The sequence below is a fragment of the Lysinibacillus sphaericus genome, from assembly GCF_015844675.1.
GTDB lineage: Bacteria > Bacillota > Bacilli > Bacillales_A > Planococcaceae > Lysinibacillus > Lysinibacillus sphaericus_E.
Genome location: NZ_LDGC01000016.1, coordinates 57672 through 101466 on the forward strand (window position 1 = coordinate 57672; position 43795 = coordinate 101466).

At 34.6% G+C, this 43795-nt stretch carries 46 protein-coding genes, 2 pseudogenes and 1 riboswitch (1 of these 49 running past the window's edge); of the genes and pseudogenes, 21 read left to right on the top strand and 27 right to left on the bottom strand.

The annotated features are described in order from the left end of the window. The 3 genes in view from ABE34_RS06330 to ABE34_RS06340 are tightly spaced (at most 15 nt apart) and all read right to left on the bottom strand, a layout consistent with a single transcriptional unit that may run on beyond the window. Positions 1-299, bottom strand: partial view of an amino acid ABC transporter permease gene (locus ABE34_RS06330; protein WP_197141193.1) — the beginning only. Its footprint begins 358 nt before the window's first position; 299 of the gene's 657 nt are visible here — the first part of the coding sequence; it begins with the start codon at positions 297-299; the stop codon falls past the left edge of the window. 15 nt (positions 300-314) lie between these two features. Further along, complete coding sequence (locus ABE34_RS06335) at positions 315-1100, bottom strand: transporter substrate-binding domain-containing protein (RefSeq protein WP_197141194.1); 786 nt, start codon at positions 1098-1100, stop codon at positions 315-317. A 15-nt stretch (positions 1101-1115) separates the two neighbouring features. Continuing rightward, complete coding sequence (locus ABE34_RS06340) at positions 1116-2450, bottom strand: aspartate aminotransferase family protein (RefSeq protein WP_197141196.1); 1335 nt, start codon at positions 2448-2450, stop codon at positions 1116-1118. Positions 2451-3058: 608 nt separating this feature from the next. On the opposite strand from ABE34_RS06340, the gene ABE34_RS06345 reads away from it, so the two are divergent. Further along, positions 3059-3679: a LysE family translocator gene (locus ABE34_RS06345; RefSeq protein WP_079562237.1), complete on the top strand. Its 621-nt coding sequence runs from the start codon at positions 3059-3061 to the stop codon at positions 3677-3679. A 243-nt stretch (positions 3680-3922) separates the two neighbouring features. Here ABE34_RS06345 and ABE34_RS06350 read toward each other — a convergent pair whose 3' ends face one another. From ABE34_RS06350 to ABE34_RS06360, 3 genes are all read right to left on the bottom strand, one after another. Beyond that, entirely contained in the window at positions 3923-4465 is a 543-nt protein-coding gene (locus ABE34_RS06350; protein WP_197141198.1) for a GNAT family N-acetyltransferase, read from the bottom strand. 76 nt (positions 4466-4541) lie between these two features. Continuing rightward, entirely contained in the window at positions 4542-5420 is an 879-nt protein-coding gene (locus ABE34_RS06355; protein ID WP_197141200.1) for a GNAT family N-acetyltransferase, read from the bottom strand. A 533-nt stretch (positions 5421-5953) separates the two neighbouring features. Then, positions 5954-6127: a hypothetical protein gene (locus ABE34_RS06360; protein ID WP_197141213.1), complete on the bottom strand. Its 174-nt coding sequence runs from the start codon at positions 6125-6127 to the stop codon at positions 5954-5956. 174 nt (positions 6128-6301) lie between these two features. On the opposite strand from ABE34_RS06360, the gene ABE34_RS06365 reads away from it, so the two are divergent. From ABE34_RS06365 to ABE34_RS06375, 3 genes are all read left to right on the top strand, one after another. Then, positions 6302-6763: a GNAT family N-acetyltransferase gene (locus ABE34_RS06365; RefSeq protein WP_197141215.1), complete on the top strand. Its 462-nt coding sequence runs from the start codon at positions 6302-6304 to the stop codon at positions 6761-6763. A 191-nt stretch (positions 6764-6954) separates the two neighbouring features. Then, the gene (locus ABE34_RS06370) at positions 6955-7221 is read left to right on the top strand and encodes a gamma-type small acid-soluble spore protein (protein ID WP_197141217.1); all 267 of its coding nucleotides are present in this window, start codon (positions 6955-6957) and stop codon (positions 7219-7221) included. An 849-nt stretch (positions 7222-8070) separates the two neighbouring features. Next, on the top strand, positions 8071-8250 hold the full coding sequence (locus ABE34_RS06375) for a hypothetical protein (RefSeq protein ID WP_197141218.1): 180 nt from the start codon (positions 8071-8073) through the stop codon (positions 8248-8250). Between the two features lie 406 nt (positions 8251-8656). On the opposite strand, the gene ABE34_RS06380 is transcribed toward ABE34_RS06375, so the two are convergent. Continuing rightward, entirely contained in the window at positions 8657-11686 is a 3030-nt protein-coding gene (locus tag ABE34_RS06380) for a hybrid sensor histidine kinase/response regulator (protein WP_346655532.1), read from the bottom strand. Between the two features lie 327 nt (positions 11687-12013). Here ABE34_RS06380 and ABE34_RS25010 point away from each other — a divergent pair. Next, a pseudogene (locus ABE34_RS25010) lies at positions 12014-12154 on the top strand (AraC family transcriptional regulator); the annotation flags it as partial. Between the two features lie 181 nt (positions 12155-12335). Here the strand turns inward: ABE34_RS25010 and ABE34_RS06385 are convergent. Further along, positions 12336-12746 carry an NUDIX domain-containing protein gene (locus tag ABE34_RS06385; RefSeq protein ID WP_197141221.1) on the bottom strand — a complete coding sequence of 137 codons (411 nt, stop codon included), beginning with the start codon at positions 12744-12746 and terminating at the stop codon, positions 12336-12338. 269 nt (positions 12747-13015) lie between these two features. On the opposite strand from ABE34_RS06385, the gene ABE34_RS06390 reads away from it, so the two are divergent. After that, the gene (locus tag ABE34_RS06390) at positions 13016-13120 is read left to right on the top strand and encodes a YjcZ family sporulation protein (protein WP_197141223.1); all 105 of its coding nucleotides are present in this window, start codon (positions 13016-13018) and stop codon (positions 13118-13120) included. 125 nt (positions 13121-13245) lie between these two features. On the opposite strand, the gene ABE34_RS06395 is transcribed toward ABE34_RS06390, so the two are convergent. Continuing rightward, the gene (locus tag ABE34_RS06395; protein WP_197141225.1) at positions 13246-13770 is read right to left on the bottom strand and encodes a GNAT family N-acetyltransferase; all 525 of its coding nucleotides are present in this window, start codon (positions 13768-13770) and stop codon (positions 13246-13248) included. Positions 13771-14301: 531 nt separating this feature from the next. On the opposite strand from ABE34_RS06395, the gene ABE34_RS06400 reads away from it, so the two are divergent. After that, a complete protein-coding gene (locus ABE34_RS06400) occupies positions 14302-14427 on the top strand; it encodes a YjcZ family sporulation protein (protein WP_197141227.1) in 126 nt (41 codons plus the stop codon). A 489-nt stretch (positions 14428-14916) separates the two neighbouring features. Here ABE34_RS06400 and ABE34_RS06405 read toward each other — a convergent pair whose 3' ends face one another. The 4 genes from ABE34_RS06405 to ABE34_RS06420 form a co-directional block, all read right to left on the bottom strand. Beyond that, complete coding sequence (locus tag ABE34_RS06405) at positions 14917-15486, bottom strand: hypothetical protein (protein WP_197141229.1); 570 nt, start codon at positions 15484-15486, stop codon at positions 14917-14919. 142 nt (positions 15487-15628) lie between these two features. Beyond that, positions 15629-16240 carry a class I SAM-dependent methyltransferase gene (locus tag ABE34_RS06410; protein WP_197141231.1) on the bottom strand — a complete coding sequence of 204 codons (612 nt, stop codon included), beginning with the start codon at positions 16238-16240 and terminating at the stop codon, positions 15629-15631. A gap of 649 nt (positions 16241-16889) precedes the next feature. After that, entirely contained in the window at positions 16890-17675 is a 786-nt protein-coding gene (gene gdh / locus ABE34_RS06415) for a glucose 1-dehydrogenase (protein WP_197141233.1), read from the bottom strand. Positions 17676-17690: 15 nt separating this feature from the next. After that, positions 17691-18548, bottom strand: coding sequence for a RhaT/GlcU family sugar-proton symporter (locus ABE34_RS06420; RefSeq protein ID WP_197141235.1), 858 nt, complete (start codon positions 18546-18548; stop codon positions 17691-17693). Between the two features lie 490 nt (positions 18549-19038). Here ABE34_RS06420 and ABE34_RS06425 point away from each other — a divergent pair, with 490 nt between their 5' ends. After that, the gene (locus tag ABE34_RS06425; RefSeq protein ID WP_197141237.1) at positions 19039-19182 is read left to right on the top strand and encodes a YjcZ family sporulation protein; all 144 of its coding nucleotides are present in this window, start codon (positions 19039-19041) and stop codon (positions 19180-19182) included. Between the two features lie 291 nt (positions 19183-19473). On the opposite strand, the gene ABE34_RS06430 is transcribed toward ABE34_RS06425, so the two are convergent. Then, positions 19474-19704 carry a hypothetical protein gene (locus ABE34_RS06430; protein ID WP_197141239.1) on the bottom strand — a complete coding sequence of 77 codons (231 nt, stop codon included), beginning with the start codon at positions 19702-19704 and terminating at the stop codon, positions 19474-19476. A gap of 350 nt (positions 19705-20054) precedes the next feature. Here ABE34_RS06430 and ABE34_RS06435 point away from each other — a divergent pair, with 350 nt between their 5' ends. Beyond that, positions 20055-20234 carry a hypothetical protein gene (locus ABE34_RS06435; protein ID WP_197141241.1) on the top strand — a complete coding sequence of 60 codons (180 nt, stop codon included), beginning with the start codon at positions 20055-20057 and terminating at the stop codon, positions 20232-20234. 121 nt (positions 20235-20355) lie between these two features. Here the strand turns inward: ABE34_RS06435 and ABE34_RS06440 are convergent, their stop codons facing one another. The 3 genes from ABE34_RS06440 to ABE34_RS06450 form a co-directional block, all read right to left on the bottom strand. Then, positions 20356-20808 (bottom strand): NUDIX hydrolase, encoded by a 453-nt coding sequence (locus ABE34_RS06440; protein WP_197141242.1) that lies wholly within the window; start codon positions 20806-20808, stop codon positions 20356-20358. A 154-nt stretch (positions 20809-20962) separates the two neighbouring features. Continuing rightward, the gene (locus ABE34_RS06445; protein ID WP_079561131.1) at positions 20963-21268 is read right to left on the bottom strand and encodes a hypothetical protein; all 306 of its coding nucleotides are present in this window, start codon (positions 21266-21268) and stop codon (positions 20963-20965) included. Between the two features lie 172 nt (positions 21269-21440). After that, positions 21441-22328 (bottom strand): EamA family transporter, encoded by an 888-nt coding sequence (locus tag ABE34_RS06450; RefSeq protein WP_197141244.1) that lies wholly within the window; start codon positions 22326-22328, stop codon positions 21441-21443. Between the two features lie 361 nt (positions 22329-22689). Here ABE34_RS06450 and ABE34_RS06455 point away from each other — a divergent pair, with 361 nt between their 5' ends. Beyond that, the gene (locus ABE34_RS06455; RefSeq protein WP_197141246.1) at positions 22690-23034 is read left to right on the top strand and encodes a DUF6176 family protein; all 345 of its coding nucleotides are present in this window, start codon (positions 22690-22692) and stop codon (positions 23032-23034) included. A 121-nt stretch (positions 23035-23155) separates the two neighbouring features. After that, positions 23156-23377 carry a hypothetical protein gene (locus ABE34_RS06460; RefSeq protein ID WP_197141248.1) on the top strand — a complete coding sequence of 74 codons (222 nt, stop codon included), beginning with the start codon at positions 23156-23158 and terminating at the stop codon, positions 23375-23377. A 371-nt stretch (positions 23378-23748) separates the two neighbouring features. Here the strand turns inward: ABE34_RS06460 and ABE34_RS06465 are convergent, their stop codons facing one another. Next, positions 23749-24522 carry a CsxC family protein gene (locus ABE34_RS06465; RefSeq protein ID WP_197141250.1) on the bottom strand — a complete coding sequence of 258 codons (774 nt, stop codon included), beginning with the start codon at positions 24520-24522 and terminating at the stop codon, positions 23749-23751. Between the two features lie 1341 nt (positions 24523-25863). Here ABE34_RS06465 and ABE34_RS06475 point away from each other — a divergent pair. Both ABE34_RS06475 and ABE34_RS25015 read left to right on the top strand, forming a co-directional pair. Further along, entirely contained in the window at positions 25864-26271 is a 408-nt protein-coding gene (locus tag ABE34_RS06475; RefSeq protein WP_197141252.1) for a hypothetical protein, read from the top strand. Positions 26272-26407: 136 nt separating this feature from the next. Beyond that, a pseudogene (locus ABE34_RS25015) lies at positions 26408-26578 on the top strand (NUDIX domain-containing protein); the annotation flags it as partial. A gap of 120 nt (positions 26579-26698) precedes the next feature. Here ABE34_RS25015 and deoD read toward each other — a convergent pair. Both deoD and ABE34_RS06490 read right to left on the bottom strand, forming a co-directional pair. Continuing rightward, complete coding sequence (gene deoD / locus ABE34_RS06485) at positions 26699-27406, bottom strand: purine-nucleoside phosphorylase (RefSeq protein ID WP_197141254.1); 708 nt, start codon at positions 27404-27406, stop codon at positions 26699-26701. A 114-nt stretch (positions 27407-27520) separates the two neighbouring features. Then, positions 27521-27739 (bottom strand): YozE family protein, encoded by a 219-nt coding sequence (locus ABE34_RS06490; RefSeq protein ID WP_079561117.1) that lies wholly within the window; start codon positions 27737-27739, stop codon positions 27521-27523. Between the two features lie 239 nt (positions 27740-27978). Here ABE34_RS06490 and ABE34_RS06495 point away from each other — a divergent pair, with 239 nt between their 5' ends. Together ABE34_RS06495 and ABE34_RS06500 are read left to right on the top strand one after the other, a co-directional pair. Continuing rightward, on the top strand, positions 27979-29823 hold the full coding sequence (locus ABE34_RS06495) for a methyl-accepting chemotaxis protein (protein WP_197141274.1): 1845 nt from the start codon (positions 27979-27981) through the stop codon (positions 29821-29823). A gap of 138 nt (positions 29824-29961) precedes the next feature. Beyond that, positions 29962-30708, top strand: coding sequence for a formylglycine-generating enzyme family protein (locus ABE34_RS06500; RefSeq protein ID WP_197141255.1), 747 nt, complete (start codon positions 29962-29964; stop codon positions 30706-30708). A gap of 177 nt (positions 30709-30885) precedes the next feature. Here the strand turns inward: ABE34_RS06500 and msrB are convergent, their stop codons facing one another. The 5 genes from msrB to ABE34_RS06525 form a co-directional block, all read right to left on the bottom strand. After that, positions 30886-31314: a peptide-methionine (R)-S-oxide reductase MsrB gene (msrB, locus tag ABE34_RS06505; RefSeq protein WP_197141256.1), complete on the bottom strand. Its 429-nt coding sequence runs from the start codon at positions 31312-31314 to the stop codon at positions 30886-30888. Continuing rightward, positions 31311-31841 (bottom strand): peptide-methionine (S)-S-oxide reductase MsrA, encoded by a 531-nt coding sequence (gene msrA, locus ABE34_RS06510; RefSeq protein WP_197141257.1) that lies wholly within the window; start codon positions 31839-31841, stop codon positions 31311-31313. The genes msrB and msrA overlap by 4 nt, the downstream gene beginning before the upstream one ends. 12 nt (positions 31842-31853) lie before the next feature. Continuing rightward, positions 31854-32429 (bottom strand): YpmS family protein, encoded by a 576-nt coding sequence (locus ABE34_RS06515; RefSeq protein WP_197141258.1) that lies wholly within the window; start codon positions 32427-32429, stop codon positions 31854-31856. A 4-nt stretch (positions 32430-32433) separates the two neighbouring features. Continuing rightward, complete coding sequence (locus ABE34_RS06520; RefSeq protein WP_241747000.1) at positions 32434-33366, bottom strand: GDSL-type esterase/lipase family protein; 933 nt, start codon at positions 33364-33366, stop codon at positions 32434-32436. A 183-nt stretch (positions 33367-33549) separates the two neighbouring features. Then, on the bottom strand, positions 33550-34392 hold the full coding sequence (locus ABE34_RS06525) for a DegV family protein (RefSeq protein ID WP_197141259.1): 843 nt from the start codon (positions 34390-34392) through the stop codon (positions 33550-33552). A 273-nt stretch (positions 34393-34665) separates the two neighbouring features. Between ABE34_RS06525 and trhA the strand changes: the two genes are divergently transcribed. Beyond that, positions 34666-35301 (top strand): PAQR family membrane homeostasis protein TrhA, encoded by a 636-nt coding sequence (trhA, locus tag ABE34_RS06530; RefSeq protein WP_197141260.1) that lies wholly within the window; start codon positions 34666-34668, stop codon positions 35299-35301. 540 nt (positions 35302-35841) lie between these two features. Here trhA and ABE34_RS06535 read toward each other — a convergent pair. Further along, on the bottom strand, positions 35842-36318 hold the full coding sequence (locus ABE34_RS06535; RefSeq protein WP_197141261.1) for a dihydrofolate reductase: 477 nt from the start codon (positions 36316-36318) through the stop codon (positions 35842-35844). Between the two features lie 172 nt (positions 36319-36490). Between ABE34_RS06535 and ABE34_RS06540 the strand changes: the two genes are divergently transcribed. The 3 genes from ABE34_RS06540 to ABE34_RS06550 all read left to right on the top strand — a co-directional run bounded on the left by ABE34_RS06540 (position 36491) and on the right by ABE34_RS06550 (position 39204). Next, entirely contained in the window at positions 36491-37408 is a 918-nt protein-coding gene (locus ABE34_RS06540; protein WP_197141262.1) for an alpha/beta hydrolase, read from the top strand. 62 nt (positions 37409-37470) lie between these two features. After that, the gene (locus tag ABE34_RS06545; RefSeq protein ID WP_197141263.1) at positions 37471-38667 is read left to right on the top strand and encodes a class I SAM-dependent rRNA methyltransferase; all 1197 of its coding nucleotides are present in this window, start codon (positions 37471-37473) and stop codon (positions 38665-38667) included. Positions 38668-38988: 321 nt separating this feature from the next. Then, positions 38989-39204: a GNAT family N-acetyltransferase gene (locus tag ABE34_RS06550; protein ID WP_197141264.1), complete on the top strand. Its 216-nt coding sequence runs from the start codon at positions 38989-38991 to the stop codon at positions 39202-39204. A gap of 302 nt (positions 39205-39506) precedes the next feature. Here the strand turns inward: ABE34_RS06550 and ABE34_RS06555 are convergent, their stop codons facing one another. Beyond that, the gene (locus ABE34_RS06555) at positions 39507-40100 is read right to left on the bottom strand and encodes an HD-GYP domain-containing protein (protein ID WP_197141265.1); all 594 of its coding nucleotides are present in this window, start codon (positions 40098-40100) and stop codon (positions 39507-39509) included. A 141-nt stretch (positions 40101-40241) separates the two neighbouring features. Between ABE34_RS06555 and ABE34_RS06560 the strand changes: the two genes are divergently transcribed. Beyond that, a complete protein-coding gene (locus tag ABE34_RS06560; RefSeq protein ID WP_197141266.1) occupies positions 40242-41738 on the top strand; it encodes a helix-turn-helix domain-containing protein in 1497 nt (498 codons plus the stop codon). Between the two features lie 276 nt (positions 41739-42014). Further along, positions 42015-42180: riboswitch (M-box (ykoK) riboswitch) on the top strand. A gap of 255 nt (positions 42181-42435) precedes the next feature. Then, complete coding sequence (mgtE, locus tag ABE34_RS06565) at positions 42436-43794, top strand: magnesium transporter (RefSeq protein WP_197141267.1); 1359 nt, start codon at positions 42436-42438, stop codon at positions 43792-43794. The last annotated feature ends 1 nt before the right edge of the window (position 43795 follow it).

Genomic DNA, 43795 nt, shown 5'->3' on the forward strand with positions numbered 1-43795 from the left:
GCAGCAGAGTTAATGCCGAGTGCAATTACAGCTGCAACCATAGGAGATAACTCAATACCAACTTGAGGTAAACCATAATAAATAAGAAATAGTTGTACAAGCATTGGCGTACCTCGAATAATCCATAAATAAAAGTCCGCGATTAAACGAATCACCTTGACTTTAGAAATTTTCATTAAAGCAACAAAAAGCCCTAAAATTAATCCGAAAATTGTAGAATAAAGTGTTAACTTTAACGTTACCCACGAAGCTTTCACCATGAAGGGTAAAAAGTCTGTTACTAAGCTGAAATCCAACATATAGTATCGTCCCTTCTATTTAAAAATACTTCTACCAAACCATTTTTCACTAATTTCATCATAGGTACCGTCTTTCACCATGTCTTTAATATGTTTATCAATTTCATTGACTAAGTCCTTTTGATTTTTGTTGACCGTAATGCCTGCTGTTTCATCGTATAGGACGTCACCTACAGAAATAACATCGTAACCGTTTTCAACAATAATATTGCCACCTACTGCTTTATCAGTAATTGAACCATCAATACGACCGTTCACTAGATCTTGAAAGGACAGTAAATCAGACTTGTACAATACAGGCTCTCCACCGAGTCTAATGACTTCATCTGTAAAAGTAGTTCCTGTCACAACACCAATTTTTTTCCCTTTCACATCGGTTTTTACATTTTTAATAGCCGAATCAGACTTCGTGAAAAGTTGTGCACCTGTATAATAATAGGGTTCTGTGAAATCGACTTTCTTTTTTCGATCCTCTGTAATCGCCATACTTGAAATAATAATTTCATATTTATTAGAAAGTAATCCCCCAATGATTGAATCCCATGGTGTAGCAACGAATTCGACATTTACCCCCATACGCTTAGCAATTTCATTCGTAATATCTACATCGAATCCTTCTAATTCATTTTTTGAATTGTAGAAGTTGAATGGTGGGTATGCCCCTTCAATACCGACTTTTATGACACCGTCTTTTTTAATTTTTTCTAAAGAGTCATTAGCTTTAGAATTATCACTGGAGCCACATGCGGATAAAATAGCGACAAAAATTAACATAGACACCCAAAAATATTTTTTCATCATAAAACCTCCCCCAATTTAAATAGTTCTTTCCATTTCAAATAATGTATCCTCAAATATGTTCATAAGCTTTTCGACATCATCTGTTGTAATATTTAGAGGGGGCGCGATTAAAATATGCTCTCCTTTAGTACCATCTACTCCCCCGCTACCCGGATAAAATACAGCACCTTTCTTCATTGCAAGTGAATTAAATTTTGCTGCAAACAGCACTTTTTTATTAAAATATTCCGTATTTTCAAAAAATTCAACACCTATTAATAAACCCTTACCTCTTATACTTCCAATAGTCTTACTATTTTTTTGAATTTCAATTAATCGCTTAAAAATAAACGAACTTTGATTTTTGACATTCTCTTTAATGTTTTGATTTTCATACTCTGCAATAGCACTATATCCAGCAGCTAAGCAAACAGGGTGGCCACTGTATGTAAAGCCATGTAAAAACTTACCGTTGCTATATTTTTTTAATTGTTTCATTACATTTTCATGCACAATCATTCCTGCTAATGGCGCATACCCCGCAGTAATTCCTTTACCGAACGTAATAATATCTGGTACTACATCTTTTTCGTGTAGAATGGCAAAGCTTTCACCTGTACGATAGAAGCCAGTCATCACTTCATCTACAATCATATAAATATCAAATTCATTACATATAGTACGTATTCCTTTTAAGTAGATACTTGTAGGGACCATTGCGCCTTGTTGACTTCCTACAATAGGTTCTACCATAATGGCTGATATGTTTTCCGCTCCTACTTCGTTTATCACTCGTCGTAACTGATTTAAACATCTTTCATCTTCTTTTATCTTATCTCCTTCAGAAAAGTGAGGTGGATAATAAGGTGCATCGATATGTTCGGTCTTATTAAGAAGAGGCGTGTATGGGTAACGTCGTTGAACATCTCCACCGATTGAGAGTGCTCCTATAGTATTGCCATGATAGGATTGCCATCTACCGATACTAATAAATTTGGTTGCTTTCCCTCTATCACGATTAACTTGTCTACAAAGTTTCAAGGCAGATTCATTTGCCTCAGATCCACCTGAGCAGAAAAATACGGATTCCATATTTTCGGGTGCTATCTCGATAATTTTTTGTGAAGTGAGGTGAAGAAGGTTTGTCTCAAATCTCATCGTATGTACAAAACCAACTTTCATAGCTTGTTCATACATAGCTTTGGCAATACTTTCGTTACTGTGTCCCAAATTTGCTGCTACCGCACCTGAGCTTCCATCAATATACGACTCACCATCCTCGGTAAATAAATGAGAGCCTTCACCATGTGTAATTATGGGATAATTCGTATTAAAATCTCGATGAAAAACATAATCACCTTTTTTTAACATAGCTCACATCATCCTTTTCTCTGAAGTTGAAATTTTTTTAAGAAAAAAAAATCAAGCAGAAGAGAAAAAAGTAATTTAGACATTACTTTTCATAACTTTGCTTGATTTTATTGAGACCATGATTAGGGGATACCTGATCACTTCAATATAATCGCAATTATTAAATTTTTATATAAATCTATTCAAGTTCATTTAAACCAAAAGTTAGAAAACATTTGAAAATCATTTTTAGCGGCTGTCAATATATTATATGTTTGCAACCATATATATATGTATATATTAGATTCATTCATATAATATGCAAAGGTTTTGCTAATCAAAATAATGTTAGTTAACTTTTTGGTAATAAAAGCGGATCTCATTTTGATATTTGAGTATGCTTGCCTCAAAACATACACTCACCTTACAACAATTCAATAATATATATCACTATACTAATATCACTGGATTATTTTCTGATTTTTACAAATAGTTAGTTCACTTCTAATTTAGTATTTCATTATCGACAGTTATATAGAAGATAGCATATAATATTTTTTGCATTCATTAAGTTCATATTATTATTGTCTTACTTGAATGTTTAGTTTATTAGAATAGGATGGGTTAACATGTTATCTTTTATTGCAATAGTTCTTCTCTTATTTTTAATTCCTGGCCCTGCTGTTATCATTACTATTACGCAAACGCTGAAAGGTGGTAAAAAGAACGGTATTTTCACTGCATTAGGCATCGGATTAGGTGACTTAGTCCATACGTTAGCTGCTGTCTTAGGCTTATCTGCCATTTTAATGAAATCTGCCACTGCGTTCGAAGTAGTGAAATATATTGGTGTAGCATACCTTGTTTATTTAGGTATTCAAATGCTACTAACAAAACCACAAAAAATAGAAAAACCAACAGTTGAACAAAGTCCTGCAAGTACTTCGTTCCGACAAGGTTTTTTAGCGGAGATATTAAATCCAAAAACTGCACTATTTTTCTTAGCGTTTTTACCACAGTTTGTTCAACACAATGGCCAATCCATCACTGTACAATTATTGATTTTAGGCATTACTTTTGTTGTGATGAGCGCTTTGTATACTATTTTGTTAGCTATTATTACAAGCTTTATTGGTGAAAAAATCTTTACGAAAACAACAAACAATGGTTCGCGTTGGCTTGAAAAGGCTGTTGGTTTCGTTTATATAGGACTAGGCGTTAAATTAGCACTTCAAACTCAAAGTAGATAGTAGTATAGTTTCTTGGGGGGGACACGATTATAAACGTGTTCTCTCTTTTGTCTGCCTCTTCAGCAAAAAGAGGTGTTGATTTTCGTTCCGGCAGGGCGCTTTCCTGGGGACGTCCGATACCACTCAAATTTATAGTGATACATTGAATTTCAGAAATATATCTACAACGAAGTAAAAGAACACAACATTCATTTTTTCTAAAAGTCCAAACTTAACTTTCTTTTACTATTTTTTTCATTTAAATTACGATTTAAGTACAAGTCCCATTTCAATCCTTACTTCCCTTTTTTCAATATCTTTATTGGAATAACTTATTAGGTCACATCCAATTAGATGAAATCCATGTTTTCTGTAAAACTGTATAGCAGGAAAATTAGACGTTTGTGTTTCTAAAACGATTGCCCTCACCCCAATTTCTGCTGCACGCTTTCTAACCAAAGCCATGAGCTTACTACCAATGCCTTGCTGTTGATAGGCTTGATCTATATGAATATCATTAATTCTTAACACATGATGCCACTTCTCATGATTAAAACTAACAATTCCCGCTTCTTCTCCATTAAACTCAACGATATAGCATTCAATATCCTCTATATGATCCTCAAAAATTTCTCCTTCCAAATACTTGTGAAATGGCGTGTCTAAATGTTTTAACGTAAAATCAACCGCCCAGCCATTTTCTCGTTCTTTAAAGGAAACATCATAATAATTATTGGAGCTGTATTGATAGATAATTTTTTTGCCTTGTGGGAAATTTTCTTTATATATTCTTTTTATTTGTATCAAGTTGAATCACCCTTTTCACTTTTCATAAAATAGAAAAACTCTTTAATTTTAACTGTATTCGATCATTTAACTAGCTTTACGAATGCGATGTTAATGGAAATAACGGTCGTTCTGTCCCGAATTTTATCATCGGCCGAATAAACAATACATCGTCCTCAGTTTCCATTACTTCACACTCTAGATTCTGACAATCCGGGATAAAGTGAAAAATAATTCTTTTTATATCCGATGTAGTAATGTAACTTAAAACCTCTATAACATCAATTTCACTACGACTAACAACATCAAAAAGATGTAATTCCTCACCCTCTTTTTCGAATAATACTATAAAGTCTTTATCTTCTATAAAATAAATTGAATTAGGAAATGCTATAAGAAAATAGAACATAAGTAAACTTTCATTTTCTATCACATCTAAAACCGACGACAATGGGATTCTTTCCTTCGCATACATTTTCAATAAAGATACATCGTTGATATTTTCAACGTCTAATTTCCGGATCGTTATGTTTGATTTTCCCTGTAAACCATCAGCATTTATGAAATATCTACTTTCTTGCACATGCGAAAACCCAAATTTCGGATAGAAATCTAAGACTGTTTCATTCGCAAATAAATAGATAAATTCGTATTGTTTTTCATATTTATCAATAATGACATTCATTATTTTTTTTGCTAAATCTTTATGACGATAATCTGGATGCGTCATTACTGTACCAATTTGTATGGCTTTATAATGCTTACCGTTTACAACTACAGTCATTTTACTTATTGATGCATTTGCAATTACTTTTTCTCCATCGACATATGAATAACAACTATATTGATCGTTCCAGCAGCCTTTTTCATACCATTGGCTAAAATCTAATCCAAAAACTAACTTTGCTAATTCATTGAAACTTTCTCTATATTTCTGATTGTCTTTGTAATCATTTATTAAGTGATAATTTGTCATATTTACGCCTCATTTCTCTATTTTATTAGTTAAAAATAAGTAATTGAGACATTACCATTTTGTACACCCCCTAAAAGACATAAAAAAACTATAAGAAGAAATCCTTCTCATAGTCAATTTAAATTTCAATATAAATTAATACTCCTCAGTGTAATTGTAGCTGTCACTTCGCTGGGCTTTAGCTTCTGTACAATAAATTATAGTCCAGATTTTGCCTTGACCCCGCTAGAAGCTTATAGGAGATAAAAATATATGATTTGAATAGATATGATGACTTCTAATCGCTATTGTGCAAATCTAAAAAGAATTAAGGTATACACCTTAATTTGCGTTATTGCACTATAAAATTTTTAAAAATTTTATTAGCTATTAATAAGTTTCATCATAAATAATCAAAACCCCGTTTCACCACCATATATTTAACACAACTATACATTTTTCTGGATACTTTTGTAAAGAATAAAATGAGCTTTCATTTTTTATGTAAAAGCTTATAGACCTTTACAGTGTCTATAAGCCAGATCGTGCATTATTTATTGTTTTGGTGTATTTGCGGTAAGTGGATTACTGTTTGCAACTAATTGTACTGGTGTCGTGCCTTCTTGAGAAGATGGTGTCATTTGTTGTGCATTATCTGACATCGCTTGGCGTTTCATTACGCCAAAAATAGCTGCAGCACCTAAAAGTCCCCATGCAAAAAATCTCACTGTTGATAACCTCCATTCTCATACTGAATATTTTAAATCAGCTTTAGTATTGGAAAACCTCTGCGGTTTATACGGTGTTAACTATTTGAGTTTTTCATTCAATTTACTGATTATTTTCAAAAATATCAGAACATGGTAAAGTGAAATGGTATAAAATTCGAATGGAGGTAGAACATGAATATTAAAGTTGCAACATTAGAAGATATTCCGCAAATAGAAATATTATATGAAGAACTGTTTTTAGAGATGTCAAAACTACAACCAAAGTACATTGCCCCAGCAAAACAGGATGTTGGGTTTCTTACAAACACAATTTCAGAAGAAAAATCAGATATTTTTGTTGCTGAAATAGATAACAGTATTGCCGGCTTTTTACTTATTCAAGAATTAACAACTCCTCCTTATTCTTGTATCGTCCAGCATAATTATGCGTATATTATGGATGTAATTGTTGGCGAACAATATCAAAGTAAAGGCATCGGTTCAGTTTTACTACAAGAGGCAAAAAAATGGGCAAAAGAACGTAAATTAGATCATTTAGAGTTAAGTGTTTTAGCAGAAAATAGCGGGGCTTTTGCCTTGTATAAAAGACATGGATATAAAGAAGCGAGCCGTACCATGCGCTTAGAACTTTAAAAGTAAATACTATGTTAGAGCCTGCATTGAAAGTAGCGGGCTCTTTCATTTGATCGAAAGTTAACATGTATGAGTGCCCCTTATAGCTTTTCACAACAAAAATGGTACTCTCAATTAAATAAAATTCGGGTGAAAATTTTTCGGATACTATAGCACCTTTTGTATAAACTATTTTCAGGAGGTGGTTTTCAATGGCAAACAACAATCAAAACTTTAACTCGAAAATTCCCAATGCTACTAATGCGGAATTTGGAAATGAAACTGATGTTAATCAAATTAGACAACAAATCCAACAGGCAGAAGCTAACAAAAAACTTGCTTCTGGTTCAAAGAACTCGATGGACGTAGAATTTGGAAATGAGACTGACGTTAATCAAATTAGACAACAAATCCAACAGGCAGAAGCTAACAAAAACTTTGCTTCTGGTCGATTTGCAAACGAAAACAATACAAAATAAGTTTAAATAAGTCATCACCACAACCGGCAACCTTTGCCGGTTTTTTGTTTCCAAAATGCAACAAGCTTACTCTCTTAAAAGTGCCTAAACCCATATTGTGTGAAACGCTTAGTCTTTTTGAATGTATAGGAAATCTTACTCTACACACAATAATTATTAAGTGTATCGCACGCACTTATTAGGTTGTGGCGTTGGTTGACCGTCACACCCTCCCTCATTTATTTCTCGGGGTCACTTTCAACTCGGTGACCCTTTTTTCTTAGTCTTGTATCAATTGCATAATGTGGATTTTTTATTTGTCCACTTTTACATAAGCACTACCAAACAACTTCCCCGTCAATATAGGTATCCAGCTTCCACATTCCGCTATTCGGGAAAGTCATATTGGTCGGAGCATGGTTATCTGCCCCACTGTTCGTTCCAAGTAACTTAGCATCTTTTACCAACTCAATTTCTTTATGAGTTAATTGATGAGTGCCTTTTACGCGAAGGGAGTCTCCTGTTTTAACACTTTCTCCCCAAAAGTGCCAACCGTATTTCCCTGGTTGGCTAGCAATTATTTTTTCTTCTTTCCTATTCGTAAAACTAAATAAGTGCGGTTCACCAATTAAACATCAATTATGCCAATTAGTTTCGGGCTCTGATCCTGTTATGTGAGCAACCTATAATAACAATCCGCAAATTGTGGTGAATCCTAAAATTTTTCACATGCTATTTCCCCTTTTTATTGATAAACGTTTATTTTTCATTTTTTGTTACAAAAGAAATTTTTATCATCGCCATTTCCGTTATATTCTAAGTGTAATTGCACAATCTAAAACGTAACAAACAATAACGGAGGTTGTAGCAATGAAAAAATTCTTGTACTTAGGGGCACTGACTGCGTTCTTACTAACTGGCTGTTCCTCTCACGACGAAGCTCCAGCTAGTGAACAGGCAGAAGCAAAGGAGAAAACCGTTTTTGCAGAAACAAAAGGAAATTTTGAGAAAAGTTATCTATATGAAGCGGAAGATCCATTTACAAAATGATTGCTGAAGACAGATGACTAAATAAGGTTATCTGTTCTTGTTTTATAAAATCCCTAATAAAAGATACGTTACAATGGAAACTTCCTATTGGATTCAAGTACCTTACAAAGAAGATTTATCCTATCATGTGGATGTATTTTTTTGAACCTGTGAATACGTTATGCTCCTTTGACGGAAATAGGATACTGATTATTATGTAAAATAAATAAAAATATGTCTGAATGTTGGGCTATTTTAGGTCAACATAAAAAAGGCCTCTTGTATCTATCCTTATTTGTATTATCTTTTCCTTACTCTTTCCATAGTTAAAGAAAAAAACCTATAGAAACAGGATTTTAAATGGACAGTTTTTTTGCAAAACTTCACCCCCATTATGAAATGGGGGTGTGGCACGTATTGAATGATTTTATTTTACCAACAGTTCACGCTTAAATTGCTTTGACTTTTCTTTCTTTTTAAGAACTACGAACGATATGGTCGTACCTTGATTTGGCTTACTTTTAATTTGAAGTCCTTTACCGTAATGTTGTTTTAAGCGAAGATCTGTATTAAGCAATCCAATGCCAGTTGAACTCTCCGATTTTCTTTCAAGTAAACGTTCCATCGTAGCTTCATCCATTCCTGTACCATCATCTGACACAGAGATTTCAATATACGTGTCGAAATCTTCAATGCTAATATGAATTTTCCCGCCACTTTCACGGGGCAATATCCCATGTTTTAACGCATTTTCAATTAATGGTTGGATGGTCAGTGATGGGATCATAACATTTGTAGAAACTTCCAAATCCCACGTTGCATTGATCCGTTCTCCAAAACGTTCCTTATGAATATATAAATAGGATCGAACAAGATTTAACTCGTCCTCAATTGGAACAAGCTCATCACTATTTTGAAACTTAAAGGATTCTCTTAAAAAATCACTTAGTGCTTCAAGTAGCTTACTAGTACGCTCCATATCAATTTCACTTAACGTGATAATTGCATTTAATGTATTGAATAAAAAATGGGGCTGTATTTGTGCCTGAAGCCAAGCTGCCTCCATTCGAAGACGTTGTTGTGCAGATTGTTTAACGTCGGTTAGTGCTTTCACTCTTGATCTTAACTCTAAAGCGTCCACTGGTTTTGTAACGTAATCATTCGCACCAGATAAGAAACCATTTCTAATGTCTTGCGGCTGACTTCTTGCTGTGAGAAGTAAAACTGGTAGTTCAGTTATTGAAAAATGCTGACGAATTGTACGAACTAATTCGTACCCAGACATAGTTGGCATCATTACGTCTGAGATGACTAAATCCCACTCTTGTGACCTTAATATTTCAAGAGCTTTAGTACCGCTTGTAACCGATACTAAGTCGTATTTTTCTATAGAAAGTATTGTTTCGATAACTCTTAAATTAACTGGATCATCATCGACGACCAATACTCTAGGTCTATTCGCTTCCATGATTGATTGATCTCCAATTCGATCATCTGAAGGAGTCACTACCGCTGATACTTCGTTCAAATCTGATAGCAGTGCTACATTTGTTTGCTCATCCGCCCCATCAGATATTGGGAGCGTAAACGTAAATTCTGACCCTTTCCCTACAACTGATTTTACACGTAATGTTCCCCCATGTAGTTCAACCAAACGTTTACTAATACTCAGTCCTAGCCCAAATCCACCTTCTATCATTGACTTCCCCTGCTCATAAGGTTCAAATATACGTTGAATGGTTTCCTCAGCTATTCCTATACCAGTATCCGAAATCACAATTTCCGCCATCCCATTTCTTACATGACCAGAAACCTTCACTTCACCTTCGTCGTTCGTGTATTTCACCGCATTATGAAGTAAATTGAAAACAATTTGAATCACTCTATTTTCATCAGCCATTACTTTTGGGAAATCTTCAGGGATTTGATTCATTAATTGAATCTGTTTTCCGTCACTCATAACATAGAGCATATCTAATACACCCGATACAATTGCGTGAATCGAAACCGTTCTAAACTTTAGTTTAGGGTTATTTTCTTTTAAACTCATGACATCTAGTAAATCATTTAACATAAGTGACATACGACTTCCCACAGACAGCACTGTTTCTAAATCTTTGACACTTTTGTCACTGAGTACACGTTCTTCTCTTTCTAAAACAACTTTAGATATGTTAAGGATCCCATGAAGTGGATTTCGTAATTCATGAGAAGTATTAGCAAGAAATTCATCCTTTATCTTATCAGTCTTTTGGAGCTTACTTGCAAGTTCTTTCGTATCTGAATAAATTCTAGCATACTCTTTAAACCATAAAGTAGCCAAACAAGCCATTGCGATAATAAGATCAAATGGATACATAATCACTTTTATCCCAAAGATGAGAAGTAACCCATCCCAAATATAATTATTGCCAAATGCTAAAATGGCAAGAAGTAAAAATATATTATTTCTGACCTCTTTAATAGATTTTCGCATTACCGTTAGGATCGTTATTACTAACGCAATACCTAAAATAAATATATATATATCTTGATAAGTTACTATATAGCGTGCAGGCAACACGATTGCCATAAATGCAGCTACAACACAGAAAATACTAAACCAACGTGTATATTTACTCACATGTTGAGGTATCCAATGCTTTATGCATTGAATTAGCGAAAAGCCTATGCCGACCATCGAAAGATGCACTAATTTAAAGCCCCAGTCGTAATTAATCCGAAACCAATAAGATAATAATTTGTCATCGCTTGCTAATAAGTAATAATTCATTATGCACATCGATAATAGAGAAAAGTAAAGCAATCTTTTTTCTTCCATGTTTCCTACAAAAAATAAAATGACGGAATAAATCGCGTGTATAAAAAAAACTATTGCAACTAGTTGTTGCATAGCTACCGACCATTGAGTTTCCCTAGCTAATATATCTTCTTTTCCTAATTTAATGGAGCGAACAATTCCACCGCCACGTGGATCTTTAAAGTTAGAAGCCTGAACAATGATTTCGATTTCTTTGCGACCATTTGCTTCAAAGGAAGCAGTAAATGGAACGTTTTTGGCAACTGTATTTTCTGCACTCTCCCCTATTTCACCTGATTTTGCTAACTGTCGCCCATTTACATAAATTTCCGAGGAACTCCGAACACTCGGAACTCGAATACTGTAAGTTATATTGGTTTCTGGATTGACGAGTAGTTTTAAGCGATAAGTGCCATAACCGTATGGGCTCATCTCTTCTTCTTGTAAAGAAGAACTCCAGCCATTAGGAACCTGTATGTATGTAGTATGATCCTTCTTGGATTCTAAACGCTTTTCTTCACTAAACATCCAATTATAAGGATAAAACTCCCACTCTCCATCGAGTGTAATAGCATGGCCGTCATTAAAATCCCAACTTCTTAAATCCATTTGCCCTTCTACAACATGTGGTTGATCTGAATTATTAAATAATTTCAACCATAAAACTCTTGAGCCTGTTAGAAAGATCGTAAACAAGCAAACAATGAGAACAATGTTTCTTTTTTTCATTCAACATAATTGTCAAAAGGTAATTTGTGGTTTGTTATTATCACAAGCCCCTTAGGCCAAACTACACCTCCTACGAAATATTATCCTAACATGGTTACAGTTTCTTTTAAATCTAATTTTTAATTATGAATCCAAATTTTATAACGTTCAATTTTTGAAAGAGCTAAGTTTTAGGTAGTTAATATCGTACAATAAAAGCTGATAGATTTGTGCTACACTTACTTCCATATTACCGAAAAGAAGGTGTTTCATGAGATGTTAGAAGAAAGAACTGTTCATTTTGAACATGATCTACAGATTGAAGCCTATCGTTTCTGCGGCATTATGCAAAAATTCCTAAACCACTTCCACGAATATTATGTGATTGGGTTCATAGAGAGTGGACAAAGAAGATTATGTTTCAGGTCATTTAGCCGTTATCGAATGGATAAGATGATGATTTTAGGTTAACATCCCCAAGAACTCCCTTCTGATCCGTGACAATTCAAGGCTGGCGTAGCAACCTTAAACGTAACAACTTTCACTGTCATGCAGTGTTCACCCAGTTCAAATTATATTGCAACCATATTTCCCTAAATTACATAAGCTTTAACTGTTTCAGTGCGTATTCTGTAGTCATTGTAATGTTTTCTGGAATTTCATTTATTGAAAACCACTGTACTTTCTCTAAAGCATGCGGTTCTCTATTTTCTACTTCACCATTCGTAATATGCGCAGCGAAAGTAGGTGCTACATAATGAACATCTTCTGAATGTAAAATATGGTTGGTCACACATACCAATTGTGTAATTTCGATGTCCACTCCAAGCTCTTCCTTTATTTCACGTATGATTGCATTTTCTATTGTTTCCATATAGTCAACCTTGCCACCCGGTAAGCTCCAACTGCCTGCTTCAGGTGCTTTTTTACGTAAAACGAGTAAAATTTTGTTAGCCTTATCTAAAATAATTGCCCCTACACCAACTTTTGGTGATTTCACTTTTTCCATTTGTATTTCCTCCTATAATATCTAGCTTCTATCAAATGTATATAGCTTTAATTTCAACATGTAAAATATGTAGCGTAAATGGTTACTTACGAAGGTCATTTTCTAAGATCCTTAGCAGATGCCCTATCATAACTATTATACTCGTAAAATTTAATATAAAAGTATAGGGAAAATTATTTCTACCTTTATTTATTTTTTTAGTTAGATGATTACCATCTCTCCTTTTTACAGCTTTACGTATTATATATTGTAGAAAGGAGGGAGTAAAAATGAGTTGTTCAGGTAATGGTTACGGCTCAGGGTCCACTTTTGCCCTAATTGTAGTATTATTCATCCTTTTAATTATCGTTGGCGCTACTTTCATTAGTTACTAATAAACGACACCACCAATATCTCTATTGCTCCTATTTTTCCTAGAGTAATACTAATTTATCCCTATACCTTCTATATGAATGACGAAGGGTCACTTTCCTCCAGTGACCCTTTTTTTCTATTTACATTATTTAATTAGAGAAAAAATACTAGTGTCATACGGAACACCGTTTTGGTGCATATAATTTTTTAAGATCCCTTCTTTTTCAAAGCCTAATTTGGTTAATAGTTTATTTGAAGCTTCATTTTCAGTAAAAACAATAGCTCCAATACGCATTAAATCCATTTCTTGAAAGCCAAATGATAGGACTCTTTTAACAGCCTCCTGTGCATACCCTTTTCCCCAGCTCTCAGGAAAAAGTGCATAGCTGATTTCAGCTCTTTTATGCTCAGTAGACCACTCTTGAAAACCGATAGTACCAATAATACCTTCTTGTCCTTTTAATGAAATTCCCCATTTAATTCCACGTTTTTCATCATAATTCTTTGAAAAATTTTTAATTATTTGTTTAACCTGCTCTATATTTGTTAAAGGTTTTTGCCCATAGTGGCGAAGTACATCAGGATTTGAAAAACAATTTAATACTTCTTGGGCGTCATGTTCAGTAAGTTCTCTTAACACTAATCGTTCAGTATCTAAAATAGGAAACATTTTCTTCACTCCATTTCCAAATAAGTTATCTTAGATTCTATACAAAAATGGTGAGAATTGGTACAGATTTTTTAGGTAGAACAATACTTATTAACAAATATAAAAATATAGATTTATATAGATGAATCATTAAATGGTCTCTCATTCCAACAATTGAGCAACTTCATCCTTAATTACAGTGCTGAACTCTTTAATCAATCAGGATTAATTCCCCCGTACATAAAGGTAATTGGCCCTGAGTTCTTTACGCTGTAAATCATAGTATACATTTAAAAAGGAAGTACCCTTTGTTTGTGGTAGTAATATTAATTTGCCACAACAATGGTCCAACTAGTCAGCGCAGTATACTCGGATTCATCAATGTATGTTAGTGCGCCCATAAAGACATCTCAAAAATAGTAACTGACATGTTCATAAAAAATTAGGAGAAATGAATGCCGTAAATCACACTTTAAATAAAGGCAGCGACGTATTGTTAAAGTGTTTAATAAAATATAATACCTTTTCTTTCTACAGGAAGGAGGGAGCTGATTGAGTTATTCAACTTATGGAACAGGGACGAATTTTGCCTTTGCTATTGTTCTATTCATTCTTTTGATTATTGCCGGTATTGGCTTGGTATATTTATTAAGAACATTAATATGGAGCGGTGCGTAGCATTGACTACTAACTAAAAAACTCAAAATATAGTCTCTTGGTAATTTTTAACGGTGATATAGACTAGTCTGAATGGACTCTCACTGACTTAATACTTGTCCTAATAGGGGTGAAAGTCTAAAATACAAAACCTTTAAGGCTGTTTTCGTATATATTGTCGCTGTTAAAAAATAAAAACAAGTTGCTTCTACATATTTTGTAGATCAACTCATCAAGAAAACAGCCCTCTTTATTTTTGGTTTTGACCTTGCTTTTCTACATTTTAAAAAACACTAAATGACCAGTCATGAGTACTGGTCATGTTTTTGTAGCTCATAAGAAGTTATACCACTTTCCTATTGTTCAATTATTTCTTTGCATAATTGTTGATGTCGCTTCGCTTTCGCACAGAAAACAATGCGTCATGTGCATAGCCATTATCCCATCGACGCAATGATTTTAGGCTACCTCCTATGTGCACTCTTTTTCCGTGACATCCGCTGAAAGAAGTTAAATAAAAATAGTTCGCTGAAACTGTCGATGGAATACTGTATTTCCTTCTTGAGGCACCCCTGCAATATTAATCCCCCATGTATTCATGATAATAGGATCATTAGGAAGAATTGGATCACTTGGAAGAATTGGATCACTTGGAAAAACAGGATCACCCGGGAGTCTAACAGGCACTTCATAACATGGATCACTTAGTTGCCAAGCGTTTTGCGGAGTTGCATGTACGACTAGTAGTTTTTTAGCTGGAATTGTAAAAGTAAGAGGCGTTGCTGGGTCATAAAAAGAGGAAGATTGCGATTCTCCACATAAGAAGGCTTCTTTTGGCATCTCCTCTTGGGCACAATTTTGCCAATCTAATACCGAAACTGTTACTGTTTGGGGTGCATCTGATTTATTTAAAAGAGTGACAACAATCGTCTCTGTAGATGGATTTCTCCATATTGCCCCTGTCGTAAAATTACTTGGAACGGGAAGCCTAACAGAACTACAGTGACAAATCGGACAAGAAGAAACTTTATTTGATCGAAATACATTTTTACAATCACAATTGCAGGAAGAATTCATCATTGTATACCCTCTTTTCAATCGATCGATAATAATAATAGAATATGATAAATCAATTATAGGGTTTTGGTTATTCGTACATAGGCTGTATGTTATAAATAACTAAACTACTAAGTGCTTTACTTAATTCTTCTTATTAAAAATATCAATATATTTTTCTAATTATTATTTTCCTATACATCCCATTGAACATGATGGGCGTATCTTCTTCCACTACTATATTTTCCGGCGAGATTTCATCAAAGCTCCGACCAATATCAGTTCCTAATAGGCTGATAATGGGTCTTAGCAAAATCTTGGGCAAGGACAGTTTTTGGTTTTTAGGAACAAATTTATCAAAAACTATTATTCTCCCTTCTTGCTTTAAAACCCTCGTCATCTCTTGAAAACATTTAGTTGCGTCAGGTACTACCGAAAGGATTAAACTAGCTACCACATAGTCAAACGATTCATTTTCAAATTCCAAATTTTGAGCATCCATTTCTAAAAATGTTATTGTAGAATGTTCAAACTTTCCCTTTGCTTTTCGGAGCATATCGGGTGAATAATCAATAGCCGTTATTTTTAAGTCATTGTGATTAATTAACTCTAAATCCGCGCCTGTTCCTACACCTACAAATAGAATCTTTTGTTGATTATTAAATACTATGGATTGAAATATTTTTTTTCGAGCATTCAAAAAAACACCAGAATTAAAGAACTTGTCGTAAATTGGAGAACCAATCCTATAGATAAATCTATTCCAAGAATTATTCAACCCTTATCACTCCCACTTGAATATAATCCCTTCTTTAGGCAATCATACATCATTTCTCTTTTGTAACATATGTAAGAAAAAAGGCATCAAGAAACGAGGGCACTGAAAAAGTCTATATCTTCTCACATTGCGAGGTATTCAACTATTAAATCGTTGAATACCTTGCTTTTTTCATTTGGCACTGTGACTCTACTGTCTTTTCCGAAGCATTCCGCTCGCTTTCCGCGGGCGAGCGCCGAGCCTCCTCCTACGCTTCGCTTTGTGCGGGGTCTCGTCTGTCTCGCTTTCCCGCAGGAGTAGAGCGATGCTTCTCCACAATGTATCAACCTATTATTTTAGTCACGCTTTCCTTTATAATAAAAGAATTAATGTGCAGGTGGTGCCCCCGATGATTTCAAATCAAGAAACCATTTCAAAATACGGAAGCATTTAAGCAATTAGCCACAAATCGCTACAAAGTAGAAGCGAAGAATAGTGAATTAAAAACGGACACGGGTACGATACAGCATTGGATATTCGCTGTCAATTTGAAACGGATATAAACGAAAATGAATAAGGAATAGAGACAAAAATAAGGTTCGTTTTTATGAAAACGTAAGTTTTTCAGTGCCTTCCAAGAAACCTTGATACCTTTTTTGCACACCTTTAGTTATCCACGACCAGCCTGGAATTCTGGATATAAAGTCATTCCACCATCCGCAAATAGAGTAGTACCTGTTACATAACTAGCTTGTGATGAAGCAAGCCATACTGCGACAGCAGCGATTTCTTCTGGTTTTCCGATATACCCCATCGGAACCATGCTTTCTACATCAGCACGTTTGGCTGGATCAGCAAATTTCTCAGCATTTATAGGTGTATTGATTGCTCCTGGTCCAATGTTATTGACACGAATTCCCTTTGGCGCATATTCTAAGGCTAATGTTTCTGTCATTAACTTAATGCCCCCTTTACTAGCGGCATAATGCACAAACAACGGCCAAGGAATTACCTCATGCACACTGGACATATTGATAACTGTTCCTTTAATTTCATTTTCGACGTAATATTTAATGGCTTCTCGACTTCCTAAAAACGCACCCGTTAAATTTGTACTAATGACTCTATTCCAATCACTTAACGGCATTTCATGAGAAGCGACTGGGTTTTCTATACCTGCATTATTAATCATTACATCGAGGGTCCCAAACTCTTTTATTGCAGTCTGAACAAGATTGATGACATCCGCTTCAACTGTAACATCACCTTGTACAGCAATGGCCTCCCCACCAGCTTTTTTAACCTCTTCCACTACAGCATTTACATCCGCTTCATTGGAACGATAATTAATAACTACTTTCGCTTTTTCCTCTCCAAAGCGAATGCCCATTGCTTTTCCTAGTCCCGTTGCAGCGCCTGTAATGACAACAACTTTTCCTTCTAAATCTGGATACATACAAGGTCCTCCTTTTTATCTTTTCGCAATTCCTAACATAATTCCAGCAGCGACTATAAAAACAATCCCGATAATAATGGCGATGAATTGTTTTTTTGTTTTTTTCTCACCTAATATAAAAATTCCACCTAAAGTAGCGATGACGATCCCCATTTGAGAAAGAGAAAAACTAGTTGCGACGCCTACACGTGGCTGTGATATAAATAAAAACATATTTCCGGCAGCCCATATTAAACCAGGAATAATATTACGAATTGCATATTTATTAAATGGTTTATGCTTAAATGTTAATAAAACCCCACCTATTACCATCCCGATTGCTTGTGGCAATAAAGCAGACCATCCACTTACATTAAATAATCGTACTATCACCACATATACTAAATAACCAAAAGTTGAAACAAGTAAAATTAAAATCCCTTTTTTCAAATTGCTTCCGTGTTCTTCTTTTTTCTCTTCTGGATTAGGAAGTGATGTGAGAACGATACCAATGATGATACTAATAAGTGCAAGAACACCTAATATAACCGACATTGTTGTCGACCATTCATGAAACACGATTACGCCAAATAAAGTCGTTGATACCAGTTGCATCCCAGTTGAAATGGGCATCGTTTTTGAAACCCCAATTAAATCAATACTTTTCAATTGGTTTACTTGACCTAATGCCCAAAAAAGACCTGATACAATTCCGACTCCAAACACTATAGGAGATAACTCAGGCTTGACAAAAAAGTAAATACCTATAGAGAATATAAGTGCACCAAATGTTGTTCCAAGTACTTGACTATACGGTCCACCACCGAGCTTGACGTTAAATAATACAATACTTCCCCAAAAGAGTGCTGGTAACAACGCTAGGATAATATCCATTTTTAAATCTTTCACCTCACTAAAAGCTTTATTTGATTTAACAAAACATCTAAAATACTTTTTTATGTTGCACCTCGTGAAGCTTTTTATACTTTTAATTAAAACTACCATTGAAGTTGGTTTAGTTTGTTATGTAATACTTCCACTTTCATCACACAAAATAGACCAAGATGGCCATTAAGCTATCTTGGTCTTATAGAAATCCCTGTTTGCATGGTGCATTTTTCACATTACTATTTATAAATTAATTCCTAAGGCAATCCACTATGCAAAAGAGTTATTTCATCATAATAATAGTATAAGCTAATTTTTTAGCTTACACCGCCTTGTTACTGAGGGTCACTTCTATACAGTGGCCCTTTTATTCAAAGTAAATTAAGAAATCATTAATTCCCCAAAATTATAATTTAATGGTACTTTTTGTTGGATAAATACCACCCTCACTTTCTATATCTATACATATTATAGATGTAGAAAGGAGGAATGCTTCATGGGATGGTTCAGTGGCAATTATAACAACAATTGTTGCTATGGAGGTTATAGCTATGGAGGTGGCAATAACGGTTCAACATTTGTTCTAATTGTTGTTCTGTTCATTCTTTTAATTATTGTCGGCGCTACATTCGTTTATTAATCTTTAATAATCATTTTAAGATATTAAAATAATAAAGCGTGTTTGTTTTAGCCTTACACTTCTTCATTCAAGGTCACTTTCACAGAGTGACCTTTTTAACTATTTAACTCAAGTAAACTTTGCTTAATAATCCAATTTGTCCACACTTCCCCAACAATCATCAATAAATTTCAATACTAACAATTTTTCTTTATATTTTATTCATAAGTATTGGCTAAATTTATTATTGAATACTAAGTTATCCCTATGCATTCATTAAGCGGAACACTTTCCTCCAATATCCGTTCACTTTTATAAAGTTCTTGTCGCTTCTTGTTTAGTAATAGCGTGGATTCGGATAGTGCTGTTGTGGGTATTGGTGATGATGATGGTGTTGTTGGTGATGGTGTTGTTGGTGATGGTGGTGCGGATAGCGCTGATGGGTTGGGTAGTAATGCATTGGGTAGAAATGATGGGATGGATAGTGTTGGCTCGGATAAAAATGAGTTGGCGAAACTGGGTAATATGGATGTCTGCCACCATGTTGTCCTCCATAATTATCATGCCTGTAATCGTATTGCATATTTTTTCCTCCTTTCGATATCGATATAGGTTATGCTATTAAAGGATTAACAGTCTACGCAAATGCCTATATGTTTCCCAAAACTGCTCCCTCTTCTATCTACATACAAAAGAACAATCATCATTCCCTCCCTATTTTCGATATTCCATCTAATTCGGAAAAATCCATAGCGCGTAGCTTAAATCAACTAGCATAAGTAATCGTTTTTGGTAAAAATAAAACACCCACACATTTTTCCATTCCTTCCCAAAACGCGCTCTTTCTATGTTACAATTTCACTGTAGAAAAAGTACGATAGAGGAGCGAAAATATGACTAATAAACAATGTAAGAGATGTGGAAATACCCAATTTACAGAAGCTACAGACTATATACCTGTAAAACCAAGTAAAGGTTCATTTAAAGGAGCTAACAAAATATATACATTTTGTTTAGATTGTGGAGAAGTCGATTCTATTCGTATAGAAAATACATCTATTTTTAAAAAATAAAAATCTATAATCGCCTATCAAAATCAATTTTATTAAGTATTCAGCATTAGGGCCTGTGTGTAGAAATCCGTACATACTAGTCCTTTTATTTTGTGTTTAGGTACCTCTAGTAATTGCAGGGCTACCTTACTTCAATATTTGTGAAGTGATATAGTTTCTCTACCTCTACAATTTGGGATAAATTAACGAGAATATCCGGTTTCAAGTCATTCACTTGTGCCCAAGGGAGCCAACTAATTTTTTGTCTACTGGAATCCTGTCCGTTGTAGTTAGATTGAATTGGAATTTGACCACGGTAAATAAATAAAATCTCGTGAAAATAGTCCTTATCGTGGAAAAAATTTTCGATTACCGCAAATAATTTTGGGGTATCTAGTTGCACTCCCGTTTCTTCCAATATCTCACGCTCGATTGCCTCAATACTAGTTTCTCGTAACTGTACTCTTCCTCCTGGCAAAGAAATTGACCCGTCAGGAAATTGACTTACTAATAAGTTGTCGTCGTGAATAATCCATGCTGCAACCCGAATGTTCAGTTTTCCTGCATTCATTTTTACTGTTAAATCTTCAGACATTTGTGCTCCTCCAATTACAATTATTTTTGTTTACATGTTGAGGTAACATGAGATAATAAAATCATGCCTCATAATTTTCTCTCTCAATAGACTTACGAGAAAGCAGAGTAATGATCAAATTATTCAATGCAAAGTCACATTGTCCTCTATTATATTACTCAACTAATTCAACAGTAAGTGTAGTAACAGCCATTGGTGCCGTACCTTGTACTTTTCCGTTATAGCCGACTTTTACTTTATCACCAACTTTAAATGTTTCGTCGGGATTCTTTGCAAGATTTACATAAACAATTCCGTAAACCGCATTATTTTCTGATTCAGTTACATAAACTACGGCTTTCCGATCGTTTACCATCTCCTCAATTACCCCTACAAAAGTAGCTTTAACTTCACTTTTACACATAACCAACAAACTGCAGAATAGAAGAAGCGTGATGAATAAACTAATTGTCTTTTTCAAAATAGAATCCTCCTCTTTTTTAACTTTCAGATTTAAAATAGCTCGATTCAGATAGTCCCAAAGGAGTTGATTAGTAGAAAAAGAAATAACAAATTCAAAAATCCACCCATTTCTGAGTGGACTACTATAATCATACTTCCTTAAATCCTTTACGCTGTCGAAAAAACTTGAATTATATTTGCTTAATTCTACGGGGTATTCTAAATCCTAAAGCTATAGCTGCACCTATACAGCTAGACAGACATCCTAAGATCAAATAAATCGAAAGAGGTGATTCACCAATTAGAACAGAAGCTATACCTCCAATTACCGGAAATAAAGCTACCATGTACCCGCTTTTTGCAGCACCTATTCTTTCAACAAGCTTTAAATAAAATAGCCATGCTAGGAAGGATGCGATCAATGTTAAGTACAATAAAGCTGATATGTATGTTATTGATGTAGGGATGATGATCTTTTGCCCCTGGAACAATACAATGACTGACATTAAAATACTTCCTACAGTAAAGCCAATAGCGTTCGAATAAATAGGGTCAATCTTTCCTCTGGCATTCCTCGCAGAACTTACATCACCAATAGCTGTAAGTACTGTACCTAAAAGAGCAATCAAAATACCTTTTAAAACATCGAAGCTAGAAAAACTATTTAAAGAAGGATAAATGAGGACACAAACTCCTACCACGCCTAACACTCCTCCAAACAAAACACGAGGATGTAGTTGCTCTTTTAAGAAAATCCGAAGAGCTAGCGGAGTCAATATCACTTTTAATGAAAAGATTAATGTTACAATTGCTGCTGAGCTCAATATTGTTGCGTAGTATAAGCATAAATAACTTAAAGCAAAATTACATATACCAAACACCATAATAAATGGTATATCTTTACGTGTTGGCTTCCCTTTTGGCTTAAGAAACAACACTAGTGCAATAAATAAAAATGCAGTAATAACTAGTCGATAAGTCAAGGATAATTCTAAGCTCACTGGCGTTCCTTGAATTTTCACTGCAATAAAATTAAGTCCCCAAACTATTAAACAAAATACATACATTAGATTTGTCACGATATTTACTATACCTTCTGTCGTTCTTTAATTGACGAAATATCGAATAGGAAAGAATTATCTCTCCTTGAAATTACCGCCTAATATATAGTATCATCGCATATCATCTTTGTAAAAAGGTTTCTTCCATATCCTGCACTATTTTATTAGATTTCTTAATGCTATCGTAAATTAGAAATAAAGATTCAAGATACCCCCTATCAATCTTGTCTTTCATATCTTCACCTTATCACAAAGCCGCAGTTAAGTCCGTACTTTTCCATTTGACTAAAGAAAATTCAGAAGAATACGAAAATAATATATACTATGTTAAAATGTAGTGGTATTAATATGGATAAAAAATAGAAAGGAACAAAGTACAATGAATATTAAGTGCACGCGATATCGAGTGAAACAAGGTAAAACGGAAAAAGTAAATGAGTGGTTAGCTTTCTTGAATGAAAATATGGAAGAGGTTCTAGTTACTCTTGAAGGCGAGAAAATGTACGTTGAAACGATTTTTCGAGAAGTGTTAAATGGCGAAGAATACTTGTATTGGTATGTTGTTCAAGGGACAGGTGGAATTGATGTTGATGATTCAGAGCATTGGATTGATAAAAAACATATTGAATACTGGGATGAATGTATTGATAAAACCTTTAAACCTGTAGATTTACAAACTGAGGTAGTGATGATTCCTGAAAAAGTACGAAATTCTATGAATTAAACACTTTCTTAAACAAATGAAAATTTGTGTTTAAGAAGATTAGGACTTGCGTTTAAGATTGCACATCAGCTCTCCTTCACTTTCTGCTATGCTACTACTTAATGAATTGGAGGGTACTCTTATGAAGAAAACTGTTACTTTTGCAGTTGATACTAAATATAAAGATAGAATACAAGAAACGTTTACTATAGAAGAATTAGGTATCGATGAGAATATGGGCTCTGAAGAACTTAAAAAGAAAATAGAAAATATTTTTAAGACTTGGGTTAGTTCTAGACTCGATATTTCCTACAGTATCGTAATAGATATGGACATGGATTGCGAATGGACATCCTATTTTTAATTTAACAGGGCTATTCGATACACAAATGCACAAGTATTGTCATTCATGCCTAATCTCAACATCTATCACCACAAATCAAGCTTCACAGTCTTAATAGCCCATCTATGAAAGGCTTTTAAAATGAAGATAAATCTTTTTATTTGCGTTCTATAGTTCGATTTCTTTTTCGGGAACTATTGAAACTAATACTTCTTGGTTATTAAATTGCAAAAAGGCAGTTGAAATTCAGATTTAACTGAACTTTCAACTGCCGGTTCAAATAGTTAATTAATTAGTAGTGCTCATTTAATATTACAAGGTTGTTATTCGATAACATTTTGTTGCCGTGAACTGCCTTTTTTATTTGCTTTACCTCTATAAACTAGAGATTATCAAGGACTAGTAGGAGGAGTAAGTCCGAAAAGAACAGGAGTAACTACAGTACTACCAGCTCCAAGGCGGACTTGTTGAACTTGCAGTACTTTTACTGTAAGATCCAGAACAATTTTTTCACGCAATGTGCTGAAAGTACCTTCTGGAGATGCCATAATTGGTGAAAAATCAAGTTCAAAGAAGTTTGCAGCGACTAACTCGCCAAATGGTTGTTCATTGTATTTAACGAGATTTTGGAAGAAAGCCTTATCCAAGCGAGCATCCATTTGAGTACGCTCGTTCAGGAAGTTCGCTTCGGCAAACTCAGAAATCCCCAAGATTGGAGTAGGACCTCCAGGTGTTTGTGGGAAAGTTAAGTCTGTAAAACCAGAAAACGGAACATCGGCAATTCTATCTTGAAGTGCACCATTACATGCTGATGAAGCATATTCTATATTTTTACGAATATGTCCTGCTACAAATAATTTAGCTCTTGTTACTCTAAAAAAGTCAGTGTTATCAATACGTGCAAATCGAACAGGTACTAATTTAACTTGATTTAGGAATACATGTTTTTTCACTCTTTTGATTTCAGTTGCAGCAGGACTCAGCGTAATATCTGATTCCACAACTATTTGAAGTGTTGGTTCTGCAAGTACAACTGGAATTTTAACAGTTGGAGCTGTAACCGGTGTAGCGACTAGTGGAGTAACCTCATTAGCTAATGGTACTAGTTCAGTTGATTCTACTGGACAAGGTGATATTTGATTTAGATTTTCTGATTGTTCACTCAAAAAAAATTCCCCTTTTCATTTTTTAGTATTAGAGAGCGCTCTCTATATTGCTAGGATATGTAGCAATTAAATCTATGTATGGATGTGTATACTAGTTATTTTCTAATATTTAAAAAATGAATTTTTAAAAGATAAAAATTGAGCATCAAAGTTCTAAATACCCTGGTTTTAATTGTTTAGTTAACCAACATTTAGCCATTTCCGTACGTTTTTGCTATTACTTCACATTAGTAATTTACAACTTTTTTTAGTTAACTACGCTAGCGTTAGGAATTTCACTATATTGAGTTCAAGAAATTTCAATCTTTTACACAAGCACAAAAACAACAAAATAGACACATGCTAGTGGAACTGCGTAAGAAGATATACCTTTTAAACTCCATTTGTCCTCATCAGTTGTCCAGAGAAAAACAAACAATGTTATCATGCTAATCCCGAAAGCGGTCGTAATAATATTTAATAATCCAATAATGCCCATCCCCTTTTTTATACAACACATTAATATATTCTTAATAAATTGGGCCGATGCTAACCGCTTGGCTGTTTTATCAATTAATGCTTTGCGTCTACGTAGTCCCTTACTCATATTGTTCAGGTAATGATTTCAATTTCGCTTGTATCTAAAAAAATGAAACTTTTATAACTCTCTTCCGTAAATACATAAATAACCATTTCATTGGAGGTGCTTAAATGAAAGATATTTGTAAAGGGATTCTAGCATTAATCATAGCCTTAGCTATATGGGATGGAATTAAATACATATGGAATCTTGTTGTTTAAACGCCGAGAAAACAGCCAATCTTTGGTTGTTTTTTCTGTTTAAACAAATGTTTTCAATCTTCTGCTGAACAATTTCTTTCCACAGCACCGTATATACATGCTCACAGGATGGAGGTTTATGTACGATGTCTGCTTCAGTCGGTTTTTATTCGGCTATGTCAATCATTTTTTGTTTATTCAGCTAAACCCCATAGTTTAATAATCCAATCTCACTCTAAATCGGTGAATCTGTAGTTAAAAACCACATAGCTAATAAAATCAACCAAATTACACCTATCACTATAACTAAACGCTTCATACTCAAGCCCCCCCTTTCAAACCATATCACCACTAATCAGTTCTGTTATTTTAATTATACCTCTTTTAATTTAATTGGGTATAATTCCATATATTTCATTACCACCAACCAATTTTCTATGGTTGTTCCGCTATTTATTTTCAGTTATTCCTCTAACAGAACAGTTGAGTCAAATAAACAATTGTAACTTTATTCCACTTTTTTCGTCATAATTTATTATGAGGTTTGATTGAATCTTATTAAGTTCATAGGAGGATAATAGTTTGAAAACTTTTTATCATAGTTTAATCATGTGGATCCCTTTTGGATTGTTATTTTCCTTTGCAGCATTTGGATTGGACGTAGTAGAAGGAAATAAAAATATAACGTCAGAATATGTACTCATTTATTTGTTCATAGCGGCATCTTTTACGTTTATTTTATATCCTATTTCATTTTTACCACTTACATTCGTCGTAAGTAAGTTTATAGAATCCTTACTGTATAGAGTGGTAATATTCACCTTTTTAAGTGGGGTAATAGGAACGTTTGCTTTTAAAAAAATATATGATTTTCTTTTTATAGAGGAATATAATTTCAGCATTATTACTTCGATTCTCATTTTTGGTATTGCAGGTTTACTCTATGCTTTAGTAGAAAATTCTTTCAAGAAAAATATAAAATTTGTTTAGACTAACGAAGGCTTTAGCTTAACGCCGATATGTTGGAACAATCCCTATTATTGCACCAGCTTCAGCAATAATGAAAGGAATGAAATGACTATTGCTATTACGTTCAGATACTGATAATTAGGGGCTTTCAGGCGGTGGAGTGGAAATAGGAGATAGTTTTGAAGAAACTGCTCAAAAGGAGTTATATGAAGAAACAGGATTAATTGCCCAAGAATTGAATTTGGTTGGATTAGCTTCAGGGAAAGAGTTATTTTACAAGTTTCCACATGAGGATGAAATTACACACAAGCCTTTTTATGCTTCCTAAAACTCAAGTTTGTAGTAAATTAAAAGCCCATTAGGCTCTGAGTTATTCAGTCACCTAACAGGCAATTATATAAGACTTAGTCCCTTTGAAATTTATTCCAAACTTCAAACCTTGATAAGACTACTCTTGAATAGCCGCTTCAAGTGCAACAACGATCATGTCATTGAATGTAGTTTGGCGTTCTTCTGATGATGTTACTTCACCAGTTAGAATGTGGTCACTTACAGTTAAGATAGAAAGTGCTTGACGGCCGTATTTTGCAGCTAATGTGTAAAGTGCTGCTGATTCCATTTCTACAGCAAGTACGCCGTATTGAGCTAATTTTTCGTTTTGGTGCTCATCTGAATAGAATAAATCTGCTGTAAAGATATTACCTACTTGTAAGTTTAAACCAGCATCTTTACCTGCATTGTATGCTTTTAATAATAAATCAAAGTCAGAGATCGGTGCGAAGTCGATAGCGCCACCCCAAATGATTTGGTTCATACGTGTATCAGATGTTGCTGCTTGCGCTAAAATAACGTCACGAACTTTTACATCTTTTTGAATTGCACCACAAGTACCTACGCGGATTAATTTTTGAACATCATATTCTTGCATTAATTCTGTAGCGTAAATCGAGATTGATGGCACACCCATACCAGTTCCTTGAACAGAAATACGTTTACCTTTATACGTACCTGTATAACCAAACATGTTACGAACTTCGTTATAGCAAGTAACATCTTCTAAAAATGTTTCAGCAATGTACTTTGCACGTAATGGATCTCCTGGAAGTAAAATTGTGTCAGCGATTTCGCCTTTTTTTGCATTAATATGAATACTCATACTGCAATCCCTCTTTTCTGTCAGTTATCACTATAAATAATACTGTGTTTCTCGTATTTTCGCAACGCTAGACGTCTAGCAACTTGAAATAAATTTTATTGTTTCCACTTATTATTACGCGAGATCTACGTATAATGACCACAACTCATCAAATACTTCTATTTTTAAGTTATCTGTAGCGTAAGATTCAATATATGAAGAAAGCTCATCAAAGTCCATGCTCTGCTTCGGAAAATTATGCTCATTGAACACTTCCTCTGCAAATCGCACCTTCGGATCTGACCAATCTCCACCTCTGAATGTTAGTACATACAAATAAAAGCTCTTTTTCATACTTAAATCCCCTTTTTACTCATCTGCTTTCCGCTAGTTTATCAAAAAATACCTTCTTAGTCACAATAATATCGAATAAGTATTTTCTCCACTATAACTAGTAGCACAAACCGGACTTTCCTCACAGAAAAATAATACACATAATTTATCTGAAAAATAAAAATTATTAGAAAAAAGGGATAGAAATACCTATAAAAATAAGGTAAAATTTAAATCAACTATTCAAAAGTTGGAAGGTGATGACGATCAAAGACTCTCATAAACACAGTAAATTTGTAAAGAAACGACCATCTTTCTTTACAAATAGCTTTTCAAAAAAGAAAAAAGATGTTTTAGAAGTTAATAGGCATAATATCCCTCCTATCAAAGAAAAACGACAACGTTATTACCATTTAATTCGAGGCAAAGTGCTTATTATATTTTCTCTCCTCATTATTATTAATGGCACTATGGGTTTATTGTCGTATATCAATATTGAAAATCTACAAATTCAAATGAAGGATTTTACTGAGAAAAACGTTCAAGAACAATTAACGGTTAACCAACTTGCGTATGAAATTGCGAGGCTCACCAATTTAGAACAAGCCTATTTAATTTCTGGGAACGGGAGCTTCGCTACCTCTTATAAAATGAAAATTGATACCATCGATAAAAAAATGAAGGCCTTAGAAAAGCAGTTTACAGAAAGAGAGCTAGAGTTAGGTCATATACAGGCGATCAATCAATACTATAAAAATTACCTTGAATATTCTAGTAAGGTTATGACAATGCGTGATGAACTTGGACTTGAACAAGCTCGAAAACTTATGATCGACGGTGCTGGAGAATCGATGAAAGCGTATATTGATAAAAATATCGAATCTATTAACGAGGTTATGGATGCTGCAAATAAAGCGAAACTAGATAAGCTTAACAAGCAAGTTACACTATCTATTACTTCTTTCTTCTTCATTTCAATACTTGGACTTATTGCCATTATTGTTTTTGGTTATATGTTATTTAAATCATTAAGAAACAATACACAAGCTATTAACGATTCCATTCTCGATATTGCACGGGCTGGCGGAGACTTGACACGACGAGTTAAAGTTCGTAATCATGATGAGTTTTCAACTATCGCCACTTCAACTAATACACTAATTGAATCAATATCTAATTTGATGAAACGTGTCAGTAATCTTGCGGACCACGTTTCAAGTAGTAGCCAAGAACTAATGTCTTTAGCCGACGAAAACGCCCGTACTATACAGAATATTGCAGATGCTACGGCTGATATCGCATCCGATAGCGAGAATACGATTTCAAGTATGACGAGCGCGCAACAAAAGATGAGTGATCTTGAGCATTCTGTGCACCAGTTAAATGAGCAAGCAACTGCTGTTCAGCGTGCATCATTAGCTATGCAGGAAGCGGCTAATGATGGCAGTCGCTCCGTTCAACAATCTTCGTTAGTCATGCAATCTATAGAAGAAACGATGGCCAGCACGACTACCACTGTTGAAGCGCTTGGTCGAAAATCCGCCGATATCACATCAATTATCGGCACGATTACTGCTATTTCAGAGCAAACAAATTTACTTGCCTTAAATGCTGCGATTGAGGCAGCACGCGCTGGTGAGCACGGTCGAGGCTTTGCTGTTGTCGCTGATGAAGTTCGAAAGCTAGCAGCACAATCTCAAATTGCCGCAAAAGAAGTAACTTCCATTGTAACGTCTATTCAAAATGAAGTAATATCCATCATCTCTCAAAACCACGAGGGTGTTTCTTCCGTTATTCGTGGCGTTGAAGTAACGAATGAAACAAATCAATCTTTAGCCAATATTTTGACGCATACTAAAGAAACAACGACAATTATCACGACTATGGTAGAAAAAATTGCACTAACACTTGATTATAGTCATAATGTAGCGAATGATTTTGTACAGGTAAATGCCTACGCTGAACAATCAGCTGCCAACACCGTCACTTCTGCCGCTGCGGCAACTCAAGGGTCTGCATCCATGCAGGAAATTAACGCAGCTGCCACAGAGCTAGCACAACAAGCAGATAGTCTACGAAATCTTGTCAGTGAATTTAAAGTTTGAAGTGACATAGAAAGATGTCAATTTTACATGAAGCTAATACATGATTTAGCGCCGGATTAATAAACGCATTTTCTAATGGAGGAAATCGTACTATGAAAGTAGTATCTAAAAACAATAGTTTACGATTTGGAGAAGACTATGTTAACTAACTTAAATCTTTACTTAAAAGAATTAATGGTGTTTATTCCTGAAGGAGAAATCCGCCTACGAGATTTTCAAAACGAGCAAAAATGGATTAGTTCAAACTATAAATTTGGAATACCTGGTATAAGAAAAAATTTAAAGGAAGTTATTTGGAATGTTGAGATAAAGCCATTTTATCTTGCAAAATATACTGTGACTGAAGAACTTTATGCGATTATTAAAGAGAATAAATTTCCAACAACAACAATGGATCAAAAACCCATTGTTAACGTGTCATGGATAGATGCCGTGAAATTTTGTAATTCATTGTCTGACCTCCTAGGTTACGACAAGTATTATGATTGTGATCAGAAAAATAAATCTGTTGTATGTAATCATAGTTCTAATGGTTTTCGATTACCAACTGATGCTGAATGGCAATATGCATGTAAAGCAAAATCAAAAGGATATCGGTATGGTGAAATTGATGAAATTGCTTGGTATAAGGATAATTCTAATGAACATGTACACAATGTTGGTGAAAAAGCATCTAATGATTGGGGCTTGTACGACATGATAGGAAATGTTTGGGAGTGGTGCTGGGACTTATACGATGAAAAGATATTTGGAAATTACCGAATCATTCGAGGAGGAAGTTGGGCTGAAGAGGAACGCGGATGTGGAGCCACTTGTCGCAGGAAGAGTATGCCCGACTTCTTTATTGACGATATCGGATTTAGAATTGCCAGATCAATCACTTAAAATGTCTAAGCAATTCTGACTTTCTATCGGTTTTATGGCTCTTTCCGTCGCTACGTTAGCTCGTTCCATCGGTTCGAAGTTTCTATCCTTCACCTGTTTTTTCATCCGTCGGTCCGATTTTCTATCCGTCGTTCTCAAAACAACTCCTAGTAGGATATATCCTGCTAGGAGTTGTTGTTATTTAAATAATGAAAGATATTCTGCATAGCCTTCCTTTTCTAAATCCTCTTTTGGTACAAATCGGAGTGCTGCGGAGTTAATGCAATAGCGTAAGCCTCCAAGCTCACTTGGTCCATCTGAAAAGACATGTCCTAGATGGGAATCGGCTTCTTTGCTGCGAACCTCTACGCGACGCATTCCATGTGATGTATCGAAATGCTCCGTTACTTCTTCTTTTTCAACTGGCTTTGCAAATGCAGGCCAGCCGCAACCTGAATCGAATTTATCAAGCGAGCTAAATAACGGCTTCCCTGACACGATATCTACATAAATACCTTCTTCAAAGTGCTTATCAAATTCATTTCGGAATGGTGGCTCTGTACCATTTTCCTGTGTTACGTAATATTGCATGTCCGTTAACCGTTGTAAACGTTGTTCTTTATTCATTTTTCAGCCCCCCAGTGTTTCTCCTGAAATGCTTTGCGACCAGATCCTACAGCATAGCGATCGTAGTGCATTGGATTTTTCTTATAATAATATTGATGATAAGTTTCAGCTGGATAAAACGAACTTGTCGGCAAAATTTTTACTGCGATAGGTTTATCGAATTTACCGGATGCTTGTAAATCAGCTTTAGAACGTTCAGCCAAATCACGTTGCTCATCATTGTGATAAAAAATCGCGGTTGTGTAGGACTCTCCACGATCATAAAATTGGCCTCCAGCGTCTGTTGGATCAATTAATGTCCAAAATGTCGCGAGTAATTGTTCATAAGAATAGAGCTCATCATCAAACTGTATTTGCACCGCTTCTAAATGCCCTGTTGTTTCAGAGCATACTTGTTCATATGTTGGATTGACAACATGTCCACCCGTATAACCGGAAATTACTGATTCAATGCCAGGTGTTTCGTCAAAAGGCTTGACCATACACCAAAAACAACCACCTGCAAATGTTGCGTATTGCATTGCCATCTATCTCACTCCTTATGCACCAGGTACAATAATTTCTAGTAAAATTTTATCCTTAGGCAAGTCTAATTCTTTTGCTTTGATACGAGATCCTGAAGCAATGTTAACGCGCGATAAATCAATATAGATTTCAGCCTTATCTGGATTGATTGAAATCCATGAAGGGAAATCTACCGTATCTCGCATAATTTTCATCGTTGTCTCAGGTGGAATATTTAACAGCCCAACATTCATTCCTGTCTGTTTTAAAATAATATTCCCTTTCTCATCCACTATCGGATCGAAGTTCATAGAAATATCGATTTCTGTATAGAAAACCTTTAATGTACTTTTCAATTGAATATCGTCACCAATCGTAAAGTCCAGCGGTAATGGTGACCCCGCATCCTTTAAATACTTTTTCGATATAGATTCTAATTCCTTCCTTGTTGTTTGCACAACGAGTACATTTCCTTTTACTTCACTTTCAGCTTTTGTACTTTCCGCTAAATTTACTCCATCTACTGGTCTAGTTGCTAAAAAAACGACGAGGAGGATTGCAAAAAGCAGTGTGCCCGCTAAAGCAAAAAATGCAAATTTCCACTTATTCATTTTGTCACTCCTCGTACCCTATTTCCTTGTTAACAATTTGTTCCATATTACATTTCTCCATTGCCTTTATTATTCGCTCATTCATTTTGTCATAGCCTCTAGCATTTGGATGGAAGAAATCCGTATGATAAACGAGCTCTTTATTTGAATCAAACAGGTCTTCCACTGATACATAGCACGCATTTTTATCTTTCTTTGCTATGTCTTCAATGACTTTATTCCACTCCGTAATAATCGAATCAAATTCATTTGCTTCATTTGTCACGATGGAGAATGGATTATAAAAACCGATAAGTAATAAAGGTACTGTTGGATTTTTCTCTCGTATGCCTTCAATAATTTTACTATAACGTTTCTTATATGCCCGCAATTCTTTATCAAAAGCATCTCGTTTCAAATTAAACAGATCGTTTTTAACGATCTTCATGACATCGTTTCCACCCATTGTAATTGAAATGAGCTGTGCTTTTTGCAACTCTTCATCATAATGCCCTTTTTCCACTAATTTTAATAACTGATCACTGCGTCTCCCTCTTTTTCCTCGATTATCGACTTCAACTTCAGAAATCGAGGGCCAAGCTATTAATGAATCTGTTAATCTTCCAACATAACCGTCTTTACTATACTCATCACCAACACCGGCAGTTAAAGAATCTCCGAGTGCTAAGTAATGTAGTTGCTTCGCGTTATTATCATCAATCTTCCCTAAATCCTCTGGTGTTGGCTCAAAAAAATGTTCATAAATTTGCGTCAATACATTCTTTGAGGTCTTTACCTCATTTTCTGTTTGTTGCTCATCCTGTTTCATATCTTGCTCCGTCCTTGCCTGCTCCCCTTCTGGGTCTGCTTGCGGATCCGGTTCATCTATTGATATTGCACAACCACTTAGTACTAAGACGGTCAAACATGACAAAACCATTATTCGCCAAATGCTCATTTGACCACCTTCCATCATTTTCTTCTTCTATTATAGAATAGTTCATAGTGCAATGAAAAGTCACTATACCTAGTTATTGAGTAAAATTGTGCGTATGTATCTTTTTTCGAATAAAGAACTATGCATTTTTCAACAGCTACATGAAAAAAGCTACTACAATTATTATGTAGTAGCTCCTATATATTATTCTGCAAAATAAATAAAACCAATGGCACCTGGGCCAGTATGTGTTGAAATGATTGGTGAAGTAAAGGCGATTTCTACTTCATTAAAACCTGTTCCTTCAACTAATTCTTTTAATGGTCTACCCATAGTTGAAAGACCCTCTGCGTGAGAAATCCCAACTGCTTTTACTGTTTTTCCAGCAGTGTCTGTTTGGAATTGTTTAAATAAGTAGTTTACAACCTGTTTATGGCTACGTACTTTGGATACTGGATTGTATGCGCCACCTTCTAAGTTTGCAATTACTTTTATGTTCAATAAAGAACCGATAAAACCTGTCCCTTTTCCAATTCGTCCGCCTTTAATAAGGTTTTCAAGTGTATCAACAATAACATACAAATACGTATTCTCGCGCACTTTCTCAAGACGCTCAACAATTTCCTCAACCGTAGCGCCAGCGTCGCGCATTTTAATAGCCTCACGTATTTGAATAGCTAAACCTATAGCAATAAAACGTGAATCGATCACAGTTACATCAGAATCCGTCATTTGCGCTGCCTGACGAGCAGATTCCACTGTTCCGCTCATTCCACCAGTCATATGAAGAGAAATAATTTGATCTCCGTCTTTACCAAGCTCATCGTACAATTCTTTAAATTTCCCCGGTGCAGGCTGTGAGCTTTTTGGTAAATTTTTAGCATTTTTCATTAAGCTTAAAAAAGATTGTGGTTCTAAATCAACACCATCTGTATATGTTTTATCGTCAATTTGAATTGTTAAAGGCACAATATGTATACCATGCTGTGCTACTTCTTCTTTTGTTAAATCACAAGTTGAGTCCGTTACTATATGAATTCGTCCCACTTCGACACATCCTTTTACTTCATTAAAATTATTATATAGACTAATGAATCATTATGTAAACATGACATTTGTCATTAGGTTTCACTTTGTTTTAGTCCATTTTGAATCCGCTACCTTGGATACTATAGCGCTTTGTTCAGTCCTTGTCTAACAATGTCCTCATGCATTTCGACATTTATATGACACTTTTGATGTTGAAAACATGACAAATGTAAATACCAGGATGAAAATTATTGGGGTATAGTAAATGTAAGCACGAAAGGAGTGTTCGATATGATTGATTCTTTTGACTACAAAACATGGAAGGAAGAATTGTGGAATGCCATTACTCATGGCATTGGATTTCTCGCAAGTATTCCAGCTCTAGTTGTTCTAATTTTAGCAGCAGTTCAAACCGGAAGTGCGCTCCAAATTACTACGTTCACTATTTTTGGCACTTCTGTGATCATTTTATTTTTAATGTCAACTTTGCTACATAGCATGCCTGAAAAATACAAACACTTTTTCGCTATTCTTGACCATTCCTCTATATATATTTTAATTGCTGGAACGTATACACCTTTCCTTTTAATCGCAATTGGTGGCACGCTAGGTATTACGTTATTATGTATAATTTGGTCCCTTGCGATACTAGGTGTTATTTTTAAATGCTTTTTTATTAATCGATTTGAGAAGCTTTCTTTAATTTTTTACATCGGTATGGGATGGCTAATTATTTTTGCCGTTAAACCTGTTTATCTTTTCTTAGGCTTTCACGGTTTTGCTTTACTATTAGCAGGTGGGCTTTTCTATACGATTGGAGCTCTCTTTTACGCATGGCGTTCTCTTCCCTACAATCATACAATTTGGCATCTTTTTGTGTTAGCTGGTTGTGGCGCGATGTATGCTTGTGTTTATTTTTACTTATAAATAACAAAAATCGCTTCCGTAAAAAAGAAGCGATTTTTGTTATTTCTTAATACCTTTATTGTACACTTACCTCTCAAAATTAGGTCGTCACTTCGACGGTTCTTTCCGTCGTTTTGAGGTTTCTTCCCGTCGCTCGGTTCTTCTTCCGTCGTTTCGTTGGCTCTTTCCGTCGCTTCGAAGGTTCTATCCGTCGCTTTGATGACTCTTTCCGTCGTCTCGAGGTTTCTTTCCGTCGCTCGGTTCTTCTTCCGTCGTTTCGTTAGCTCTTTCCGTCGCTTCGAAGGTTCTATCCGTCGCTTTGATGACTTTTTCCGTCACTTCGAGGTTTCTTTCCATCGCTCGGTTCTTCTTCCGTCACTTCATAGTTTCTAGGCTTCGCTCAATTCTTCTACCGTCACTTCAGTAGACTTATCGAATTTAAGCGCCCGGTCGGAACGTAAATCACTTCCACTTCACGTTAATAAGCCTAATAATCCTTTATTTCAGTAACGACAAAAAGCACGGTCATTCATAACCGCGCTTCCGTAGTACTTATTGTCTTTAGTTTTTACGCTCAAAAATCTGATATTGGAATGTGTAGCCCTCCGGTGCAGTTTCTGGCTCCTCTGAGGATACTTCTGTAAAATCCTCATATTTTGGGAAGTATGTATCCCCATTAAACGAATGATTAATTTTCGTAATGTACAGGCGATCTGCGATATCCATGGATAAGCGGAAAATTTGCTCGCCGCCAATAATCATAATTTCTTGAACATCCCCAGCAAGGGCGAGGGCACCCTCTAAGCTTGTCACCACTTCAATCCCGTCCGCATGATAACTCGCGTCACGCGTAATGACAATATTGCGTCGACCTGGAAGCGGTCTACCGATGGATTCAAATGTTTTACGCCCCATAATCATAGGCTTCCCCATCGTTTTATCCTTAAAATATTTTAAATCCCCAGGCAAATGCCATGGCATGCCATTTTCATAACCAATCACATAATTATTATCATGTGCAACAATTAAAGAAATCATATTGTCCCTCCAAATACTATCGTTCATTATATTATAAACATAATTTAACTTTACAATCAGATTATTTCTGCACAGAAATTAAATTTATTTTCATTTCCGATATTAAATCCTAGTAATTTTATATGAATAGTTTATAATAGAATTATCAAAGTAATTAAAAGGATTGATGAAGATGACGAAATTAAGAGATGAAGCGATCCATTATATAAAAGCAAGTGTTTCTTCTAAACAATACTATGAACTAACACCACAAGAAGCGAGAGCCATTCGAGTTGTGCCAAAATGGACGTCACGACATTGCCCACAGCTCGCGGCAATTGACAATAGAAATATAACTGTTCGAGATGGCGCGCAAATTAATGTGCGCATTTATAAACCTGTTTTAGACGAAAAACTTCCTGTCATTGTTTATTATCATGGAGGCGGTTGGGTATTTGGAAATGTAGACTCTACCGATGCAGGCTGTCAGCTACTTGCAGAAAAAGCACAAGCAATCGTTGTCTCGGTTGATTATCGCCTAGCTCCAGAATACCCATTCCCTACACCGCTCTACGATGCCTATGACGCTTTACTATGGATTAGCGAAAACATCCAAAATTTTGGTGGAGATGCAACAAATCTGACAGTCGCTGGTGATAGCGCGGGCGGAAACTTAGCGACAGTAGCTGCCTATTTAGCTGCTACATTTAATGGACCAAAGATTAAAGCGCAGGCACTTATTTATCCTGTGGTTAATGTTGATTTTACAACGGCTTCTTACAATGCATACGGCGAACACTTTGGCTTAGACAAACAAGGAATGCAATGGTTTGCGGGTCATTACACAGATATAGAAAACTATATGAATCCACTTGTGTCTCCACTTCAGATTGAGGATTTAAGTGTTTTACCGAAAACGATCATTATAGCTGCAGAAGCAGATGTCCTCTACGATGAAGGCCGTGCATACGCACAAAAACTTACGGATGCCGGAGTGGCTGTTGAATATGTCAATATGTCGGGTTTAATCCATAGTTATTTTAGTAAAATGAACTTTTTTGAAGAAGCGACGATTGAAACAGCTGAAAAAATTGCTAATTTCGTGAAATAAATTTGTCTATCCATGTAAAATAATGCGATAATAGAGCAAAACGTTTTTTAAAGGATGACAACATGACACAAACTATTGCTTTACAAATTAACAATCCCTTTTCTAATCAATTAAAAAAAGGCTATCCTCTCATTTCAAAAGATGCAATTGATGCTCGCCATCTTCCAAATGAGGAAGGTGCACTACTGAGACTTACGGATAGTTATAACCGGTTTCTTGGCACAGGATACTACGGCTTACAAAACAAAGGTATTGGTTGGGTGCTAACGACCGATGCTAACGAAGAAATAGACAAAGCCTTTTTTATGAAAAAATTTAAAAAAGCCCTACAAAATCGTGAAGCATTTTTCAACAATCCTCACACAACAGCCTTCCGTATCTTTAATGGCGAGGGTGATGGCATTGGCGGTTTAACGATTGACTTTTTCGATTCTTACTATATGGTGAGCTGGTATAGCGCCGGCATTTATTCATTTAAAGAAGAAGTTTATGAAGCCCTAGCTGAGACAGTAAACTACAAGGCTATTTATGAGAAAAAACGTTTCGATACGAAAGGCCAGTATATGGAACAGGACGATTTTGTCATGGGAACGCCTGGCGAATTCCCAATTATCGTATCGGAAAATAATATGAAATTCGCTGTCAATTTAAACGATGGCGCCATGACAGGTATTTTCCTTGATCAACGAGAAGTGCGACTTGCCATTCGTGACCGTTATGCAGAAGGTAAAAATATGCTTAATACGTTCTCCTATACAGGTGCATTTTCTGTCGCAGCAGCACTTGGAGGAGCAGTAAAAACAACAAGTGTGGATGTTGCAAAGCGTAGTTTAGCCAAAACAATTGAGCAATTTAGCGTTAATAGCATTGACTACGAATCACAGGACATTAAAGTAATGGATGTCTTTAACTATTTTAAATATGCTCAGCGCCACAATTTAAAATTTGACCTTGTAGTTTTAGATCCACCAAGCTTTGCACGTACGAAGGAAAGAACGTTCTCAACTGCGAAAGACTACCCTAAATTACTAGTAGATACAATCGCTATTACGGAGAAAAACGGTTTCATCGTTGCCTCAACGAACAATGCAAGCTTTGGGATGAAAAAGTTCAAGAGTTTTATTGACCAAGCATTTAAAGAAACTAAAACAGCCTATAAAATTGTTGAAGAATTTGGCTTACCAAAGGATTTCCGTGCTACACGTGAATATCCAGAATTCAATTACTTAAAAGTTGTTTTTATTCAAAAACTTAACTAAATGAAATTAGACAGAATCACTCCCAAATGATTCTGTCTTTTTGTTTGGCAGAAATATTTAGCCTCCTTATTTATATTGCCTGAATTTTCTGTTTATATTACAATGGAATTATCTCATTCCTAAAATTTGGGATGGAATTTTAAATTTTTATACCATATAAACGAGTTGATTGGAGCGCAGTGGCACATCGGACTCCCCTAGGAAGCTCTGCTCTGCGCGAAAGCAAAGCGGCAGCTACAAAGCGCCCAGGCGGAGCGGAAACCAACCCCACGTAATGGTGAAGTATTATTTTAAAAAATATCAATAAACGTAGATGATTAAATGGGATATGTTCATGAAAAATTATTGATTACTACAGAAAGACTCTTTCTAAGATTATTTGAAACAACTGATGCAGAAACCGTTTCTAAACTATACATTTACAAAAGCACCATGTATCTACCTTATCCATATAGTTTAGATAATGCATTAACATGGATGGAACATTATTACGATAATTTTACGAAGGAAATTTCGTACGTGTTTGCAGTTACTTAACCCTCTTTGTGCTAGTTAATTACAATTGTTATAAAAATCTAGTTTCTTGTATTTTCAATAAATAATGATATCTTTTTATACACAGGGTGTATTAATATTAAATCGATTCGTCGGTTTTTCAATATTCCAAATATTGAAAAATCTATAAAGGACTCCCTTTATATAAAAAAATACCATTTCTACTAGGTTATTTCGTATATTCTGCCTTTGGATTATTATATACATCCATATTAAGTAGATTTTGTTACTAAATATTAGTTTGGCATGTTAAGGATTCAACAGATATTAATTCGAATACTATTTTATAGATTAGCTTGTTTCATAACATTTAAATATATATAAAAATTCATGATTTTAACCCAAGAAGAATATATTTTTTGAAAGATATTTACTAATTCGGGGTCGAATTGATTTCCCTTCCCTTCAATAATTCGATTATATGCTTCTTTTGGATCCATTGCTTTCCGATACGACCTCGTAGAAGTCATTGAATCAAATGCATCTGCAATAGAGACAATTCTTGCACTTAAAGGTATCTCGCTTCTTTTTAAACCATCAGGAAACCCACTACCATTCCACTTTTCATGGTGTGAACGAATAATAGAAAAGTCGGCGTTGATGGAAGGAAACATTTTTAATAAATCTACGCCTATTTGAGGGTGCGTCTTTATCACATCATATTCTTTTTGAGTGAGAGGAGAGGTTGTTTTATTTAATATTTCATTTGGAATCCCTATTTTACCTATATCATGTAGTAAACATGAATTATAAAGTTTGTTAAGGGCATCTTGATCAAATCGTTTTGTTTCTTTAGCTAAAATTGTGGCATATACAGCCACCCTTTCACTATGTTCATTTGTATATGTATCCTGTAACCTTAAAAGATCTTTTATCAAGATATTCACCTCCTTTAACTATTTAAATATAAAAAAATGTTATCAAACCAAAACCAATATTTCATTTCAAAAAATACCTCACAATCGGAATAATTTGAAATGTATCAAATGAAATTTGTTAACTAAGGAAGGAATAAAATAATGCGCTTACTTTTGAATAAAAACTTACTCAGACAACTACAACTTTTAGAGAAATTATATGAAAGGGATGGATGGATTACTTTGAGTGTGATAGCTCAAACACTCAATTGCTCTGAAAGAGTTCTACGTGATGATATTAAGTTAATAAATACGGAATTTAAACCCTTTCAAATTAAAACATCTCAAAATGGTGTTATGCTTACCTATCCAAATCATTATTCTGCAGACTTTATTTATCAAAAGGTATTATCTTTAAGTCCAGAATTTTTGTTCCTCGAACGCATATTTTTTGAAGAGAAATACGACATTGAAACCATAGCAAATGAGTTATTTCTAAGCACTTCCACTATGAGACGGATTATTGCTAAATTTAATACTTTTTTAAATAAGTATGAGATACAAATCGTAACAAATCCTTGTAAAATAATTGGGAACGAACAAAATATTAGATCTATAATGGTTCATTTTTTTTATGAGAAGTATGGCGTAACTTATACCCCATTTGAAGACACACAAATCAAAGTATTGGATAAATTATTCCTCTATGTAATGCAAGCAAATCATATTCAACCTAATTTCCCAGACTTAATTAGAATTAAAAATTGGACAATGGTAAATATGATTCGATTGAAGAATCATCACAAGAAAATTGTTCCGGAACATTTTCCAAATCATTTTGATCATTTTGATCTGAGCATTTTTAATAACACATTATTTTGCGAATGGTTTAAAGACATTTTTAATCTTGAATTTAACAAAGAAACTGCTCAACAGCTCTTTTCTGTTTTATTTAATAATCAATATGCCTTCAGCTACGAAATATTAGAAAAAATGATTCAGCAAAAAATAAATAAAGCATGGATTATTGTCCCTAAAATCGACTCTTTTTTACATAGTCTCGCAAATAAATTAAATATATCCATTCAAAATAAAGAAAAAGAAAAAATAATTTTGGAATTATACAATTTGCAAACCATGAATTATGGTCGAAGTTTTATTTTAAATGATAAAAGACGTTTGTTTTCAGAACATTTTTCTCATGAATTTTCATACTTTGTTTTGTTTTTAAAAGAGGAGCTAATGAAATTTCTATTTCATAAGGAATTTAAATGGACTTCGAATTTTTTTACGGAAACGTTATACATATTGATTATAAATTGGGGACACTTATTGAGTGCATTAAAAAGTAAAGTTCCGATACTTCATGTAGGAATATTTTGTGATGCAGACATAGAACACACTGAGTTCATACAAAATATAATGTTATATCAATTTGGACATTTAATTAAGCCATTTATAATTGAGGAATTAAATCTAAGTTCTTTCAGAGAGGTTTCCAAAAGTTATGACTTAATTATCACGAATATTTCAGGGTTAAAGGATATATCCTCTCCTTTAATTTGCGTTAATACAATTCCTTTGTCACATGATCTGAATAAAGTACAAAAAGAAATTTTAACTTTAATTCATTTGAAACTCTCTAAAGAGTTTCAATAAGTAAGTGATTTAAGAGTTCTTTTTGTGTAATATATACCAACAAAAGAACTTATTGATTTATTTTTCATTTAATCTGAGTTACGGAATTTAGCAATTCTAACATCTGTTTTTCTTGTTTAGCAGACGGTATATATTCTTAAATAGGAGACAAAATCATAAAAAAAGAATCAAATTCAATAGTTACTTAAGACAGAGATACAATTGTATCAAAATATTAAATCACTTATAAAAACATTGACTTTTCAGAGAAATTCTTATAGAGTGAAATTTCGAACAAAATATCCTCGTTAGGTGAGGCTCCTGTGTAGGAGATATGCTACTGCCCAAAAATGTCGAAAGACGCCAATGGGTCAACAGAAACCATCGACATAAGGTGGTTTTTAATGTAGCTGGCTTTGTCCTATGCCACACAGTGCTAAAGCTCTACGAATGGAGGAGCACATTTGCTACAATTTTTTTGTAGTGTATTTAATGTACGTTTATAGTACCGTGTAAACACCTTCATTCGTTTATGAAGGTGTTTTATTTTTCTGTGAGGTGAGGAACATGGATGACTTTTCAGAACCATACTCGAAATGTTATAAAAATGAACTAAATACAAAGAATATCTATGAGGAATTTTAAATTATCTTTCTTAACTATTGCTTTATCGTTGGGAGGAATATTGTTTTTGTTTCTCAATTAAGGAGTGGTTAAAATGATTAAAAACATGACAGAAAACCAAATAACTCTTCAAATTTTCAAGTCATTAAAAGAAGGGAAACAGAAAGAATTTCAAGCAATATTAAAGGAACTCCAACCTTATGATATTGCACGAATTTTTGAGGGGTTACCAGAAAAACATCATACACGTTTCTTATTGTTTCTTACTTCTGTACAAATCGCTGAACTCATTCAAGAGCTTGAAAAGGTACTCCAATTAAAAGTTCTTAATAAATTAGGGATTGAAAAATCAGGCCAGGTAATGAATTTAATGGATAATGATGATTTAGCTTCATTGTTAGAAAATCTATCTCCTGATAAAATTGAAGAACTTCTTTCAGGTATGAAACAAGAAGAATCAAAAATTGTTCAAAATATCATGAACTATCCCCCTGAAACTGCAGGACGAATAATGACAAACCGTTTTGTGTGGATTCCTCAACACTTTACTATTCGAGAATCAGTTGATAAACTCAAAATTTTTGCAGAATTCTCAGAAACAATCAACTATTTATATGTAATTGATAATGATAAAAAATTAGTAGGTGTTGTATCCTATCGGGATTTAATCATAAGTAATGAATTTGAAAAGATTCAGGATATTATGTATAGCAGAGTAATTTCCGTTTCTGCTGAAACGGATCAGGAAGAAGTAGCTCGTGCAATAGAACGTTATGATTTTTTATCAATCCCAGTTGTAGAAAAAAATAATGAATTAGTAGGAATTGTAACAGTTGACGATATTATCGACGTGGTTATAAAGGAGGCAAACGAAGATATTGAAAAACTTTCGGCATCTGGTAAAGCCATTGATTTTGACACGAAGGCACACGTGGCTGCGTATCGCCGACTTCCCTGGCTTATCTTACTTTTATTTATCGGACTAGTTTCAGGAACCATTATTAGTAGTTTCGAGGAAACATTATCTAAAGTTGTCGCTCTTGCCTTCTTTATGCCTATGATTGCTGGGATGACTGGAAATACAGGCACTCAATCATTAGCTGTTGTTGTAAGAGGTCTAATTACTACAGATACTAATAAAAGAGTAGTTTTTAAACTTATTATTAGAGAACTTAAAGTTGGACTGATTATAGGCATTACTTGTGGAATCTTAATTTCGATTATAGCCTATATTTGGCAAGGAAGTCCGGTTCTAGGTTTAGTGGTTGGAAGTTCATTAGTTATTACTTTAATTATTGGGACTTTAGCTGGGACCATTATTCCTTTAATCTTATATAAATTTAAAATCGATCCTGCAGTGGCGTCTGGCCCATTAATTACAACACTAAACGATATCCTATCATTACTTATTTACTTTGGAATTGCAACAATGTTTATTTCAAAATTGATGTAGA

Excerpts from the sequence above, each read along its gene's own strand:
- ABE34_RS06335 (WP_197141194.1), bottom strand. The coding sequence starts at position 1,100 with ATGATGAAAAAATATTTTTGGGTGTCTATGTTAATTTTTGTCGCTATT.
- ABE34_RS06340 (WP_197141196.1), bottom strand. The coding sequence starts at position 2,450 with ATGTTAAAAAAAGGTGATTATGTTTTTCATCGAGATTTTAATACGAAT.
- ABE34_RS06345 (WP_079562237.1), top strand. The coding sequence starts at position 3,059 with ATGTTATCTTTTATTGCAATAGTTCTTCTCTTATTTTTAATTCCTGGC.
- ABE34_RS06355 (WP_197141200.1), bottom strand. The coding sequence starts at position 5,420 with ATGACAAATTATCACTTAATAAATGATTACAAAGACAATCAGAAATAT.
- ABE34_RS06365 (WP_197141215.1), top strand. The coding sequence starts at position 6,302 with ATGAATATTAAAGTTGCAACATTAGAAGATATTCCGCAAATAGAAATA.
- ABE34_RS06370 (WP_197141217.1), top strand. The coding sequence starts at position 6,955 with ATGGCAAACAACAATCAAAACTTTAACTCGAAAATTCCCAATGCTACT.
- ABE34_RS06375 (WP_197141218.1), top strand. The coding sequence starts at position 8,071 with ATGAAAAAATTCTTGTACTTAGGGGCACTGACTGCGTTCTTACTAACT.
- ABE34_RS06385 (WP_197141221.1), bottom strand. The coding sequence starts at position 12,746 with ATGGAAAAAGTGAAATCACCAAAAGTTGGTGTAGGGGCAATTATTTTA.
- ABE34_RS06390 (WP_197141223.1), top strand. The coding sequence starts at position 13,016 with ATGAGTTGTTCAGGTAATGGTTACGGCTCAGGGTCCACTTTTGCCCTA.
- ABE34_RS06395 (WP_197141225.1), bottom strand. The coding sequence starts at position 13,770 with ATGTTTCCTATTTTAGATACTGAACGATTAGTGTTAAGAGAACTTACT.
- ABE34_RS06405 (WP_197141229.1), bottom strand. The coding sequence starts at position 15,486 with ATGATGAATTCTTCCTGCAATTGTGATTGTAAAAATGTATTTCGATCA.
- gdh (WP_197141233.1), bottom strand. The coding sequence starts at position 17,675 with ATGTATCCAGATTTAGAAGGAAAAGTTGTTGTCATTACAGGCGCTGCA.
- ABE34_RS06420 (WP_197141235.1), bottom strand. The coding sequence starts at position 18,548 with ATGGATATTATCCTAGCGTTGTTACCAGCACTCTTTTGGGGAAGTATT.
- ABE34_RS06425 (WP_197141237.1), top strand. The coding sequence starts at position 19,039 with ATGGGATGGTTCAGTGGCAATTATAACAACAATTGTTGCTATGGAGGT.
- ABE34_RS06430 (WP_197141239.1), bottom strand. The coding sequence starts at position 19,704 with ATGGTGGCAGACATCCATATTACCCAGTTTCGCCAACTCATTTTTATC.
- ABE34_RS06435 (WP_197141241.1), top strand. The coding sequence starts at position 20,055 with ATGACTAATAAACAATGTAAGAGATGTGGAAATACCCAATTTACAGAA.
- ABE34_RS06440 (WP_197141242.1), bottom strand. The coding sequence starts at position 20,808 with ATGTCTGAAGATTTAACAGTAAAAATGAATGCAGGAAAACTGAACATT.
- ABE34_RS06455 (WP_197141246.1), top strand. The coding sequence starts at position 22,690 with ATGAATATTAAGTGCACGCGATATCGAGTGAAACAAGGTAAAACGGAA.
- ABE34_RS06460 (WP_197141248.1), top strand. The coding sequence starts at position 23,156 with ATGAAGAAAACTGTTACTTTTGCAGTTGATACTAAATATAAAGATAGA.
- deoD (WP_197141254.1), bottom strand. The coding sequence starts at position 27,406 with ATGAGTATTCATATTAATGCAAAAAAAGGCGAAATCGCTGACACAATT.
- ABE34_RS06490 (WP_079561117.1), bottom strand. The coding sequence starts at position 27,739 with ATGAAAAAGAGCTTTTATTTGTATGTACTAACATTCAGAGGTGGAGAT.
- ABE34_RS06495 (WP_197141274.1), top strand. The coding sequence starts at position 27,979 with ATGACGATCAAAGACTCTCATAAACACAGTAAATTTGTAAAGAAACGA.
- ABE34_RS06500 (WP_197141255.1), top strand. The coding sequence starts at position 29,962 with ATGTTAACTAACTTAAATCTTTACTTAAAAGAATTAATGGTGTTTATT.
- msrB (WP_197141256.1), bottom strand. The coding sequence starts at position 31,314 with ATGAATAAAGAACAACGTTTACAACGGTTAACGGACATGCAATATTAC.
- msrA (WP_197141257.1), bottom strand. The coding sequence starts at position 31,841 with ATGGCAATGCAATACGCAACATTTGCAGGTGGTTGTTTTTGGTGTATG.
- ABE34_RS06515 (WP_197141258.1), bottom strand. The coding sequence starts at position 32,429 with ATGAATAAGTGGAAATTTGCATTTTTTGCTTTAGCGGGCACACTGCTT.
- ABE34_RS06520 (WP_241747000.1), bottom strand. The coding sequence starts at position 33,366 with ATGAGCATTTGGCGAATAATGGTTTTGTCATGTTTGACCGTCTTAGTA.
- trhA (WP_197141260.1), top strand. The coding sequence starts at position 34,666 with ATGATTGATTCTTTTGACTACAAAACATGGAAGGAAGAATTGTGGAAT.
- ABE34_RS06535 (WP_197141261.1), bottom strand. The coding sequence starts at position 36,318 with ATGATTTCTTTAATTGTTGCACATGATAATAATTATGTGATTGGTTAT.
- ABE34_RS06540 (WP_197141262.1), top strand. The coding sequence starts at position 36,491 with ATGACGAAATTAAGAGATGAAGCGATCCATTATATAAAAGCAAGTGTT.
- ABE34_RS06545 (WP_197141263.1), top strand. The coding sequence starts at position 37,471 with ATGACACAAACTATTGCTTTACAAATTAACAATCCCTTTTCTAATCAA.
- ABE34_RS06550 (WP_197141264.1), top strand. The coding sequence starts at position 38,989 with ATGGGATATGTTCATGAAAAATTATTGATTACTACAGAAAGACTCTTT.
- ABE34_RS06560 (WP_197141266.1), top strand. The coding sequence starts at position 40,242 with ATGCGCTTACTTTTGAATAAAAACTTACTCAGACAACTACAACTTTTA.
- mgtE (WP_197141267.1), top strand. The coding sequence starts at position 42,436 with ATGATTAAAAACATGACAGAAAACCAAATAACTCTTCAAATTTTCAAG.